At 47.4% G+C, this 57671-nt stretch carries 47 protein-coding genes (2 of these 47 cut by a window edge); 15 read left to right on the forward strand and 32 right to left on the reverse strand.

Translation table 11 applies throughout. The features are described 5' to 3' along the window. The 5 genes from dprA to fmt all read right to left on the reverse strand — a co-directional run. A protein-coding gene (dprA, locus tag BTV99_RS05055) for a DNA-processing protein DprA (RefSeq protein WP_075101290.1) crosses the window boundary here: on the reverse strand, window positions 1–74 show its 5' end (the start). The gene continues 1159 nt to the left of window position 1, outside the view; only the first 74 of its 1233 coding nucleotides appear in the window; the start codon lies at window positions 72–74; the stop codon falls past the left edge of the window. 64 nt (window positions 75–138) lie between these two features. Further along, entirely contained in the window at window positions 139–1170 is a 1032-nt protein-coding gene (locus BTV99_RS05060) for a LysM peptidoglycan-binding domain-containing protein (RefSeq protein ID WP_243456028.1), read from the reverse strand. 407 nt (window positions 1171–1577) lie between these two features. Continuing rightward, a complete protein-coding gene (gene thrC / locus BTV99_RS05065; protein ID WP_075101292.1) occupies window positions 1578–2999 on the reverse strand; it encodes a threonine synthase in 1422 nt (473 codons plus the stop codon). Window positions 3000–3057: 58 nt separating this feature from the next. Next, window positions 3058–4632 (reverse strand): transcription antitermination factor NusB, encoded by a 1575-nt coding sequence (locus tag BTV99_RS05070; RefSeq protein ID WP_075101293.1) that lies wholly within the window; start codon window positions 4630–4632, stop codon window positions 3058–3060. Window positions 4633–4717: 85 nt separating this feature from the next. Continuing rightward, window positions 4718–5803, reverse strand: coding sequence for a methionyl-tRNA formyltransferase (gene fmt / locus BTV99_RS05075; RefSeq protein WP_075101294.1), 1086 nt, complete (start codon window positions 5801–5803; stop codon window positions 4718–4720). Between the two features lie 252 nt (window positions 5804–6055). Here fmt and BTV99_RS05080 point away from each other — a divergent pair, with 252 nt between their 5' ends. Continuing rightward, the gene (locus tag BTV99_RS05080; protein ID WP_075101295.1) at window positions 6056–8947 is read left to right on the forward strand and encodes a response regulator; all 2892 of its coding nucleotides are present in this window, start codon (window positions 6056–6058) and stop codon (window positions 8945–8947) included. Between the two features lie 184 nt (window positions 8948–9131). Here BTV99_RS05080 and BTV99_RS05085 read toward each other — a convergent pair whose 3' ends face one another. From BTV99_RS05085 to rpmH, 8 genes are all read right to left on the reverse strand, one after another. Next, window positions 9132–9806 (reverse strand): riboflavin synthase, encoded by a 675-nt coding sequence (locus BTV99_RS05085; protein ID WP_075101296.1) that lies wholly within the window; start codon window positions 9804–9806, stop codon window positions 9132–9134. A gap of 513 nt (window positions 9807–10319) precedes the next feature. Then, on the reverse strand, window positions 10320–11375 hold the full coding sequence (ribD, locus tag BTV99_RS05090; RefSeq protein ID WP_075101297.1) for a bifunctional diaminohydroxyphosphoribosylaminopyrimidine deaminase/5-amino-6-(5-phosphoribosylamino)uracil reductase RibD: 1056 nt from the start codon (window positions 11373–11375) through the stop codon (window positions 10320–10322). A 68-nt stretch (window positions 11376–11443) separates the two neighbouring features. Further along, window positions 11444–11902 (reverse strand): transcriptional regulator NrdR, encoded by a 459-nt coding sequence (gene nrdR / locus BTV99_RS05095; protein WP_058369796.1) that lies wholly within the window; start codon window positions 11900–11902, stop codon window positions 11444–11446. Between the two features lie 113 nt (window positions 11903–12015). Continuing rightward, entirely contained in the window at window positions 12016–13473 is a 1458-nt protein-coding gene (mnmE, locus tag BTV99_RS05100) for a tRNA uridine-5-carboxymethylaminomethyl(34) synthesis GTPase MnmE (RefSeq protein WP_256713733.1), read from the reverse strand. 175 nt (window positions 13474–13648) lie between these two features. Beyond that, window positions 13649–15331 carry a membrane protein insertase YidC gene (yidC, locus tag BTV99_RS05105; protein ID WP_075101299.1) on the reverse strand — a complete coding sequence of 561 codons (1683 nt, stop codon included), beginning with the start codon at window positions 15329–15331 and terminating at the stop codon, window positions 13649–13651. A gap of 215 nt (window positions 15332–15546) precedes the next feature. Next, the gene (gene yidD / locus BTV99_RS05110) at window positions 15547–15912 is read right to left on the reverse strand and encodes a membrane protein insertion efficiency factor YidD (RefSeq protein ID WP_083608537.1); all 366 of its coding nucleotides are present in this window, start codon (window positions 15910–15912) and stop codon (window positions 15547–15549) included. A 1-nt stretch (window position 15913) separates the two neighbouring features. Then, window positions 15914–16285 carry a ribonuclease P protein component gene (gene rnpA, locus BTV99_RS05115; protein ID WP_075101300.1) on the reverse strand — a complete coding sequence of 124 codons (372 nt, stop codon included), beginning with the start codon at window positions 16283–16285 and terminating at the stop codon, window positions 15914–15916. Window positions 16286–16484: 199 nt separating this feature from the next. Then, window positions 16485–16619 carry a 50S ribosomal protein L34 gene (gene rpmH, locus BTV99_RS05120; protein ID WP_007394757.1) on the reverse strand — a complete coding sequence of 45 codons (135 nt, stop codon included), beginning with the start codon at window positions 16617–16619 and terminating at the stop codon, window positions 16485–16487. A 618-nt stretch (window positions 16620–17237) separates the two neighbouring features. On the opposite strand from rpmH, the gene dnaA reads away from it, so the two are divergent. From dnaA to BTV99_RS05145, 5 genes are all read left to right on the forward strand, one after another. Further along, window positions 17238–18683: a chromosomal replication initiator protein DnaA gene (gene dnaA / locus BTV99_RS05125; RefSeq protein WP_075101426.1), complete on the forward strand. Its 1446-nt coding sequence runs from the start codon at window positions 17238–17240 to the stop codon at window positions 18681–18683. 364 nt (window positions 18684–19047) lie between these two features. Beyond that, window positions 19048–20223, forward strand: a complete 1176-nt coding sequence (gene dnaN / locus BTV99_RS05130; RefSeq protein WP_075101301.1) for a DNA polymerase III subunit beta — start codon at window positions 19048–19050, stop codon at window positions 20221–20223. A gap of 195 nt (window positions 20224–20418) precedes the next feature. Further along, window positions 20419–21648, forward strand: a complete 1230-nt coding sequence (locus BTV99_RS05135) for a DNA replication/repair protein RecF (protein WP_075101302.1) — start codon at window positions 20419–20421, stop codon at window positions 21646–21648. A 575-nt stretch (window positions 21649–22223) separates the two neighbouring features. After that, window positions 22224–24830 carry a DNA topoisomerase (ATP-hydrolyzing) subunit B gene (gyrB, locus tag BTV99_RS05140; RefSeq protein ID WP_075101303.1) on the forward strand — a complete coding sequence of 869 codons (2607 nt, stop codon included), beginning with the start codon at window positions 22224–22226 and terminating at the stop codon, window positions 24828–24830. A 135-nt stretch (window positions 24831–24965) separates the two neighbouring features. After that, a complete protein-coding gene (locus BTV99_RS05145; protein ID WP_075101304.1) occupies window positions 24966–25574 on the forward strand; it encodes a manganese efflux pump MntP family protein in 609 nt (202 codons plus the stop codon). Window positions 25575–25689: 115 nt separating this feature from the next. Here the strand turns inward: BTV99_RS05145 and rlmF are convergent, their stop codons facing one another. Beyond that, window positions 25690–26712 carry a 23S rRNA (adenine(1618)-N(6))-methyltransferase RlmF gene (gene rlmF / locus BTV99_RS05150; RefSeq protein ID WP_075101305.1) on the reverse strand — a complete coding sequence of 341 codons (1023 nt, stop codon included), beginning with the start codon at window positions 26710–26712 and terminating at the stop codon, window positions 25690–25692. Between the two features lie 65 nt (window positions 26713–26777). Then, window positions 26778–27443: a LysE family translocator gene (locus BTV99_RS05155; RefSeq protein ID WP_075101306.1), complete on the reverse strand. Its 666-nt coding sequence runs from the start codon at window positions 27441–27443 to the stop codon at window positions 26778–26780. Between the two features lie 172 nt (window positions 27444–27615). Here BTV99_RS05155 and BTV99_RS05160 point away from each other — a divergent pair, with 172 nt between their 5' ends. Both BTV99_RS05160 and BTV99_RS05165 read left to right on the forward strand, forming a co-directional pair. Further along, entirely contained in the window at window positions 27616–28419 is an 804-nt protein-coding gene (locus tag BTV99_RS05160; RefSeq protein ID WP_075101307.1) for a crotonase/enoyl-CoA hydratase family protein, read from the forward strand. Between the two features lie 63 nt (window positions 28420–28482). Beyond that, window positions 28483–29643 carry a MalY/PatB family protein gene (locus BTV99_RS05165; protein ID WP_075101308.1) on the forward strand — a complete coding sequence of 387 codons (1161 nt, stop codon included), beginning with the start codon at window positions 28483–28485 and terminating at the stop codon, window positions 29641–29643. Between the two features lie 39 nt (window positions 29644–29682). On the opposite strand, the gene BTV99_RS05170 is transcribed toward BTV99_RS05165, so the two are convergent. The 3 genes from BTV99_RS05170 to BTV99_RS05180 all read right to left on the reverse strand — a co-directional run bounded on the left by BTV99_RS05170 (window position 29683) and on the right by BTV99_RS05180 (window position 34964). Then, a complete protein-coding gene (locus tag BTV99_RS05170; protein WP_075101309.1) occupies window positions 29683–31248 on the reverse strand; it encodes an FGGY-family carbohydrate kinase in 1566 nt (521 codons plus the stop codon). Between the two features lie 158 nt (window positions 31249–31406). Further along, window positions 31407–33053, reverse strand: a complete 1647-nt coding sequence (locus tag BTV99_RS05175; protein WP_075101310.1) for a glycerol-3-phosphate dehydrogenase/oxidase — start codon at window positions 33051–33053, stop codon at window positions 31407–31409. Window positions 33054–33242: 189 nt separating this feature from the next. Then, window positions 33243–34964, reverse strand: coding sequence for an FAD-binding oxidoreductase (locus BTV99_RS05180; RefSeq protein WP_075101311.1), 1722 nt, complete (start codon window positions 34962–34964; stop codon window positions 33243–33245). A gap of 631 nt (window positions 34965–35595) precedes the next feature. Here BTV99_RS05180 and guaA point away from each other — a divergent pair. Next, entirely contained in the window at window positions 35596–37206 is a 1611-nt protein-coding gene (gene guaA, locus BTV99_RS05185; protein WP_075101312.1) for a glutamine-hydrolyzing GMP synthase, read from the forward strand. Window positions 37207–37394: 188 nt separating this feature from the next. Beyond that, entirely contained in the window at window positions 37395–38888 is a 1494-nt protein-coding gene (locus BTV99_RS05190; RefSeq protein WP_075101313.1) for an ATP-binding protein, read from the forward strand. A gap of 160 nt (window positions 38889–39048) precedes the next feature. Here the strand turns inward: BTV99_RS05190 and BTV99_RS13745 are convergent, their stop codons facing one another. From BTV99_RS13745 to BTV99_RS05235, 9 genes are all read right to left on the reverse strand, one after another. Next, on the reverse strand, window positions 39049–39327 hold the full coding sequence (locus BTV99_RS13745) for a hypothetical protein (RefSeq protein ID WP_075101314.1): 279 nt from the start codon (window positions 39325–39327) through the stop codon (window positions 39049–39051). Between the two features lie 33 nt (window positions 39328–39360). Then, entirely contained in the window at window positions 39361–40341 is a 981-nt protein-coding gene (locus BTV99_RS05200) for a zinc-binding dehydrogenase (RefSeq protein WP_075101315.1), read from the reverse strand. A 273-nt stretch (window positions 40342–40614) separates the two neighbouring features. Beyond that, window positions 40615–41592, reverse strand: coding sequence for a zinc-binding dehydrogenase (locus tag BTV99_RS05205; protein ID WP_075101316.1), 978 nt, complete (start codon window positions 41590–41592; stop codon window positions 40615–40617). Window positions 41593–41732: 140 nt separating this feature from the next. Next, a complete protein-coding gene (locus BTV99_RS05210; RefSeq protein ID WP_075101317.1) occupies window positions 41733–41987 on the reverse strand; it encodes a DUF2798 domain-containing protein in 255 nt (84 codons plus the stop codon). A 354-nt stretch (window positions 41988–42341) separates the two neighbouring features. After that, window positions 42342–43385: a nitronate monooxygenase family protein gene (locus BTV99_RS05215; RefSeq protein WP_075101318.1), complete on the reverse strand. Its 1044-nt coding sequence runs from the start codon at window positions 43383–43385 to the stop codon at window positions 42342–42344. A gap of 483 nt (window positions 43386–43868) precedes the next feature. Beyond that, window positions 43869–44258 (reverse strand): DsrE family protein, encoded by a 390-nt coding sequence (locus BTV99_RS05220; RefSeq protein WP_075101319.1) that lies wholly within the window; start codon window positions 44256–44258, stop codon window positions 43869–43871. Window positions 44259–44723: 465 nt separating this feature from the next. After that, entirely contained in the window at window positions 44724–45266 is a 543-nt protein-coding gene (locus BTV99_RS05225) for an acyl-CoA thioesterase (RefSeq protein WP_075101320.1), read from the reverse strand. 111 nt (window positions 45267–45377) lie between these two features. Continuing rightward, window positions 45378–46427 (reverse strand): YheT family hydrolase, encoded by a 1050-nt coding sequence (locus BTV99_RS05230; protein ID WP_075101321.1) that lies wholly within the window; start codon window positions 46425–46427, stop codon window positions 45378–45380. Window positions 46428–46563: 136 nt separating this feature from the next. Beyond that, window positions 46564–47160 carry a YigZ family protein gene (locus BTV99_RS05235; RefSeq protein WP_075101322.1) on the reverse strand — a complete coding sequence of 199 codons (597 nt, stop codon included), beginning with the start codon at window positions 47158–47160 and terminating at the stop codon, window positions 46564–46566. A gap of 263 nt (window positions 47161–47423) precedes the next feature. Here BTV99_RS05235 and BTV99_RS05240 point away from each other — a divergent pair, with 263 nt between their 5' ends. Both BTV99_RS05240 and BTV99_RS05250 read left to right on the forward strand, forming a co-directional pair. After that, window positions 47424–48128 (forward strand): pseudouridine synthase, encoded by a 705-nt coding sequence (locus BTV99_RS05240; protein ID WP_075101323.1) that lies wholly within the window; start codon window positions 47424–47426, stop codon window positions 48126–48128. A gap of 395 nt (window positions 48129–48523) precedes the next feature. Next, a complete protein-coding gene (locus BTV99_RS05250; RefSeq protein WP_256713729.1) occupies window positions 48524–49585 on the forward strand; it encodes a disulfide isomerase DsbC N-terminal domain-containing protein in 1062 nt (353 codons plus the stop codon). Window positions 49586–49788: 203 nt separating this feature from the next. Here the strand turns inward: BTV99_RS05250 and BTV99_RS05255 are convergent, their stop codons facing one another. Next, window positions 49789–50439, reverse strand: a complete 651-nt coding sequence (locus BTV99_RS05255; RefSeq protein WP_075101326.1) for a DUF2939 domain-containing protein — start codon at window positions 50437–50439, stop codon at window positions 49789–49791. Between the two features lie 409 nt (window positions 50440–50848). Between BTV99_RS05255 and dnaJ the strand changes: the two genes are divergently transcribed. From dnaJ to BTV99_RS05270, 3 genes are all read left to right on the forward strand, one after another. Beyond that, the gene (dnaJ, locus tag BTV99_RS05260; RefSeq protein ID WP_075101327.1) at window positions 50849–51979 is read left to right on the forward strand and encodes a molecular chaperone DnaJ; all 1131 of its coding nucleotides are present in this window, start codon (window positions 50849–50851) and stop codon (window positions 51977–51979) included. A gap of 194 nt (window positions 51980–52173) precedes the next feature. Continuing rightward, complete coding sequence (gene dapB, locus BTV99_RS05265; RefSeq protein ID WP_075101328.1) at window positions 52174–53016, forward strand: 4-hydroxy-tetrahydrodipicolinate reductase; 843 nt, start codon at window positions 52174–52176, stop codon at window positions 53014–53016. Beyond that, on the forward strand, window positions 53009–53956 hold the full coding sequence (locus tag BTV99_RS05270) for a hypothetical protein (protein WP_075101329.1): 948 nt from the start codon (window positions 53009–53011) through the stop codon (window positions 53954–53956). The genes dapB and BTV99_RS05270 overlap by 8 nt, the downstream gene beginning before the upstream one ends. A gap of 137 nt (window positions 53957–54093) precedes the next feature. Here the strand turns inward: BTV99_RS05270 and BTV99_RS05275 are convergent, their stop codons facing one another. From BTV99_RS05275 to mpl, 4 genes are all read right to left on the reverse strand, one after another. Then, window positions 54094–55269, reverse strand: coding sequence for a type III PLP-dependent enzyme (locus BTV99_RS05275; RefSeq protein ID WP_075101427.1), 1176 nt, complete (start codon window positions 55267–55269; stop codon window positions 54094–54096). A 48-nt stretch (window positions 55270–55317) separates the two neighbouring features. Beyond that, a complete protein-coding gene (def, locus tag BTV99_RS05280; RefSeq protein WP_075101330.1) occupies window positions 55318–55872 on the reverse strand; it encodes a peptide deformylase in 555 nt (184 codons plus the stop codon). Window positions 55873–56141: 269 nt separating this feature from the next. Next, window positions 56142–56396, reverse strand: a complete 255-nt coding sequence (locus tag BTV99_RS05285) for a GlsB/YeaQ/YmgE family stress response membrane protein (protein WP_075101331.1) — start codon at window positions 56394–56396, stop codon at window positions 56142–56144. Between the two features lie 397 nt (window positions 56397–56793). Beyond that, window positions 56794–57671: the 3' portion of a UDP-N-acetylmuramate:L-alanyl-gamma-D-glutamyl-meso-diaminopimelate ligase gene (gene mpl / locus BTV99_RS05290; protein WP_075101332.1), read on the reverse strand. It continues 607 nt past the right edge of the window; only the last 878 of its 1485 coding nucleotides appear in the window; its start codon lies beyond the right edge, outside the window; it ends in the stop codon at window positions 56794–56796.

Consider the following 57671-nt stretch of genomic DNA (forward strand, 5'->3'; position numbering starts at 1 on the left):
GCATTCACCTCATACCACAGCGCCACTATGGCGCGCTGCTCGTCTGATAAAGAAGGAGTGACTGCTGTCATCATCGTTTGGCTCGCCTCCGCTAAGATCGGGTACTCATCTCAAAACCTTGTACTGTGTTTGGCGTGTTTATAAATATGGCGGCGGTAATAACTGATCACCGACATTCAGTGGCAGTTCAGAATCCAGTACATAGGCATAGCTGATATGTTCAAACGTATTAAAAACCATCAGCATCCCACTTGGCTCGTTTGGCAAACGCACTGGCGTATCATTGTCTCTGATATCACGCACCAATGGTCCTTTTTGGTACACAGTCAACACATCACCAGGTTTGGCACCATGCGTACTACCAAGGTTGATGGCGACCACGCTACCTTTTGCTGCGGAGCTGATCGAATCCATCACCCGTACGATCATACCGCCGCGACTGACGCTGGCTGGGGTTGGATAAAACACAGGCGGGATCGCATTGTCTAATTCTACAAATACCCGATCACCTTCGCGCACTTCTTTGCCATAGCTGTCTGTCAGTTGCAGGCTAGTGACGCCGTTGCTTTCTGTCGATGTTACTAGGCCTGTGGCCACTTGGGTAACTTCAAGACCGATGACTTTTTGGGTTTTTGGCTCGACGTACCTCTCACCTTCACGGTAGATGCCATAGCGTTGCCCCACGATCAGTGGTACGCCTTTGGCGTAGACCTTATCACCACTGGCGGTGATTAAGTTGCGGTTTTTAGAAGCCAAGATGTATGGCGTGGTATTAAAATCTTGTGGATCGACGATGATGGTCTTATCGAGCCAATGCTGAATCGCTGACCAAGGAATAGGAGGGATACTGTTGGCCGTTGAGGTCACAGTGACCGCACTGGCGGTAACATCACCCATCAGCTGCTTTTCGATTCCTGCACAGCCTTCACCCGTATCGACACCGACCAAGGTTTTACCCTGAATCACGCACAAAATAAGGATGTCGTTTGGGTAGATCAGATGCGGGTTTTTGATTTGTTTATTGGTTGCCCAAATATCTTTCCAGCGCCATGGGCTGTCTAAGTAGCGCCCAGAGATATCCCATAAGGTATCGCCTTTTTTGACGATGTAGCGATTGGGGGCATCGGCTTTGATGGTAGGTGGTGGATTATTGGCGTGGGCAGTACTCATTAGCATGGCACTGCTAAATGTCGTGATCAACAGTGCTTTTGCTATCTTTTTTAAGCTCATCTTCATTGTTATATCCACAATATGTACCGCTGTCGCCGCCTTAACAAACCCTACTTACGTCTATACCTGTCAAGTCCTTCGATTATATATTCGTAGAGACTCAGCGCAGTTTACAGACACAGCAATGCAATTATTATGACGCCTATTGGGCAGCTGTTTTTTGTAATTGACTGATGTTTATGGCTAAAAAAGCGTCTAGCACGATGAAGACCTGCCGACGCTGTTTCTCATATTACAATTATATCTACCATAACACAATCATAAACACTTTATTACAATGGCGTAACCTTTATGTGGATAATTTCCTAGATTTACTTTTTACAATGAGCGTTAAATACCTCTATTAATTACGCTGGATTTGCCGTTACATGTTGACGAATTTGTTCAGCGACCAGCTCAGCGTCGTTGTCTAATACCACGACATGCTGCGGCAAGTCCTCTAGCCCCTCGGTATGGGCTGGACGAGCGATCTGAATTTGCCCAACAGCCTCAACAATGGTATCGGCAAACTTCACAGGCAAAGCAGTCTCGGCACATACGATAACTTCGCCTGCGCGTTGTAGTTCTTTAGCGACTTTAATACCGTCGGCAGTGTGCGGATCGACCAACTCACCATGCTGCTCATAAAGCGCCTTGATGGTCTGTAAGCGGTCGCTATGCGTCGATTTGCCAGCAGCAAAACCGTAGCGAGTATTGACCCTATCTTTTAAATCAGACAAATCAAACCCTTGGCCGGCTTTCACCCCTTCAAATAGCTCATGGACGCGCGCGCTGTCTTTATCGAGCAGTAAATAGACAAAACGCTCAAAGTTAGAGGCTTTTGAGATATCCATCGATGGGCTAGAGGTCACGTAAGTCTGCTCAGCTGGGCGCGGCTGGTAGGCACCTTGATTAAAGAAATCGTTGAGCACATCGTTTTCGTTGGTGGCGACGATAAGGCGATCGACTGGCAGCCCCATCTCACGAGCAATATGACCGGCACAAATATTGCCAAAATTGCCCGATGGTACGCTAAAGCTGATTTTTTCGTCATTGCTTGTGGTGACGGCAAAATAGGCCTTAAAGTAATACACAACTTGCGCCAGAATACGGCCCCAGTTGATCGAGTTCACCGTACCGAGATTATAAGCGGCTTTGAATGCCGCGTCCTGTTGCAGCGCTTTGACGATATCTTGACAATCATCAAACATACCGTCGATGGCGATATTATGGATATTGTCATCAGTCAAACTATACATCTGCGCACGCTGAAACTCACTCATCTTGCCATGCGGTGACAGCATAAAGACTTCGATATTTTCTTTGCCGCGTAGCGCATACTCCGCGGCACTGCCCGTATCACCACTGGTGGCACCAATGATGGTAATCCGCGCGCCTTTCTTTTTCAGCACGTATTCAAAGGCATTGCCCAAAAACTGCATAGCCACGTCTTTAAATGCCAGCGTCGGACCATTGGACAATCCCAAAATATACAGGCCGTCTTCAAGTTTGCGGACAGGGACAATCTCATCAGAGCCAAATACGTCAGCGGTATAAGTACGCTCGATGATATCTTGCAAATCAGCCGCCGGGATATCCGTGGCAAAACGCTGCATAATCGCCATAGCAAGCTGCGGATAGCTCAGCGTACGCCACTCATCAAGGGTAGCGCTATCAATGCTCGGATACTGCTCAGGTAGCATCAAACCGCCATCTGGCGCAAGCCCCATCAAAAGCACATCACTAAAATCCATCGGTGCTGTCTGACCACGGGTACTGATATATTTCATGAGATTGTCCTGTCTACAATGATTTTTTTCAATATTTAAAACGGTTTATTCAGCAGTTTTATGCCATTGTCTTCTGTAGCAGCGCATAATAAAAACCATCGCCACCCTCGCGATCTATCGGCAAGCACTGACGCCCGATCGCCTGTTCGATACCCCAACTACACGCCTCGGTAAACGCAACCACCGCCGCATCGTCATGACGACTGACAAAGTCTTGCATTTGCATGACGTTTTCTTGCTTTAAAATAGAGCAAGTCACATATAAAAAGTAACCGCCGACTTTGAGCTGTGGCCATAGGTTTTGTAATATTTCTGCTTGCAATAGCGCAGTCTGCTCGACATCCTCTTCGGTACGCAAGAGGCTGATATCTGGATGACGACGAATCACGCCGGTCGCCGTACAGGGCGAATCCAGTAATATAGCATCAAATACGCCGCTGTTTTTAGCAGAATCTTGCTTTTTAGACACACCAGTGCTGCGCCAGCGGGTTGCATCGGCGCAGACGATATCTAGGGCGATATCACTGCTACTTTGCGCCAAGTCTGTCTGGGTAAAGTTAAGACGCTTTAGGTTGTCATAAATACGCTCGATGCGCGATGCTTCATTATCGATAGCGGTGAGCTTGATGCCCGTAGGCGCTGATGTCGCCGCTGTATCGTCTTGTTTCACGTGAAACAATACTGACGCATCTTCAGAGCTCAACACTTCTAGCCAATGCGCCAGTTTGCCCCCAGGTGCCGCGCAAGCATCTAAGATATGCAGCTCATGATTATCCAAGCCCGCCTGAGACTTATCAGCACTCACCTTACTCATCAAAGCACGATGAATAATCGGTGCTGCAAGCTGCGCGTGCATGTCCTGTACACTCACGATGCCGTCAGCGAAGTCAGGCAAGGCGCTGACAGCAGTGCTTTGGCGTAGCCGCAGACCTGTAGTCGTTAGGGTGAGGGGTGCAGCGTTAGAGGCACTGGGTAGACAAAAACCCGTGCTAAGCTCGGTCAGCTCTGTCTCAATCTCTGCCCCGTCTAGCACTTCTTGATACTCTGCAACTGAGGTGGTCGCCGCGTTTACTCGTAAAAACATCGGGGCTGACTGCCGCAGTCCTTGTGTCAGCGTATCATACTGCTCGCTCCAGTCTTGCTTGAGCTGATAAGCAAGCCAGTTGGGCAAGCTATGGTTTTTATTGCACTTTTTGCGAAACTTATTGGGGTTTTTGGCGACCTTGCGCAGGATGGCATTGATAAGACCAGTCGCATGAGCAAAGCCGACCTCTTTTGCTGCCTCCACCGTTTCGTGTATCGCGGCGTGGTCAGCGACTTCTAAATACAGTAGCTGCACCAGACCGACCTGAATGGTGGTACGAACTTCGACTTCATCGATAGGGTTGTCCGCCAAGCTATCCAGCAGCCGTGCCAGTGCATGCCACTGGCGTAAGGTCGTCAAAAGTAGCGCATGGGCAAACCCTTTATCACCATCGTGCAAGCTGTTGAGTAAAGGGTCAAGAACGCTTGCCAACGACTGCCCATTTTGAATGGCCAACAAGGTACGTATGACTCGTACGCGGACGCTGCCATTCATAATCAGGTTGCTTGAGGGTTTATGGTTTTTAGACGCGGGGCTGGGATGTCTCATTGAGTTGCTGTTCCTTGACGTATGCGCGATAGCGTCTGATAAAGGTTAGATAACTTATAACTAAAGTACATTAAGCTTAATTGAATTAGTTTGATTCTTTGGTGAACTGGTCGCCATCATTTAATTGGTTGCCATGGCAGACTTGCTCTGCTGTCATCGGCTTGCCACCTGCAAACTGCAGATGAGTAATGGCCAATGTCCCGCTTGCCTGCTCAGTATGACTGGCCGCCAAGCTATCGTCTTTGCCACAAGCGACCAATATCGCTTTGCGTCCGACACTGATGATGGTACCAGCGGGCAGTTCGGTTTGCTGCGAGGGGTTGACCGGTAGGCTGGCCAAAATCTTGACACGTTGACCATTGAAAAAAGTATAAGCGCCTGGCCACGGTGTCAGACCACGAATTTGACGCTCAATCGTCGCCGCCGGTTGTGCCCAGTCAATCTCGCCTTCGGTTTTGACAAGCTTTTCGGCGTAATTGGCTTGACTGTCATCTTGCGCGGCGGCTTGGGCTTGATAGTGCGCCAAATCCTTTAACACAGTAACGATGGCGTCCGCGCCCAATGTTGCCATTTTGTCGTGTAGGCTGGCTGCCGTGTCATCAGCGGTGATAGGCGCACTGACTTTGTAGAGCATGTCACCGGTGTCTAGTCCCTGATCCATCTGCATAATGGTAATGCCAGTCTCACTATCGCCTGCCAAGAGCGCACGATGAATGGGCGCTGCACCACGCCAGCGCGGCAGTAGCGAAGCATGAATATTAAGACAGCCATAAGTAGGTATCGTCAGTACGCCCACAGGTAGTATCAGCCCATAAGCGGCAACAATCATCACATCGGGCTGATAGCTACGCAGCGTCTGGCGGGCTGCCATGCCTTCGGTGCTCGATTTTTTAAAGGTCGGTGGCTGCTCTACCACGACATCATGGGCGAGCGCCACTTGCTTGACCGCTGAGGCGGCCAGTTTTTGCCCGCGGCCCGCTTTGCGATCAGGCTGAGTATAAACCGCCACAACCTCTATGTTGAGTGCTTGTTGCTGGGCAATGAGCGACTCGAGGCTGACCGCCGCAAACTCAGGCGTCCCAGCAAACACCACACGTAATGGTGTGCTAGAAGTCGTGTCGGCAAGGCTAGATGAGGGGGATAACTTAGAAGCAGGAGCAATTGTCGTCATAATCATGCATTATATAGGGTTCGGTGCTTCATTATAGGTGAGTTTGGCGTATTGTGCCATGATTGTAACCGCGCCTACCCAGCGTTACTTACGAGGTCTTTTCGCTTTATAATAGTCGCTATAGACAATAAAACAGCGATTGTTTTGCTATAAATAACCGTCATTGGTTATATTAAAGACATTGACTGCTTTATCATGGTAGTGGTCATGCCACATTTATCCTGCCAAGTGACGATATAGGACCTCGCTTTCATGCAACAGTTTCAGTCCTTACAGCGCTTATTGTTCTTTTATGTCCTAACATTGCTGGTGATGCTAGTACTGTATTATGTTATGTTGTTTGATGGTATGAGGCAGTATCAACAGCAGCACAGCGTCGATACTTTTTTTACCTTACAACACGAGCTCACTGAGCATGCTGTGCTACGAAACGATGAGCTAAAGGGAGTTTTGGCGCATCCGGCACTTAACGGCATCAGCTATCAGCTTATCTTTATGCTGCCCTCCGGACAGACATACATTCATCGTGATACCCGTCCGAACGAGCCTGCGTTTTCGACAGTGACGTTCCCGACTGTCAGAGCCTCTGCTCAGAATAATGGCGCTTATACGCTCAATGCGCGCAATCTGGCGGGCACCATTGAGCTAGATAGTGGCCACCGGATATATATGATATTGCGTCATAAGCCGCTTGATATCGACTGGACCTCTTATAGATACTGGTTGCCACTGATGGTAGCCATTGCGTTGTTTATCACCGCACTGCTATACATGCTCAAGCGCCGCACCAACTGGGAGCAGCTATTACGCTATACGGATAATTTGAGTGATAATGCAAAAGAAGCCTATACCCCACCGCCATTTTTAGAGAATCAATCGACTGGGGAGTTTTTACGCTTAGGTCATGCGCTCGGCCGTATCAACTATCAGCTACACAACGACTATCGCCGCATCAAAACCCTCAAGCACCGTCTTGAGCGCCTGATTGAGCAAGCACCATTACCGATGGCAATGATCATGCGCCACGGTCAAATCAGTTTTTTTAACCAGCGTTTTGAACAAGTCTTTATCAGACCTGCGCACAGCAGTGGCAGCGAGCAGCTGACAGACTTTGTCGCTGGCAAAGACGATCCCACCCAACAACTGCTACAAAGGCTGGTTAATCTGCGCGTCACGCGTACGCTAACGGTGCTAGGAATAAAAGACCAACAAACCTATCAGCTGCATGTGACGCCATGGTTTGGTGAGCATGGACAGGTGCATGGCTTTACCGTCTTTATCAATAATATCAATGAGTTGGCCAGCAAAACAGAGCAGCTACGGCTAAAAAACCAACAATTACAACAAAAAATCGATGAGTTTAGCGAGCTGCGCTCCATCATGGGGCGTAAACTGCGCCTACCGCTGGAGTCGTTGATAGACACACTCGAGCCTATCGACCCTAACACCTTGACCGATAAGCAAAACCACACGCTTGAGACACTGATAAAAACCAGTCACTATATGCTCACCACGCTCGACAACATGCTAGATATCGGTGATATAGAGGTTCGAAAAACCCGCCTGAGCATAGCGCCTGTCGATATTTATAAGCTTGGACAAGAAGTGGGTGACACGGCCGTAGATCATGCGCGCCAGCAGGGGCTAGAGCTTATTTATTTCTTTGATCCAGAGTGTCCTCGTGTGATCGATACAGATCATACACGCCTGCGCCAGATACTCTTAAATCTACTTCATAATGCGATCAAGTTTACTCCCTCAGGCTACGTCGCCTTGGCGATCGATGCTATCAGTCCTGAGCAAGTATCTCAAATCAATAAAGGCAGCCTACTACCGATCAATGAACAGGTAAAAGCGCAGCAGCCGCACTACTGGGTACGTTTTAGTATCAAAGACTCAGGCACAGGTATCGATATCGCCAAACAGCATCAGTTATTGAGTTATTTTAATAAACAAAGCCCGTCCCTTCAGCAACACAACAACCTCGCTTATCACCATGGTATCGAAGCGGGTTTGGGCTTAAATAACGTCAATAGTTTTGCCCGTTTGCTTGGCGGTTTTATTGAGCTAAAAAGCGCGGTCAATAAAGGCAGCACCTTTAACCTCTATCTGCCTTGTCGGCAGCCAAGTTATCAGCCGATTTATCACCCACACCAGCACTTACAGCATATTCATCTTATCGCCGTGGTTAACCAGACCTTGCTGGCCGATTACTTGCGCCGCCTGTGCCACTGTTTATCGATTCCAGCGACGATCTATACCGATGTTGATAGTGCCACCATTGAGCACTTGGCCGAGCGACTTGGCAAAGACGCCCAGAGCCTAGCGCCCATCTTGTTATTGGATTATGAATACTACACTGACAGCGCCGCCATAAACCCCTCTGACCCAGTGGCAGAGCAAAGCGACAAACTGCCCGCCGAGACCTCTATCCACGAATCGAAGACCGCACCAAAGAGCCTTGCACCAAAGAGCCTTGCATCAAAGACACAGGCAACCAAAGAGCGCCTGATACTGGCCAGCAACGATAGACGCCAAGCACTACATGACTTATTGTCTAAAAAATCACTGCCTAAGGTTTTGTGTAGTATGAAGCCTGAGCGCCGTATCCCCTCTGCCCTGCTGGATCAATGCGATGGCTTTTTATTAAAACCTTTAGAGAGCGCCCTCCTGCTCTCTGAGCTGACGCGACTGACGCTACCTGTTCGGCAAACCTTGAGCACCCAAACGCCAGAAAACGACATGACGGTGGCCACGCCCCTACACAAGGATGACGTAGAGCCGCTGATACTGGTGGTAGAAGACAGCCCAACCAATCAAAAAATCGCCTGTAAAATCTTAAGTAAACTGGGTTATCGCAGTATCGTAGCAGAAGACGGCCAACAAGCGCTTGAGCAGCTAAAGGCGCAGCGGGAGGATATCTCGCTTATTTTGATGGATTGCCGTATGCCAGTCATGGATGGGCTACAAGCCACGCAAGCGATTCGCGCGCAAGGGGATGATATTGCAATCGTCGCCCTAACCGCGAACAGCTCAGACGAGGATCGCGACGCTTGTATACAAGTGGGTATGGACGAGTTTTTATCCAAACCTATCAATAAGACAAAGCTCGAGGCTGTGCTACAACATCTGATAAAACACTAAAATTCCGCTTAATATATGTATATCTGTATCTGTATCTATATCCAAAAAAATAGCGGGTTAATATCAAAATATTAACCCGCTACCTGACTGGCCTTTGTGCGCATCGTATAGTAAAAACAAGGCTGGTTAATCAATGCCTGACTCTTTTATTTAGAATCGACGATACCTACGCTTTAGCTTGTCACTACTTCATAAAGCCATTATCCGCTAAGAATGCCTCGGTGATTTGACTTTGCGGACTTGGTGCGTTTATGTCACCAGCTTGCGACTTATTTAACAGACGTTCCAAATAGCGGGCGACGATATCTACCTCGATATTTACCTTACTGCCGACCAACCAGTGTTTGGCGATATTGGTCACTTGCGCCGTGTGCGGGATGATATTGAGGCAAACCACACTATCACGTACTAGGTTGGTGGTTAGACTGATGCCATCGACGGTGATAGAGCCTTTGGTCGCGGTATAATGCGCCAACTCCTTGGGTATCTCAATCTCGATATAGATAGAGCGCGCGTCTTGTTGTAGTTTACTAACGCGGCCGACCCCATCGACATGACCTGCAACGATATGACCACCAAAGCGCGTGGTGGGTAGCATCGCTTTTTCCAAATTGACGATATCTCCAGGCTTTAGGGTTTCCAATGCAGTACGAGCAATCGTTTCACGTGAAACATCGACAGAGTAAGATTTATCGCCAATCTCTACCACAGTGAGGCAGATACCATTTGAGGCAATAGAGTCGCCTAATTTGACATCACTAAAGTCTAGCTCGCTTGACTCTATCGTCAAGCGTATGTCGCCGCCGGTAGGCTGCATGGACGTGACTTTTCCAACACTTTCTATAATTCCAGTAAACATAGAAACCTCGTATCCTAATTTTTTGCTGTTATGAGTGTTTAGCAATAGTGACAATCATTACAATGGCGTCCAATAGATGATAAATGTTAAATGATGACTACTTATCAATAGACAATGAATGAGCATTGCTTTTATCTAAATATTTCCTAAAAGCCCTGTCTTTTAAGCGTGTAAGGGGATAAGTTGTGGATAAGTAACAATAAATCAAGCCCGTCTGCGATAAATCCTTGTTTTATACAAAGTTATCCACAAACCTTTGCATTTTTACTATTACACTATCAATAGCATAATATCAACGTAAGTATATGATTTTTATAAATTATTTATAAAACAAACAGTAAACAAGGGCCTTTTTAGTTTCACATGAAACAGAGTTATACACAGTTTCATGTGAAACAGGCTAACCCTCGGGCAACGCCACTATCTAGATAACTATTTAACCCCTTATCTACCAAGCAAGTATCTTGACCTTAATATCCAAGGCTTGTGGATAAGGTGTTTATAACTTATGGTCTATAAAGGATACAACGTCAGCTTAAGGTCAGGGCCGAGTTGCTCATGGCTGCTTATATTAAAACGTAATTGTTCAGATAAAGACAGCGGATGAAAATTCACCATCGGCCGCGCCGCTGCACCCAACAGACAAGGCGCTTGATAGACTATCAGCTCATCTACCAGCTGTTGGCATAAAAAACTACCTGCGACGCTAGCGCCCGCCTCTACCAATACATCGTAGCATTGACGCTCACTGACCAGATGCCTTAACAGCTCGGCTAAATCGTCCTTACGCCAATAAAGCGTATCTGCGCGGCGGCATAGTTGGTATTCTGATTGCGCGTTGTGCGCTAAGCGCTGACGCCTATCGAGTACGACCACCTTAGGCGTAGGGACTTGCTCAGCCGGCACGCCCAACTGAGTAGAGCGCACGTTGAGCTGTGGATCATCAGTAACGATGGTCTCACTGCCAGTGATAATTGCCCCACTTAGGGCGCGAAGCTTTTGTACGTTCTCACGAGCCGCTACCGAGGTGATCCATTTTGACTCTCCTGTCGCCATCGCGGTGCGACCATCGAGACTGGTGGCAATCTTAAGCCGAACGTAGGGCATTTGAGTGCGCATCGCCTTTAAAAACCCGCGGTTTAATCCTTCTGCTTGCTCTGTCAGTACGCCCACTGTCACATCGATACCAGCCTGCTCTAACAGCTGTACGCCGCGCCCCGCTACTTGCGGATTGGGGTCGAGGCCAGCAATCACTACCCGCTGTACGCCTGCCTCTATCAAACCTAAAGCACAAGGCGGCGTACGTCCTGTATGGCTACAAGGCTCTAAAGTCACATAGGCAGTGGCACCGACCGCTTGCGCACCTGCGTCTTTGAGGGCAAACACCTCTGCATGAGGCTGGCCTGCCTTAGGATGAAACCCTTGCCCGACCACCATTCCTGCCTGAACAATCACGCAGCCTACCGCAGGATTGGGTCTTGTGGTGTATAATCCTTGTTTGGCTTGCTCAATCGCCAGCATCATAAAATAGCGGTCTTGTGCAGCTTGCGTGTGGTTAGAATTCGACATAAGAATTGGCTTCATTTATAAAGAATGTGTAGGGCGTGTTGAACATTCACCCATGGCACTGACAGAGACTATTTTTCATTGGGGCGAATATTGGCAATCTCTTGATGAAACGCATCGATATCCTGAAAATCGCGATACACACTGGCAAAGCGTACATAAGCGACATCGTCCAGTGTCTTTAGCTCACTCATGATGATCTCGCCTAGCACCTTACTACTAATCTCGCGCTCCCCCATTTGCCTGACGCGCTTTTCGATTCGGCTAATCATTGCCTCTTGCTCATCAATGGTGATGGGGCGCTTTTGTAGCGGCAACAAAATAGAACGGCGCAGCTTTTCATTATCATAAGGCTCAATCTTGCCGCTAGATTTAATGATACGCGGCATCACCACCTCCACCATCTCAAAGGTGGTAAAGCGCTCTTGGCAGCTATTGCACGAGCGGCGGCGACGCACCTGCGCACCCTCTGCCGCCAGACGCGAGTCAATCACTTTGGTATCTGACGCGTTACAGTAAGGGCAGTGCATAGCGTTTCCTTATTTTGATATTAAGAATACATGGCGTCATTTATGAGGCTGAGTTTGATAGCTGACGTACTTTTAAAAGTTAATACGCGAACTTAAATAGCCAATCAGTAGCATTATTTGCCGATACAAAAACTACCAAATATCTTACCTAGTAAGTCATCAGCACTAAACTCTCCGGTGATCTCACCGAGGCTTAGTTGTGCTTGGCGCAAGCTCTCAGCCACCAACTCCCCTGCCTGAAAGACCGTCAGCTGCTCATGCGCCTCTGTTAAGTGCCCAGCTGTCCGTCTGAGCGCATCTATATGACGCGTACGGGCGATGAGACTATTCTCTGGTGGATGAAAACCAACCTTAGCACATAATGTTTCGATCAATGTCTCGATACCAGCGCCTGTTTCACATGAAACATTTACTTGCTCATAACCACGCTGAGTGATTTCGTCTTGTGAGTTGGCCATTTGCGCTTTATCGTGGGCATCAGTGAGTAAGTCGCTTTTATTGGCGATAATCAGTAGTTTTTTGGCATCTGGGAGCTTGCCAAATAGCTGCTCTGCCAGCTGTAGCGGTGTGCTATCCTCTGCAAGGTCGCGGCTGACATCGTAGACCATCAGCAGCATATCGGCTTGCGTGATCGCGGTACGCGCGCGCTCAATTCCGATGCGCTCGACAGTGTCGTCGGTATCGCGAAGTCCAGCGGTGTCGGTGAGATGCAAGGTCAGGCCGTTGAGGACGACGGTTTCTTGTAGCGTATCTCGCGTGGTGCCTGCCACATTGGTCACGATGGCGCGCTCTTGCCCAGCCAGACGATTAAGCAAGCTTGATTTTCCTGCATTAGGCCGCCCTGCCAACACCACATGAATCCCATCGCGTAACAGCTGGCCTTGTTTTGCCGTTGCCAGTACTTGCTGGATTTTATCTTGTGTTTGCTCAAGCTTGTCTTGAATCACGCCATCCGATAAAAAATCAACGTCCTCTTCATCAGGGAAGTCGATGGCAGCCTCGACGTGCAAACGCAAATGAATAAGCTGCTCTAATAGCTGATTGATCTTTTGTGAAAACTCGCCGCTTAGTGAGCGGATGGCACTACTGGCAGCTGCGGCACTGGTTGCATCAATGGCATCAGCGATTGCTTCTGCTTGCACCAGATCCAACTTATCATTATCAAAGGCGCGGTAAGAAAACTCCCCTGCACCCGCTTGCTTGGCACCCAACTCAAACACGCGAGCGAGCAGCTGGTTTTGCAAAATCATGCCGCCATGCCCTTGCAGCTCGATCACATCTTCGCCTGTAAACGAGTGCGGGCCTTTGAAGTACAGCACCAAGCCTTCATCGATGATAGTACCATCTGCTTGATAAAATCGGCAAAAACTGGCCATGCGCGGTGTAAATGCTGTCTTGCCCGTCAGCTGACACGCAATATCATAGGCACGCGCACCTGATAGCCGTATCACGCCGACACCGCCGCGCCCAAGCGGCGTCGCAATGGCGGCAATCGTAGCCAATCCTGATGGATTAGACGTATTGGATGTAGCAGGTACGGCTTGCGCCAGCTCAAAAGAATCCACAATCATTCTCATTAGTTAAAAGTCCCATTATAGACGGCTAGAGATCGGCTGACAAAGCCAAACTTAATATAGTAAACCTTGCGCTTACCGGTGTATGACAAAGTGATTGTAAAATACTAATAAATAAAAAAACCACCGCCGCTGCGATGGTTTTTAGTAATAATTAACAATGTGAAGAAACTTAATCGAGTACCTTAGCGGTACGACGTTTTTGCTCTTCTTCAACTTTTCTGTTGACGATATATTGCTGCGTCATACTAAACAAGTTGTTCACCGTCCAATAAAGCACCAAACCTGCTGGGAAGAACAGCATAAAGGCGGTAAAGATAATTGGTAAAAACTTCATTACCTTCGCTTGCATCGGATCAGCTGGCTGCGGATTGAGCTGCTGCTGTACAAACATCGATGCACCCATCAACAGTGGTAGGATAAACCAAGGATCCATCGCCGAGAGATCTTGAATCCACAAAATCCAAGGTGCGTGACGCAGCTCCACACTCTCAACCAATACCCAGTACAAGGCTAAGAAAATCGGCATTTGCAGCAAGATAGGCAAACAACCCGCCATCGGATTGACTTTTTCTTCTTTATATATTGCCATCATCTCTTGCGACATTTTCATGCGATCGTCGCCATGCTCTTCTTTTAGTGCCTGTAGTTTCGGGGCGATAGCACGCATCTTCGCCATCGAATAGTAACTTTTATTCGAAAACCACATGAGAGCAATCTTCACCAAAATCGTCAGAACAATAATGGACCAACCCCAGTTGCCAATGACTTTATGAATGCCATCAAGAATCGCAAACAAAATCTTAGATATTGGCCACAATAACCCATAGTCAACAGTCTGATTGAGCCCTACGGCGACTTCTTTAAGCTCAGACTGTACCTTTGGTCCTGCGTACAAAGTTGCATTGAGCGTCACTTGCTTGTTTGGCGCGACATTGACGGGCTGGCTATTAAAGCCGATAAAGTAGTCGTTACCTGTCTCGCGGCTAAAGAACTTACCCGTGAAGTTATCAGGCGTCCAAGCAGAAACAAAGTAATGCTGCACGATACCCACCCAGCCTTTGTCACTGGTAGTGGTCAGCTCACCGTCGTTGAACTTACCAAACTTTAGCTTGTTATAAGGGTCGTCAGGCGTACCCCAAGCACCGCCTAGATAAGTCGCCATGCTAAGCGCGCCTTTATCAGACATACCAGGATCTTTGCTGTCATCACGCTTGAGCTGCGCAAACATTTGCCCTTGCCACGCATTGTTAGAAGCGTTTTGGATTTGATAACTGATATCGATCGGATATTTATCTTGGGTAAAGGTAAAGGTCTTGGTGATCGTTACGCCATCTTTTTTGTAAGTGAGCGGTACCGATAGCGTCTGCTGGCCTGCTTCCATCACATAGTTATTGGCAGTGTGCCTATAAACCGCACGACCCTCTGCTGTATCGATACCATCTTGACCAATCAGACCCGACTGCGCCACATATACCCGATTGTTATTATTCTCTAATAACACAAAAGGCTTATCGCTATCGAGCGTTGCATCATACTGTTTGAGCGCAGCATAGACGATATCGCCGCCTTCTGGATTGATTTTTATATCATAGCGATCTGTGGTAACTGTGATTAGACCTGCGTCCTTCACTGGCGCGTCAGTGACGCCGCTCGCATCTACAGGCATCGTCTGTACTGGAATGTCACCTGCTGCACCAGTGGTAGACGGGATGTCAGCACCCACTGAGGTGATGGTTTCTGGCACCGTATCTACAGCTGGCGCATCGGCATAATCATCTCGCCATGCCAAAATCAGCAGATAAGCGGTGATTAGCATCGCAATGATGATCATCACCCGAAATATCTTTTGCATAAATCTTTCCTAGATTGAAAAATTAGGGAATGAAAAATCAGGCATGTATCATGACCACCGCACAGTATTCACCCGTGTTTGAAGCGGTAATATCAGTAGTCAATCACATAAAATGTTCATCATTTTACTAAAAAACCGCTCTAAATGATACAAGAGTGTGGATAACTTGTGGGTAACTAAAGCGTTACCCTCAGCCAACCCAAGCGCAGGTTTGCTCAGAGCACACTCATTAGATGGTTTAAACGTGAAACATAGCTTGTGGTGTCTCTAAATACATACAAACCTTGAGCAGTAAGCCGAGCAGGGGATAAGTATTGATAATGATAACTAGACAACGGTAATGGCACAAAATCAATGCCATGTCCGCCTAAAGGGTGACAGCGACTTAGACGCTTTAATAACAACCAGCTACCCGACCACCCGCCATGCCATGCCAACGCCTGCTTGCCATAGTTAGAGCACGTTGGATAATAACGACAGCGCGCCGGTATGATAGGGCTTATTATCTTTTGGTAAAAAACAATGAAATAATGAATAAATTTGTAAAAAAAATTATTTATTATTTTTATTAAAAAACCCATTTTATTCTTTTTCTATTTTTTTAAAAATATTATTTATTTGATTTTTTAATTCTGTATTATTTATATCTTTTAAAGATTTTTTTATGATAAAGACAATATCTTTGTTTTCTAGATTAAAAGACTTGATACGAAACTGCTCACGTATTTGGCGTTTGATTAGATTGCGCATCACGGCCGTGGGTACTTTGCGCTTGGTGATCGCCATACCTACGCGTGCACCTCCATGCGTGTTAGTACGTACAAACGCCATCAAATGGCTTTGATGAAGTTTACGCTCTGGCGCATCAAACACCTCTTTGAACGCTGTAGGCGTGAGCAGGCGCTGCGCTTTGGTAAAGCGAGCATTGGGGGTCACTAAAGCAGTATGGGGCATAATTAACCTAGTTTTAGAGCTTACGATGGTAGCAAGAATAATAGCGTAAATATCAAAGCAAAGTATAGAGACAAAAAAAGCGCCGATATAGGCGCTTTTAATATATGACGATGTGTTAGTTGTGAAGACTGACTATCGCAATCTATAATTAATAGAAACACAACAAGCACATATGGCCATGCTTATCGCTATCTACTGATTATACAGTAAGGCGATGACGTCCTTTAGCGCGGCGACGGGCTAAGACCTGACGGCCTTTTTTAGTTGCCATACGTGCACGGAAACCGTGAGTACGTTTACGCTTGATCACGCTTGGTTGGAATGTACGTTTCATAACTCACCTATCAAAATAATGGGACTAAATTCGTAATAGCGGAGGATTATACCATTCCCTATTATTTTGGTCAATAAACTAATTTGCTTTATGAAATTATCGTTGAATCCGGTAAAGACCTCTGTGCGTCTCAAATAATTTAGATACTTAAACATAATTTATCCAGTAGTAACTGTCATCCAAACAGATATTCAAGGGTCTCAAAATCGTTTAGTTATCCACAGTTTTCTGCCAACTCCATAATAATTAATTATTAATATATATAGATATTGTTATTGTTAGGGGCGATTTTTTCTGTGGTTAACTTATGATTTCTCTTTTATATCAGTTATTTGTGCTATGGGTAAGGTTGTGGATAACTTGTGCATGGATTATGGATAACTGAGTGTTTTTACTTATCCCCAAAAGTATCCACAGCCTTATCCCCAAAATAGAGGATGTTATCCACAGGCGATTTGTGGTAGATTATCATCTTGTTTGGCGGACAAGAGACAGCATGTGGCTGTCTTTTTATTTGATTATCAAAAGCGAGCAAAAATATCGATGCTGGTAGCAGCGAAAGGCTTGCCTCTGGTGTCAGTTTGCTGGGGATTTGATATTAACGAGGTAATGGGTTTCATGATAGATACAGCCACTATTTGGGATAAGTGCCTAAATGACTTGCGTTACAGCGTCAAGGACAACGTATTTACCATGTGGTTACGGCCACTGTCAGCGCATCAAGAGGCCAGTAGTTTAATTATTCTTGCGCCCAATGATTATTTTGTAACTTACATCAAAAAAAATCATTTACAAGATATTCAGCAGTTGGTAGCTAAGCACAGCCAAGGCAGTATCGAAGAAGTTGTGGTGCGTGTAGACAATGCTGGTCGTCAGGTAGAAGACAACCCACAAGCGCAGTCAGGCTCTCTGTTTGCAGAGGATATCCCCTCCCCTACCCTTACTGACCAAAATTTTCAGACCGCGCATCATCATATGGCAAAGGCCGACATCGATACCAATACGCGTCAGGCAGAATTAATTGGCTCTGCTGATGCAAAATCGCTTAGCTATCTCAACCCTGACTTCACCTTTGAGACCTTTGTCACTGGTAAGTCTAACAATTTGGCTTATAAAGCCTGTTATGAGCTTGGAAAACGTCAGTCAAAAAACCGGCACAATCCTTTATTTATATATGGGCCTTCTGGTTTGGGAAAAACGCATTTAATGCATTCTGTTGCACATCGCTATTTAAAAAATAATCAAAGTTTTTATTATTTCACTTCTGAAAAGTTTATTAATCAATTAGTTTATTCATTAAGAAATAATAAAATAGAAGATTTTAAGAAAAAAATAAAAAAAGTAGATTTATTGATTGTAGATGATATTCACGTATTGGCTGGAAAGACAAAAAGTAGTAATGAGTTTTTGACGTTATTTGCTGACTTCACAAGTGGTGATAAACAGCTGATTTTGGCATCTGATAGACATCCCTCACAGATGACAGAGTTTGATGAGCGCTTTAGGTCGCGCTTTTCTTGGGGGCTGACGGTGGCTGTTGATCCGCCTGAGATTGATACACGTGTACAGATTTTGCAGAAAAAAGCGGCTTCTTATGGGATGACGTTGCCTAAAGAGTGTGCGCTGTTTATCGCGCAAAACGTCGTCTCTAATGTTAGGCGTTTAGAGGGCGCCCTAAACCAAGTATTTGCCAATGCCAACTTAACTGGCGCGCAAATCACACTAGAGATGGTGCAATATGCCCTAAAAGATATCGTTGCCATGCGTGTACAAGCAGTCAATATGGACAACATCCGCAAAATCGTCGCTGAATATTATGATGTGACGGTAAAAGACATTATGGGGCGCAAGCGTACCCGCAGTATCGCAAGACCGAGGCAGATAGCCATGGCTTTGTCACGTGAGCTGACGGGTGATAGTTTTCCAGAGATTGGTCAGTCGTTTGGCGGCCGTGACCATACGACAGTGATGCATGCTTGTGATAAGGTCAATGAGCTGCGTGCAGCAGACCCAGCGTTTGATAAGGATTACAAGACGCTAGCCCTTATGTTGCAAGCAGGTTAGCAGCTCTCAGTCTTACTATGTTTTAGCGCCATGATATGGTTTATACTATAGTCAATCCGACATACCAGTAGGACAGCACCTATTTTAAAATAGTTTAACTTTATCAATGTCTAGGCAGACGTATGCTTTATAGATTATCGTCAGTAGACAGGGTATGATTAAGCTACTATTTGTATAGTCGATTCACTGTAAAAGCGATACAGTGCAGCTGGTATAATTTTGCCCAGCATCTGTCAGCATAGACACAGCAAGAAAGGAAAGTCTGTACCAGTTGCACGTTCATATGAGTCTATCGATTTTATTTCGAACTGACTGTAGTTTGTTTTTTGTAAAAAAAGAATCCTTTAAATAAGAGTAACTAAGCATGCAATTATCGATTAATCGAGAGTCGTTACTAAAAGCTATTAATTTGATCGCCAAAGCTGCTGATAAGCGCCATAACATGGTCATTTTAGGCAATATTAAGTTGCAGCTATCTGAGTCGCAGCTGATCTTGACGGCGTCTGACCTAGAGGTCGAGCTGACATCGACATTGAAATTGCCTGCCGGTGCTTGTGTTGCCGCAGGGACGACTACGTTACCTGCCACTAAGTTAAAAGATATTTGTAAATCGCTGCCAGCTCAAGCTCAGATCAATTTGACCACGCAAGAAAACGAGCGCTGTTTGCTGACCAGTGGCAAGAGCCGCTTTACTTTGGGCACCTTGCCAAGTGAAGACTATCCAAGCCTAGGCAATCCAGAGAACATCACGCCACTGATCATCAGTCGTAGTCGTCTGACGGATCTGATTCACAAGACTCAGTTTGCGATGGCTATCCAAGATGTGCGCTACTATCTGACTGGTATGTTGTTCGATGTCTCTCAGCAGCAGCTGACCACGGTGGCCACCGATGGGCACAGATTGGCATTGGCGCGTAGTGTGATCGATGTCAGCAGCGACCTAAATATGCAAGCTATTTTGCCGCGTAAAGCAGTCATTGAGCTTGAGCGCTTGGCCTCTGAGCTGGGTAAAATGCTGGGTGATAAAGACAATCCTGTCACTCTAAGCTTTGGCCGTGAGTTTTTGCAAGTCAGCTTGCCATTTGGTGAGGTGGATAGTGCAGGGCAGGTCAGTGATGATTTGGTAGTGACTTTTACCGCGCGCCTGATCGATGGGAAATTTCCTGATTACCGCCGCGTCATGCCGAGCAATACAGATAAGTTGGCGCTGTTTAATCAAGAAAAAATGACAGAAGTACTGCGCCGTGTGGCGATTTTGAGTAATGAAAAATCTCGCGGTGTGGTTTTTAATTTTGCCACTGACGGTATGGTCGAAGTACGCGCCAACAACGCTGAGCAAGACGAAGCGGTCGAGGTGATTCAGGCGAAATATCAAGGTGAGCCGATGGAGCTGTCGTTTAATGCCGCGTATCTACAAGACGTATTGGGCGTTATCCAAGGCGATGTACAAATGCATATGAGTCAATCCAATGCCTCGGTGTTGGTCAATCAGCTAGGTGATGAGTTTCATCAGTATGTGATTATGCCAATGCGTATTTAGTGTTCGCAGCTTATCCCCACTAAAAGCAACGTACACGTGATTTTAACAGTATTACTAAGGCTGTTTTTTGCCAATTTAGATCAAAAACAGGCCTTAGTAAACTCTAAGCTTTCGACTCAAATTGATTTTTAAACCCTTCTTTACTAAACGTTTATCTGCTAGTTTAAGCGTTTTTAATAGGCGGCTGTCGCTATCATGATTGAACGTCTACAAATCTCAAATTTGCGTAATCTTACGCAGGTCAATTTGCACACTGCCGCCTGCAACGTGCTGATTGGTGCCAATGGCAGCGGCAAAACCTCGTTGCTTGAAGCCATATTTTTGTTGTCCAGAGGCAAAAGCTTTCGCCATCATCAGCCTAAACGTTACATTCAGCATCATCAACACACTGCCACCGTTCATGCGCGCTTGAGTGATGGCAATACGTTGGCGATCCAAAAGCAAGCTGATGCCACAACGCTGCTGCGGCTCAATCAAAGCACTGTCTATAATCAAAGCATCTTGACAGAGCAACTACCGACACTATTGATTGATCCTTCTAGTATGGACATGCTAGAGCAGGGCAGCGCCAGTCGTCGCCAGTTGTTAGACTGGCTAGTGTTTCACATGAAACAGGGATTCCACCCGCAGTGGCTGGCGTATCAGCGCCTGCTAAAACAGCGCAATAGTTTATTAAAAAAAAGTAAGCATTTAACGCACGTACAGCTTGCTGAGCTGAGGTCTTGGGATAAAGGGCTTGGCAATCATGCCGCGCTTATTCACCATTATCGTCAGCACGTGTTTACAAAGTGGCAGCCCTTCTTTGCCGACAGCATCGCTCAGCTGTTGCCGAGTTACGCCGAGCAGCTGAGTCTAAGCTACCATGCAGGTTACGATACCGATGTGGCGCTAGAGGTGCAACTTGGTGAGCGCTTAGAGCAAGACTTGCAGTTGGGTTATACCCGTATCGGCAATCATCGCGCTGATATCCATGTCCATTGGCGCTCTAATGATGCCCTAGCAGCCAACGATACCATGCCACCTGACAAGCTACCTGCTGGCTCGGGCAGCAAGCAGGTAGTCGCTGACACCTTACCGATACTAAAAGAGCAGGCGGCAAATGTCTTGTCTCGCGGCGAAAAAAAGCTACTCATCACTGCGCTACGTTTATCACAATTGCCTTTATTGTTGCAGACGGCTGCCACGACACAAGCAAATACCAATGAAAACGAAAGGGTGCTCACCGCCACACCAGTGGTACTACTTGATGATATCACCGCCGAGCTGGATGAGAGAGCGATAGAGATATTATTATCCACGTTAGCCAAACTGCCTTGTCAGGTGTTTATGAGCAGCCTGACCGCTGATATCACGCCTATGGTCAACGGTTTATGGGCAAACCCTATGATGTTTCATGTGAAACAAGGGCTGATTTTGCCTTTCTAATAGCGCTAAATCTTGTCAAGCAGCCGCAATGAGCTTAACTATATCATCTGCTTTGTTTTTCTGATTTGACTATCATACTCAACGGCACTTTATCTCATTTTTATGATCATTTTGAAATGAGGACACGCCATAGGTTTTATTAAAATACCGTCCATCCTAATACGACTGTCCAAAGCAATAAAACGACCAGTAAACAGTGACTTAGAGGCAAAAAAATGCTAAAATAGGGCTTTATTTTTGTCCTGTTCTCAGCAAGTTGTTTTGTAGCGTTACGTAGTGGTTTTTAAGTTTCTAACTGTCTTTAAGTTTATGATAATAAACATGTTTTATTTACTTCTTTAGCTTTGATAAGACATAAAAGAGCAGAAGTTAATAGCAAGAAGATAAAACATGGTTTTTAAGCTTGGCTTAAAGTAAGAAAGCTTTTATAAGGTACTGGCGACTCGTACTTTGGCTCACGACATAGCGCTACTGGTGTTAACTCTACAGATTGGATTTGACATGATGTCATGCGGCTTCATCGTAGTGATGGGTCAATGGCAAACGGCTGATGATGGCTAGATTAAGGAATGCACATGAGTGATTCATTACCTAACGACCACGAGCAACTGACAGTCGGCAGCGTTGCCGCAACGACTGCTGCAGCGGAAGGAGTGCCTTCAGACTACAGCTCCAAAGATATTCGTGTACTTCGCGGCCTAGAGGCGGTGCGCGTACGTCCTGGCATGTATATTGGTGATACCGATGATGGCACAGGCTTGCACCATATGGTCTTTGAGGTGGTGGATAACTCTATCGATGAGGCACTGGCGGGACACTGTGATCAGATTGATATTATCATTCATGAAGATGAGTCGGTCAGTATCATGGACAACGGGCGCGGTGTGCCTGTCGACATCCACCCAGAAGAAGGCGTGTCGGCCGCTCAGGTGATCATGACGGTACTACACGCTGGTGGTAAGTTCGATGACAACAGCTATAAAGTCTCAGGCGGCTTGCATGGTGTCGGCGTTTCAGTCGTCAACGCTTTATCAAAAAAGCTGGAGATGAATATCTGGCGTGAAGGCTATCATTACCATCAGACTTATACCGATGGCGTGCCTGATGCCGATATCGAGCAACTAGAAGCGACCGATAAGACCGGTACACAGATTCGTTTTTATCCTAGCGATGAGGTGTTTACTGGCACCATCTTTGAGTACGATATCTTAGCCAAACGCTTACGCGAGCTGTCTTTTCTTAACTCAGGGGTGCGCATTGTCTTGACTGATGAGCGTATCGACAAGCGTCATGAGTTTGAACACAAAGGTGGCTTGTCAGAGTTTGTCAGCTATATCAACGCAGGCAAAGAAGGTATCAACGAGGTCTTTCATTTTACCAGTGAGCAAGACGACGGTATCGCGGTCGAAGTGGCGCTGCAATGGACGGATACCTATAACGAAAAAGTACTGTGCTTTACCAATAACATCCCGCAGCGTGATGGCGGTACGCACTTATCAGGGTTTCGCTCAGCGCTCACGCGTGGTCTAAACAGCTATATGGATCGCGAAAACCTGTTTAAAAAAGAGAAAGTCGCGGTCAGCGGTGATGATGCACGAGAAGGGTTAAGTGCGATTGTTTCTGTGAAAGTACCTGATCCAAAATTCTCTAGCCAGACCAAAGATAAGCTGGTATCGAGCGAAGTCAAGTCAGCAGTCGAATCGGCGATGCATGATAAGTTTAATGATTATCTGCTTGAAAACCCAACTGCGGCTAAAGCGATTGCCAATAAGATTATCGATGCCGCTAGAGCTCGTGATGCTGCCCGTAAAGCGCGTGAGATGACGCGCCGCAAGACCACGTTGGATATCGCTGGTCTGCCTGGTAAGTTGGCAGACTGCCAAGAAAAAGATCCGTCGCTATCAGAGCTATACATCGTGGAGGGTGACTCTGCGGGCGGTAGCGCTAAGCAAGGCCGTAGCCGTAAAACTCAGGCTATCTTGCCACTCAAGGGTAAAATCTTGAACGTCGAGCGCGCGCGTTTTGATAAAATGCTGTCATCTGCTGAAGTAGGCAACCTAATTACCGCGCTTGGCTGCGGTATTGGCCCTGATGAGTACAACCCTGACAAGGTGCGCTATCACAAAATCATCATCATGACCGATGCCGACGTCGATGGCTCACACATTCGCACGCTACTGCTGACGTTCTTTTTCCGTCAAACGCCAGAGCTGATTGAGCGCGGTTATATTTATATCGCTCAGCCGCCATTGTATAAAGTCAAAAAAGGTCGTCAAGAGCTGTATCTAAAGGACGATGAAGCGCTCAAAGCTTATCTATTGTCATCGACGATCGATAATACCAAGCTGCATATCAGTGCCGATGCGCCTGCTATCACGGGTCAGGCGCTTGAGACATTGCTAAATGACTATAACCAAACGCAGCTGATTAAGGCACGTTTGCAGATACGTTTCCCTGCAGTGATTTTGGATGCTTTGACGCACACGCCCAAGCTAAATACGGATATGACGTATGATAAGTCAGCCATGCAGGCGTGGAAAGACGCTATGCAGGCGCAGCTTGAGCAGTTCGGTAGTGAGTTAAGCCCTGAGATTGAGCTGGTCAATATCCATGAGCCGCAACCAGAAAATATGGACGCTGCTGCCGCTGATCTGCTGGGTATGACCGCTGCATTGACTGCTGATGAGAGTGAGTCGGCTGATAGCGATGCCTTGTCGACCAAGGCCCAGTGGCTACCGCGTATCACGGTGTATGTGCATCAGCTGGCGCATCATTATTTGCTTGATGCCAGCTTTATCAATTCGAGCGAGTATAGCAAGCTGCTGCGTTTATCAGCGGAGTGGAATACTTTGTTAGAAGATAGCGCCTTTATTCGCCGCGAAGCGGGTAGTGGCACCACCAAGGATATTCCTATCCGCGATTTTGATTATCTCTGGCAGCAAATGATGCTAGATGCCCGTCGCGGCTTGGCCATCCAGCGTTATAAAGGACTGGGCGAGATGAACGCCGACCAGTTATGGGATACGACGATGGATCCTGAAAACCGCCGTATGCTACGCGTCACTATCGAAGATGCCATCGCAGCCGATCATATGTTTACCTGCTTGATGGGCGATCATGTCGAGCCGCGCCGTGTGTTTATCGAAGAAAACGCATTAACGGTCTCTAACCTTGATATCTAAGGTTTAGCTTTTACATTAAATATAAAATACCGCTTTGGTTTCCAAGGCGGTATTTTTTTAATAATAAGTTTGTTTCACGTGAAACTTTCGTAAGTAAATTGTCATAAGCTGGCAATTCTAATTGATGGACATCAGATGATCGAAGTACTGTTACTCGCTATTGCGCTAGCGATGGATGCGCTTGCGGTGTCGATAGGACTGGGCGCTAAATCGCAACAACAAAACCCGCGCTATACCTTGCGTTTGGCTATTTATGCTGCGTTATATTTTGGCGCGGCGCAAGGCGTGATGCCACTTATCGGTTATTTGCTGGGCGCGGCACTGTTAGGTTGGCTCGCCACTGCTGCGCCTTGGATCGGTGGATTTATTCTTATCGGACTGGGCAGTAAGATGCTCTATGAAGTATTTTGGGCAGATGAGGGTGAGATTGTAGATAAGGGGCTGCGAGTAAGTAATGAAGCGGCTGCTATAAACGATAGCCGAAAGAAAAATATCAGTCATCGCACCATGTTTACCTTAGCGATTGCCACCAGTATCGATGCGATGGCTGCTGGTTTTACCTTAAACTTGCTCGCTCTTAATGCGTGGCTAGCGTGTGTAATCATTGCGATTGTCACGGCTGTTTTTAGTGCGTTTGGTATCTGTCTGGGTAAAAAATCAGGTACCTATCTTGAGGATAAAGCAGAAGCGCTCGGCGGATTTGTACTCATACTCATCGGCTTAAAGGTCATGTTTGTTGGCTAGAGCATGCCCCCAATTCAATCGATATGGCCATCTAAATGGATTAAACAAAACCGCTCTGATAGCCAAAGCGGTTTTTTGTTTCACGTGAAACGCTAGCATTACGCTTTGTCAATAATTACGCTTCGTCAGTATCAAAACGCCAAGCTAAGACCCGCGTGTTTTTTTGCCCTTGGCTCATCTCGATAATACGCATCTGTGCCACACCCAGCTGTTTTAGCAGCAGTTGTAGCGGTTTTACGTTTTCGGACTTTGAGACCAAACTGGTAAACCAGCCTACATGCGCAGCAAACTGTTGGCTTTCTCTTATCATATTACTCAAAAAAGCAATCTCACCGCCCTCAGACCATAGCTCTTTGTGCTGACCACCAAAGTTGAGGTTTTGCGCGGCATTGCCTGACTTGGTGGAATGGCGACTGATTTGCGCGCTTTCGTTTTTGCCGCGATGGCGCTGCAAGTTGTGCTGCTTTCGGCTATTGGCTTGCATCGCTTCGTCTAATGAGGCATGAAAAGGCGGGTTGCATACCACTACATCAAAGTAGTCCTGCGGACCGATAATGTTTTTAAAGATATACTTTGGCTCAGGTTGCAGCTTAACCTTGATCGTACCCTTGAGCTTGGGATTGGCCTGACAAATCACGCTGGCGGTATTGACAGAAACCGGATCGATGTCGCTTGCAGTAAAGCGCCAGCCATAGCTTTGGCTACCGATGATGGGATAGATGGCGCTGGCACCGGTGCCGATATCGAGCGCGTGCACCTCTTTACCCGTGGGCGGCGTTTGGTCGTCATTACTATGCGTGGTTTGTGTGAGTAAGTCGGCGATATAGTGAATATAATCGGCGCGACCTGGGATAGGCGGGCATAAATAGCCCTCAGGAATATCCCAAAACTTTACACCATAATAGTGCGCGAGCAGTGCTTGATTGAGCACGCGTACGGCTTTGGCATCAGAGAAATTAATCGTCGGCTCGCCATTGGGGTTGCTGGTGGTATGGTCGGCGAGCGCAGGTAGCGCGCGGGTCAATACAGCAAAGTCGTAGCGACCCTGATGCGGGTTGCGCGGATGTAGCTTGCCAAGTTTTTTGGCGGTCGCAGGCGAGCGGTTTTTATGTTTAGAGTTTGCAAGGGTGCTGGTCATAGTCAGTGGCTTTGATGTTTGGATATAATCGACCAGTTTAGCAGATTTCGAAGATAACAAATGTGTTATCGGCTGCGTAAAATCAGGTTTAGTCCCAAGGCGATCATCGCGCTGCCTAAAATGCGATCTATCCAATGCTCCACGCGGCCAAAACGCTTGAGAATGGCAGGAATGGACAATAACATCACCACGGTGCTAAACCACGCCATCTGTAGCACCATCATCCAAACACCATAAATCGATAACTGCCACAGCGGGATATCAGGCGACAACACCAAGGTAAATATCGCGACAAAATACACCGGCGCTTTGGGATTAAACACATTACAAAAAAAGCCGCGGCGCAAGGTAGCGAGGGTTGAGTCGTCTTTGAAGACGTCTTGCGCTGGATGTTTGATAGGTCTCTGCTGTGGAATGTTTATGGCTAAATCGGAGGCAGGCTTTGGCTTAGCCCCAATCCCTTGCCAACCGAGATACATCAGATAAGCACCGCCAAGCCACTTGATAGCGGTGAGTAGCGGCTGCGAATGGGCAATCACCGTTGCCAATCCTAATACAGAGTAGGTAATGTGTACCGCAAGCCCTAGGGTGATACCGAGACTACAAATCAATCCAGTGCGTCGTCCCTTAGACAATGTCTGCTGTGAGACCAAGACAAAGTCAGGGCCAGGAGAGGCCGCCGCCAGTAAGTGAACGCTGGTGATCAGTAAAAAGCCGTGCCAAAATTCCATAAGATACTCGTAAATTGTCATGTTTGTCGACAGTCTCATGATGGTGGCAGTTATTAGAATCGCGGTCAACTGCTATTCATTTTGTACGGCGTTTAGTACGGCCACTTGTGTAATGGCGATAGGGTGTCTATATTAAAAGCACACTTGCTAGATCAATAAAAGGGACAAGATCATGGCCACACAAAGCAATAGCAGCACAGACAATCGCATCACTTATGAGACCGATGGCTACATTTGTCTCATCGGCCTCAATCGCGCCGACAAACGCAATGCCTTTGATAGTCATATGATCAAACAGCTCTCCCAAGCACTTACCCGCTATGAGAACGATGATAACTTACGCTGTGCGCTGATATTTGCCCATGGCGAGCACTTTACCGCTGGCCTTGATCTGATGGAGCTGCAAGATAAATGGGACAAAGGCGCGTTTGAATTTAATGATAATGAAATCGACCCATGGGGCATAGGTGGTAAATTTCGCAGCAAACCTGTGGTGGTGGCGATACAAGGTACCTGCTTTACCGCAGGTATCGAGCTGATGCTCAATAGTGATGTGATCATCGTAAGTGACAATAGCAACTTTGCGCAGATGGAGGTGCAGCGCGGTATCATGCCCTTTGGCGGGGCGACGGTACGCTTTGTCGCGGCGGCGGGCTGGCAAAAAGCCATGCCGTATCTACTTACCGGTAAAAACTTTGACGCACAAACCGCCGATAAACTGAACCTAGTTAGCGAAGTTGTGCCAAATGGTGAGGAATATCAGCGCGCGCTAACGATTGTCAAAGAGATTTGCACAGCCGCACCACTTGGCGTACAAGGGCTACTATCCTCTGCGCAAGATGCCAGCCGTAATGGCGCAAAATCAGCGCTGGCCAATATCCACGGTTATCTACCGTATCTGTTTCACTCACAGGACGCAAAGGAGGGCGCGATGGCGATGGTTGAACGCCGCGCGCCGGAGTTTAAAGGGCGTTAAAAGCCTTTGCTAAACCTTTCATAATAAACAGTAAAGCTTTGGGTTCTATAAAGGATAATGCCAATGCAATATGACTTTGATGAGATAATCGATAGAAGCAATACAGGGTCGGTCAAATGGCACTATAGTGATGACACTATTCCGCTGTGGGTCGCCGATATGGACTTTAGAGCAGCGCCGCCTATCTTGGCTAGCGTACAGCGCGCGGCCGATCACGGCATCTTGGGTTATACCAAACCGACCGGCGCTTTGTATGAGGCGATTATCAACTGGCATAGCAATCGTTATGATTTGCAGTTAACTCATGACAACATCTTGTTCTCGCCAGGGGTGGTGCCAAGTCTTGCGCTGATGATGCATGTCTTTACCGACGTAGGCGACGCGGTACTGGTCAATGATCCCATTTATACACCGTTTATGACTAAGGTGCAGCAAAATAATCGCAAGCTTGTGACCTCGGCACTAAAGGAAGTCGATGGTAAGTATCTGCTCGATTTGGTCGATATCGAAGCCAAAATAGTGGCGCATAAGGTTAAGATATATCTATTATGCAACCCGCACAATCCGGGCGGGCGCGTCTGGACGGCTGATGAGCTTAAAGCGCTGCTGGCGCTGTGTCAAAAACACGATGTCGCCATCGTCAGCGATGAGATTCATCAAGATTTAACCTTGACTGGCCATACCTTTACGCCTTTTTTAAGAGTAGCAGAAGCAGAAAATTACGCGCATAAGGTGGTGAGTCTCACCTCGATGACCAAAACCTTTAACGTGGCGGGGATTAAAGGCTCGATGATCTTTGCCAAAGATGAGACGCTACTTAAAAAAATTAGTCAGCAGCAACAGTTAAATGATGAATATGAGCTAAACCTATTTGCCTATACGGTGATGCAAAGCGCATATGAGCATGGCGAGGAATGGCTTACGCAGATGCTGGCTTATATCGAAAGCAATATTGAGATCACGCTAGACTTCTTAGCAGGGCATCTGCCTGATATCAAGGTCATGCGCCCAGAAGCCTCGTATTTAATTTGGCTCGATTGTTCGGCGTACTTTGATGACGATCAAGTGCTGTATGACAAGCTGCGCGCGGCGAAAGTTGAGCTAAATTCTGGTATCAAATATGGCCGCGAGGGACACCTTAAAATGCGGATTAACGTAGCGTGTCCGAAAACGCTGCTGCGTGAGGGATTAAATCGGGTGTATGCAGCGTTTATGGATGATTAATAAGCAGACTTAATGATATTAATATATAGAATATGAATATCATTTAACCGGATATCCTGTAATGTCTTGAATGCTTTGGTATAAGGGTTTTAGGCGCTCGTACATCTTGCGATAGACCTCGTTATACAGGCGCTTATAGAGTTGCACATTGGCTTTGATGGGGACGAATTCGTCGCCTAAATGGGTCATGGCGTCGCTTGCTGTCGCGTGGTCAGGATAGACGCCGAGACCCACCGCGCAGTTGATGGCTGCACCAAGGCCGGTGGACTCATAAGTGTGCGGGCGGTAGGCGGGCATGGCAAAGATGTCGGCGGTGAGCTGCATGGCGGCGTCGCTTTGAGAGCCGCCGCCTGAGACGCGCAGGTGTTTGATGGGTTTGCCAGTGCGCCTTGAAATGGTATCAAAACCAAGCTTGAGCTCATAAGCAAGCCCCTCCAAGATAGCGCGGTACACGTGCGCGCGGGTGTGCACATCGCCAAAGCCAATAAGTGCGCCTTTGCCCTCAAGCCCAGGATGACGGACGCCCGGTGACCAGTACGGCTGCATGATAAGTCCCATGCTGCCGGCTGGAATGCCTTTGACGGCGGTATCGAGGAGCTTTTCGGTGTCGATGCCTTGGGTTTTGGCAAGTTGTTGCTCGTAGTGGGCGAATTGTTCTTTAAACCAGCTGACCATCCAAAAGCCGCGATAAATCATGTATTCGTGATTGTAGTAATTTGGGGCGGCGGCGGTGTAGGCGGGCATGTGTTTGAGTATCTCGACATAGTCGGGGGAGATGGTATTGATAGTGGCGGTGGTACCAAAGCTAAGACACGCAGTATCGGCGGCAAGCCCCGCTGCGCCTAGAGCTTCGCAGGCTTTGTCACTGGCGGCGGCAATCATCGGCGTGCCCTCTGGGATGCCGGTGGCTTTGGCAGCTTTGGCGCTTATCTCACCGAGGGTTTGGCCTGGTGGGACAATTTTGGGCATTTGCTCGGGGGTACAGCTAAACAGCCGCCATTTCAGGGTGTTGGGTTTGAGCCATGTTTGCGCTTTGTAGTCATACGGCAAATAGCCGACCGAATGACCATTTGAGTCGATAAGTTCACCTACTAGCTGATAGGTGAGGTAGGCGGAGAGATTGACGTAGTGCGCGGTCTGCGCCCATATCTCAGGCTCGTTTTGCGCCAGCCAATTACAGCGCGCTTTTTGCTGGGCGTCCTTAACCAGCTCGCCCATGCCGATGATTTTAGTCAGCGGGTCAAGAAAGCCGATATCATGAGTGTCAGCGCGGCGTAAATCCATCCAAACGATAGCAGGACGTAGCGGCTGCTTGTCTTTATCAAGGCAAATCATGGTATAGCGCTGGGTGGCGAGACTGACGCCCGCGATTTGCTCAGGTTTAATATCGCAGCTTTGCCACAGGTTTTGGCAGGCCTCTGTCAGCTTTTGCCAATAGTAGTCGGCGTGCTGCTCGGCATAATTGGGCTGCTCGGAGAAATACGGCTCGATAGGCACGCGGGCTTTGGCGATCTCGCTGCCAAACTCATCAAAGATCAGCGCTCGCACGCTTTGCGTGCCGTTATCGATGGCTAAGAAATAGATGGGGTCGTGAGAGGTGGTCATAGTAGTCCTTTACTATGGGGGATGTTTATCAAAATCAGAACGTGCTATTGGTACAAGTTTTCCTTGCTTGCGACCGTAAGAATTCTCGAGGCTACGCAGCTTTTGTTTTAAAAGAAGTACCCTATCAGCTCTAATCCTTATAATAACTCGATAAGAAGCTAAGCGGCAGGCAAATGGTAATAACGCTGCCATAACTCGCTATAGCGAGCGACTTCTTGCTGCCACTTTTGCTTATTCCAGCCCAGCTCCTGCTGGCAAATTTGCTTAAGTCTGGCGCTAATCAGCGGCGTCATCGCACCATGCGGGAGGATTAAGCCTAAGCGTGTACGCCGTAGCAGCAAATCATCTAAATGGATGACCTGCTCATAGCGCGCGGCAAAGCGAATCTCCGCCCAAATGGTGTTGCTATCGGTGACATAAGCCAAATCATCGTCATGTGCTAGCGCTAATAAGTTATCGAGCTGCAGACCATAAAATCCTTGCAAGCGCTGCTGTAAGAGTTTTGGTAAAGTGGCAAATTTGGCATGAGTCGGCGTAGGATTGTTAAAGACTTGATCGCTATTCGTTTTTAAGTTTTGAGTAGCAGAGTCATCAAGGTCGAGCACTTCTTGACATTTTGCCAGCACATCAAGCGCAATCAGGCGAAAGGTGGTGAGCTTGCCGCCACTGACGGTCACCAGATTATTATCCAGCCAGACGCTATGATCGCGCTTTTCTTTACTGGGGCTAACGCGCTTACCATCACCGCCATCAGAGATCAGCGGACGCACGCCGGCCCACGTGCTGATGACGTCTTCACGATTCAAGCCAGTCTCATTAAATAGCGAGTTAGTCGCGTCTAATAAATAATCGACCTCTTCATTGGTAATGCCGACTTCTTGGTCATTAAGTGGCGGATGATCCAAGTCGGTGGTACCAAGTACCGTGCGGTTCTCCCACGGGAAGACGAACACCGCTCGTTTATCAGCAGGATGTAAAAAGGTGTAGGCTTGCTGAATTGGCAGACGCTCTCGACTGACGACCAAATGACTACCGCGTGAGGGACGGATTTGCTGATGAAAGCTGTGCCCGCTCTGGGCGCGCGCCTGCCTACGCAGAGTATCGGCCCAAGCGCCGGTGGCGCTGACCACCACTTTGGCATGGATGTCAAAAGTCTGATTGCTATTGTTAGAAGCCGTGTCTTTAAGCGTAGCACCGACGACTAAGCCTTGCTCATTAGTGAGTAATGAATCGGCTTTGAGATAATTAATCGCCTGCGCGCCGTCATGTATTGCTTCATCGAGTACGCGCATCACCAGCCGCGAGTCATCGGTGATCGCATCGCTAAATTGACTGGCACCCAAAAACTTATCTTGCCTGATATTAGGATTTAGCCGTAAAAAAGCGTCTTTTTTAAAGTATTTAAAATAGCGCTTGCCCGCTATCTTGTCGTAGACGCGCAGCAAGGTGTTAAATATCCACGGCGGCGGAAACTTGCCTTTGTAGTGCGGCATGACGTAGTGCATCTCATTGACCAGACCGCTTGCCTCGTCAAGCAACCGCTCGCGCTCGCGTACGCTAAGCAGTGTTGTTTTATAGTCGCCTGAGGCAATGTAGCGCAGGCCGCCATGCACCATTTTGCTCGAGCGGCTGGAGGTGCCCCACGCAAAGTCTTTTTGCTCAATTAATAATACAGATAAACCTCGGCGAGCCGCTTCGCGAGCAATACCTGCACCCGTAATACCGCCGCCGATAATGAGCATATCCCAAGGTTCAGATTTCGTTAAGGGCGCAAGGGCTTGCTGGCGTTGTTTGTTTTGGTTCATAAGATTTTCTTCTTAATAACAATTTACTTTGACACCCAATGAAATAAATACGTTGAATAATGACGCGCGACTGATATTCATTTTTCTTGCGTGCTGTGCCTACGCCGACAGAGGCGGCGCAAAACAAATATCAGTCACGCTGTAGCGATCTTCCACTAAACTGTCTATAAACAAAGCTCTTAATTAAAATTAATCTTCAAGCAACACACCCGGGTTCATACGCTGCTCAGGATCTAGACTTTTGAGCATATCATGAGTCACTTGTAGTCCCAGCTCGCCTTTTTCAGCCGCAAGGTATGGGGCATGGTCACGGCCAACGCCATGCTGATGTGAAATGGTGGCTTTACCATGGGCAAGGCTAGTACTGGCGGCGTGTTTGATTTTTTGCCAGCGCTTTAGTGTTGCTGCATGGTCTTTGGCCGCGCGGAAAAAGTAAGTGGTATATAGACTCGCGCCTTGCTTATAGACATGTGAGATATGAGTAAAGGCCATTACTTCCTCTCCTTCGCTCGCTAAGGCCGTTCTTACCGCCTCTTGCATCTGCGCCATTTGCTCATCGATGCGCCCCCAATTGGTGGCGGTCTCAAAGGTATCGACCATGATGCCGCGCTCCCACAGCGTACCGCGCAGATACGGGAACTTAAAGCGCCCATGCGCCCATACGCTACCCATGATATTGGTGATCTTACCGGTGACACTACCGTGCTGTTTTAATAACTTATTAAACTGCATCAGCGCCAGTTTATTTTGCGCTTTATCGCCTGAGACGCCGTAGGTGAGCATGACTTTGTCTGAATTAAGCCCGCGCGCTTTTAGATAGGTACTAATCGCTAAAAACTGACTTGGCGATGTGCCTAAATGCAGATGCGCATCAGTCTCGACGGCATTGCTGAGACGTAGCATAGATAGGCGAATATTGCTTTGTACCGCTTGTTTGAGCACCGCTTTGCCTGCTGCCCAGTTGGGCAAGAAAGCAACTTTAAATACCTCTTGCTCAGGTTGCGGTTGCACGCGCATCTTCACTTCGGTAAAGATACCTACGCGGCCTTCAGTACCCATCATCATCTCGCGCAGGTCTGGCCCTGCCGATGACGCGGGGATATCAGCAATCTCTAGCACGCCTTGCGGCGTCACTAGAGTGCCGCCTGCAAACATCTGCTCGATGCGTCCATAGCCGAGTGATTGCTGGCCACTTGAGCGCGCCGCAATCCAGCCGCCGAGCGTCGATAGCTCCCAAGACTGCGGGTAATGACCTAGACGGTAACCGTGCTCGCCTAATTGCGCCTCGACCGCTGGCCCTTGGGTGCCTGCGCCAAAGGTGGCGATTTGGCTATCAAAATCCAAGTCGATTAGCCGATCCATTTTACTCATGGCGACGGTCAAAACAGGCCGCGCGCCCCTTTGTGGATTGATATGCCCGACCACCGAGGTACCGCCGCCAAATGGAATAACGATCAGATCGTGCTCGCGTGCCAGCTTGAGTAGTTGCTCGACATCAGCGGTCGATTGCGGATGTGCCACGCCATCAGGAAAGGTCTCAAAATCGCCGCTATGCATGGCGATCCAATCAGGGAAGCTCTGCCCACGTGCGTGTCTGAGTCTGACTTCTTGGTCAGTAGAGACGATATCAAGGTCAGTAATAGCGGCAGGTAGGCGCGATTTTGGCACGGTTTTTAGCACGTCTTTGAGGCTGACAGAAGGTAGCTTTGTGCTCTTACCGATATGCGATTTGATCAGCTTTGCGCCGTGCGGGGAGACTTTTTTATTGATATTGACATTGCCCCAGCCATTCCAGCGTGTCTGCTCGATAGGGGTGTTGTTTGTGGTCGCTAAATCTGGATTAGCATGCTCATCGTGTGAGGTTGCAGCTGCGTTAGCCGCTTTGCGAAAAAGTGAGTTACGTGTGCTCATAGAAGTTATAACCTATCCATTTATTATAACGCTATCGTCATGTCCTATGTCACTTAGAGCCGCCGCCATTTACCTACTATCCGTCCTAACAACATATCGAGATAATATGAGAGGATAGTAAGTAGGCTTATCAGCCGTGTGTCCAATATTTTTACATGACCATAATTTAAGTATGATGTGAGAGTGTCTGCTGCTAAACCTATAGCAGTAAAGCGAAAGTAATGATGATGAAAGCATAGCATAATATAAATAAATGTTTTATATATATGCGTCATTTGTATAAGAAAAACTTATAGTTTTTATATTACAGCGCTACTGGTATAAATTTTCCTTGTATGCTGTATACACAGAGGCTGCAAAAATTCATCCCAATAGCGCTTTGGAACTTATGACAGTTTTGTTTGCAACTGACTATGGCTTATAGCGGTGCGGCTTAATTTGCGCCGTTTGTTGATTGATTTGGCCCTGCTGCTGCTTGTTTTTTTATCATGCTGTTGTTTGATGGTTTCAATCTTTAATGGTATTTACCTATAACAGTCAATAATCGTGAATAATTCATCATCTAATGGCCATTAATGGGCGCAAACTTGTTAAAATAGGGTACTAATTTTTTCTTGATGGACATCGATTTATGACCACTGCCGCTGCTATCCCTACTATCAAAGAAGATCGTATTCTTATTCTTGATTTTGGCTCGCAATATAGCCAGCTCATCGCTCGCCGTGTGCGCGATTCTGGCGTTTTTTGTGAGATGTTCCCTTATGATATCGACACTCAGCGCATCATGGACTTTGGTGCCAAAGGTGTCATCCTATCGGGCGGCCCTGAGAGCGTACATGCGGAAAACAGCCCGCGTATCAATGACGCTGTGTTTGAGCTTGGCGTACCAGTGCTGGGTATTTGCTATGGTATGCAGGCGATGGCAGATCGCTTCGGCGGGCAGGTTCATGCCAGTGATATCCATGAATTCGGCGCGGCGACCATCAATGTCAATGGCCACTCAAAGCTTACTAGTGGCATCGAAGATCAGGTCAGTGAAGACAAATCGACCACGCTAAACGTCTGGATGAGCCATGGTGACAAGGTCATCGAAGCGCCACAAGGCTTTGATATCATCGCCAGCACACCAAGCTGCCCGATTGCCATTATGGCCAATGACAACAAGCAATACTATGGTCTGCAGTTCCATCCGGAAGTGACGCATACCTTACAAGGTCAGGCACTACTCGGCCGCTTTGTCCATCAAATTTGCGACTGTGCCGGTGACTGGACACCAGATAACATCATCGATATGCGTGTGGCACAGCTCAAAGAGCAAATCGGTGACAAACAAGTATTGCTCGGTCTATCAGGCGGTGTCGATAGCTCAGTGGTCGCCGCGCTACTGCACAAGGCAATCGGTGATCAGCTCACCTGTGTATTCGTCGATAATGGCCTGCTGCGTCTGCACGAAGGCGATCAAGTGATGCAAGTGTTCGCCGAAAACATGGGCGTCAAGGTCATCCGTGTCGATGCCGAAGATTTATTCTTAAATGCTTTAGCAGGCGAGTCTGATCCAGAAGCCAAACGTAAAATCATCGGTAAAACCTTTATCGATGTGTTCGCCAATAGCGCCCGCGAAATCAGCGCACAAAGTGATGGCAAAACCATTGAGTTCCTAGCACAAGGGACGATTTACCCTGATGTCATCGAATCAGCCAAATCGCACCAAGGCAAAGCGCACGTCATTAAGAGCCACCATAACGTCGGTGGTCTGCCAGATGACTTAGCGTTTGAACTCGTTGAGCCATTACGTGACTTATTTAAAGATGAAGTGCGTAAACTTGGTATCACGCTTGGTCTGCCAGAGAAGATGATCTATCGTCATCCTTTCCCAGGCCCAGGTCTAGGCGTACGTATCCTTGGCGAGGTCAAAAAAGAATACGCCGATATCCTGCGTCTTGCCGATGCGATATTTATGCAAGAGCTGGAGCGTTCAGGCTGGTATGACAAAACCGCGCAAGCGTTTGCGGTATTCCAACCGATCAAGTCTGTTGGCGTGGTCGGCGATGGTCGCCGCTATGCGTGGGTGATTGCGCTACGTGCGGTTGAAACTGTCGACTTTATGACTGCGCGCTTTGCCCATCTGCCGTATGATTTGATTGAGACGGTAAGTAATCGCATCATGAATGAAATCGCTGATGTCTCACGCGTGACTTATGATGTGTCGAGCAAGCCGCCTGCGACGATTGAGTGGGAATAATCTCTACTCAGTATTTAGCTGAAATAAAAAAACACTCAACTTAGTTGGGTGTTTTTTTATTTTATACAAAGTACTTAATTATTCTCATAACATTCTCTATACTATTGTATAGTGTGTTGACTTTAATAAATTTGACTTTTTACTATATAGTAAGCAATTGAATATGAATTGCTAAAGGATAATGTTTTATGACTAGCAAGATTGAAACTCAGAAGATAAAGATTAAAAATAAACCGTCAACAGATGGTACTTTCTGGAGGGGTCTAGGTGGTCATTTCAGTAGTTTGACTCAGATTATTAGTGAGTTTGTAGATAATAGTATTTCAGGTTTTGTAGAGTCACCTATACCAGTCGCTAATATTACAGTTAGTATAATTCGAATAAGTAACGGTAATGTAAAAATAAAGATTATTGATAATGCGTCAGGTATTAAAGACTTAGATTCCGCATTTGAGATAGGTTCTACAAAAACTAAATCAAGTAGTTTAAATGAACATGGTTTTGGTATGAAACACGCTTTAGCATCTGCTAACCCTAATAATGATAACTGGGTAATAACAACAAGAACTATTGAAGACGCACAAGAAAACAAATATAAGGTTATCTCAGCTCCTTATAAGTTCGAAGGTTTTGAAGCCATTTTACATGATGGAGCAGATATTGAGTCTAAAACAGGAACTAAAATTGAGTTCACTGTCAATACACAGCTATTCAAAACAATTGTCGCAGGCCTGCCAGGAAATTACCAAACTCTTTCGTCGATAGTTAAAGTCCTGAAAGAGGATTTAGGTTATATATACTCTGCATTTATAAAAAATAATGTAGCTTCGATAGTAATTGAATTCAACGAAGAGGACCAAGAGCAAGAGTTTGAAAAGGTTACTGCGATTGAGCCACAAGTAGAAGAAACTATTGAACCTGGCAACAATCAAGAAGTTATTGACCTAGGTGATGGGAATGTAGTTTTAGAATACAAATTTAGTAAAATAAATGAAAACCCACAGTATAAAAAACACTATATTAAAACTATGTCCACTTCAGGAGTCGAGATAAGAATAAATGGGAGGTTGTTAGCTGACAACCTATTTAAGGAAATATGGGGGATAGAAAAGCATAATTCATATAACTATTTATTAGTACAGATAGATGTTAAATCTGAGCATGCTAATAGATTACCTAAAACAACAACCTCTAAAACTGGGTTGAGACAAGACGATGAAAAGTTATCAGTATTGTACGAATGGATAAAAAAGAAGCTACCAACTCCAAAACAAGATTCTAAGTTGAGTGACCATGAAATTGATCTATTTAAGCAACTCAAAGACACTAAAAGACCTCATATAGCAAAAACTGATATCATAACTCTAGAGCAACGTGCATATACGAATTTGAATGAAAAAATACGAATAGATTTTTATGTTAATCAGAATAATGAGGTAAGAATTTATGAAGGCAAAAAAGATAAAACGACGCCTAAAGATGTTTATCAATTAATGATGTACTGGGATGGGTTGGTATTTGATGGTATAAACCCTGATGTTGGTATCTTAATTGCCGCTGAGCATCCTAAATCAGTAGAAGCGATTGTAGACCTAGTCAATAATAGATTAGATGATAATAAAAGAAACTATAACTTCGTTATGAAAACATGGAATGAAGAAGGAATTCCTTATCCAAACTAGTTTGATGGCACAAAACTCCCTTTTTATGAGTTGACGAAATAATTGAATAAATAAAAGAATATTTCGAAAATTTAGTTTGTTTTATTTTTTTAGAAAGATGATGGCAGCGCCCCAAAAGAAGCACTGCCATTATCTAAAACTCAATTGTAGAACCAAAACCCTAACCCCGAACATTCACCACATAACGTCCAACCGTCTGGCTCGCCATAAAGCGATCTAAGTACTCAGACGTTTGCTCAAGGGTAATCTCTTCGGCATAATTCTCTAGGTTAGGCAGTTTCATATGATCATGAATAATAGGCTTTGATGAGCAAATCATTATCAGGCAAACCGCTAACGCTACGCTGCTCAATACTTTTTTAAATTTACCGTCGCGGGTTTCGCGTACGACCAAGGTGGTAAAGTTTGTGTTTTTAAAGGCAAAAGAGTTATTAGACAACAAAAGGTTCCTTATGAAAGTGTTTTTACCTGCTTATGGTTTGAGTAATATCTTACCTTTTTTGCCAGACTGCACTTTGCCCGATACCGCTTCTTTTATATTATCTAGCGTATAAATACCGCCTGTCGGTAGCTTTAATTTACCGCTGGCCGCACGCTCAACCAGCTCTTGCATCAAACGGCTTTTATTATCGGCATCCATCTTTTGCATCAACGCGCCGCCCCAAAACCCTTTGATGGCTGCTTGTTTAAAGATAAGGTGTGTTGGATTGAGCATGAGTGGCTGCCCCGACATTCCGCCTACCGCCGCCATCGTACCACCATGACCGAGCAGACTGAGTAAGTCGCCGCCAGACTGGCCGCCTACAGAGTCGACGGCGCCGCGTATTTTGTCGTCGCCGACGATACGGCGAACTTGCTCTTTCCAATCGTCATCAGCGCTCACCACATTGTGCTCGGTGATACCGATCTCGGTCAGCTCATTTGCTGACTCTTTGCTACGTACGACATTGATAGTATGGATACCGCGCTCGGCGGCTAGCATTGCCAGTGACTCGCCAACCGCACCATTGGCGGCGTTATGGATGAGCCATTGTCCAGCATCAAGCTCTAAAAACTCAATGAGCATCAAGGCGCTCATCGGCATAGCGATCAATTGTGACGCCATCTCATCATCAATGGTATCGGGTATGGAAAGGATACTGCTGGCAGGCGCAGTAAAGTACTCAGCCCACGTGCCTTCGACGCCAGTTGCCACCACGCGTTGACCGACTTTTAGGCCATCGATCTCTCCGCCAATGGCATCGATCGTACCGACTGCTTCGCTACCAGCGAGTGCCGGCAGTGTGGGTTTGGTGCCATATTGGCCTTGGATAGTGATGAGATCGTGATTATGGATAGAGGATAAAATGGTCTTGATACGGACTTCGCCCGCCTTTGGCTCTGGGGTAGGGCAGCTTGCGATGGTGAGTACGTCGGATGGCTTGCCAAAATCGTTATAGGTTGCGCTGCGCATATCTGTATCCTTTTTTATTTTTAGATAAATATCGTTGATTGTTCATTTTGACACAATGATGATTAATCACTCTTCAACCTTAACAAGCGGGCCTTGCTAGCTGCAACCTGACTTTGGTAAAGGAGCGTTGCCTGCTGTTTAGAACGATGAATTGTTATAAAAAGATGTAAGCTGAAGAAGGTTCAGGTTTATAACCGCAAAATAAGCCATAAAAAATGGCAGCGTTCCAAGAAGAACACTGCCATCACTGAGAGCTTTAGTGTTGCCTAAAAACTAAGGCTTTAATAGCACCTTACCGTTTTTGCCAGACTGCAATTTACCATCGACCGCTTTTTTGATATCTGCCAAATCAAACACGGCTTCCACAGGCAGATGGAGCTTGCCACTGGTCGCACGTTCGATTAGCTCATCGATTAAGCGTTGTTTATTCTCCACGCTCATCTCTTGGCTGATTTTACTGCCCCAAAACCCTTTTACGATGGCTTGTTTAAAGATAAGATGCGTCGGGTTGAGCTTCATGGGCTGGCCTGACATAATACCAAAGGACGCCAAGGTGCCACCATGACCGAGCAGTGATAATAAGTCGCCGCTGGCGTCGCCGCCGACAGAATCAACCGCTGCGCTAATGCTATCATCACCGATGATTTGTCGGACTTGGTCTTTCCAGTCATCATCTTCGGTGTTGATATTGTGTTTGATGTTGAGGGCTGCTAGCTCTTTTATGGCCTCGCCACTACGTACGACGTTGATGGTATGGACGCCGCGCGCCGCCGCTAGCATGGCAAGTGATTTGCCGACTGCGCCATTGGCGGCATTGTGAATAAGCCATTGCCCGCTTTTTACTTCTAAGAACTCCAGCAGCATCAAGGCACTGAGCGGCATGGCGATCAGCTGCGCTGCCATCTCATCATCTAGGCTCTCAGGGATGGCAAATACCATGTCCTCGTCAGCGACAAAATACTCCGCCCATGTCGCTTGCACGCTGGCCGCCGCCACGCGTTGCCCGACTTTTAACTCCTTAACGTCACTGCCAACGGCGTCAACAACACCCAGCGCTTCACTACCGCCGATCGCCGGCAGCTCGGGTTTAAAGCCATACTGACCGCGCACGGTGAGCAAGTCATGGTTGTGGATAGAGGCGAGGATGGTTTTGACGCGTACCTCATTGGCCTGTGGCTCAGGGATGGGGCGATCGCCGAGGCTGAGGACTTCGGTGGGTTTGCCAAATTCGTTATAAGTTGCGCTACGCATAAGCATTCCTTTATTGTCGTTTTAACGTTTTTTAAACGAGCGAATATCTGTGTAGGCATCAACACTAGCAACTCTAGCAGCGTTTTATCAGTACTTTTTTGGTTAAGGAGTGTTGTCGTCGCCTCATTGTGCTCATGGTTTTAATAAAACTCAATGCGGCTCAGGACATGCTCTTGGATAAGGTAGGCGCAGATATATGCACTTGGCCATGCAAAAACAAAGGCCAACCCCCACGAGTGCAGCAGCTCGCCAAAAAAGCCATCGACCAAGCCGACTTTTACCAGTAGTAGGGCAGTTGAGATAATAAGCGACATCATCATTGCCATCAGGCCGGTAAATATCAAACGGTAGTATTTGCGCCGTGTGCGTATTCTGATGATAGGAAAGTTTGCCATAGTATTGGGTGTCCTACGCGATGTCGATAACAGTCAAAAACGCGATGACGCTACGACACTGAATTTTTAGCAGATTATATCGCGTGCTCAAATGTGGGTAAAATCGTTATTACTAATGACCAAGTTCGTTATATCTTAATGAGTGTGCGCCATAAAAAACATCATTTGTAATAAGTCCGTTCGAAATAAAATCGGTACGCTCATATGAGCGGGCAACTGGTATAAATTTTCCTCGCTTGCTGTATCTACGCTGACAGATGCGACGCAAAATTCATACCAGCTGCACTGTATCGTTTTTAAAGTGAGTTAACTATAAGGACGATTCACGACAAAGCCTAGCGGCACCGACCACACTTATCCTACTGCTATGAGGCGCTCTAACAATTCAATCGTGCTTTCTTGTCTGACCTGCGCCACCCCTTGACCTGCCCATAAAGACTGATGCTCGGCATCGTCGTTTTTCTTTGCATGCGCGCGCAGCGCTTTGGTCATGGCGTTTAATTGTGGATAAGGCGGTAGCGTATCAGTGCTTTCAAACGGCGCAAAGTCGCGCAGATAGTCATTTAACAAACCGCGTGCCTGCTTGCCTGAAAACAGACGGGTCAAGCGGGTTTCGCTACTGCGCTTGCCCGTGCTGGCATCCAGTAAGGCTTGCTTATAAATATCATTGATACCGCATTTATCTGTTGTCAAAAATGCCGTGCCAATTTGCGCCAGCTCAGCACCCGCCGTCTGTACTGCTTTGATGGCGTGCCCCGTCATGATGCCGCCCGCGGCGATCAGTGGAATATCGGTGCAAGCGCGCGTTTGACCAATCAATATCAGTAGCCCCATGGGGTCGTTTGCGCTTTGTGGCAGCCAGCCACCGCGATGGCCGCCCGCTTCGATGCCTTGTACGCAGACGGCGTCCGCGCCAATATCCGCCCATGCTTTTGCCTCGTGAGGATGATTGGCCGTACCGACGACACGTGTGCCTAGACTCTGTAATTGCTGCACTTGCTCGGCACTGATAATGCCAAAGGTAAAGCTAGCGACAGGCACGGGGTTGTCATAGAGCACTTGTAGCTGGTCTGCAAACCTAAGCGCTGGTCGCTCTGGCAATGAGATGTCTATCTGGTTTTTTTGATAAAACTCATCTAACCAAGCAGGGATGTCGCTAGTAAAGGTATTAGACTCATGCTCAGACAACACCATTAAATTAATCATAAAAGGACGGTCGGTGCGCGATTTGATGGTATTGATTTGCTCGTGTAATACCTCAGGCGATATGGTGCCAGCACCCAATGAGCCAAGCCCACCAAAATTGCTCACTGTCAGCGCCAGCTCAGGGGTGGTCGCTCCTGCCATTGGTGCTTGGACGATAGGATGGGTTAACTGCAGAGTATCTTGTAAGGTCATGACGGGTCTCCTGTTGATTTTATACCAAACCAAAAAAGCACGATAAATGGCGGCAAATCGCTCAGCCACTTAACTAGCCACCTAATAAGGCAATTGCGCTCGTTTGCTCGGCCACTTCGGCTTTTGGAAATAGTCATTTCGAAATAAAATCGATGTGTTCATATGAACGGGCAACTGATATAAATCTTCCTTGCTTGCTGTGTCTACGCTGACAGATACTGCGCAAAGTTTATACCAGCTGTACTGTATCGGTTTTAAAGTGAGTTAACTATAGTATGGTTATGAGATAGCATGACTTACTGTAGCAAAGCTGGGCGCGCGGTGGGTGAGATAGTGTTTATTTAGTTGCTAAATAAGGATAGCAGAGGCACCGTAAATCGTCGTCAAACGAGCTCAAGGAAAAACGATATAAAACATAAAGCCTAATGCAAAAAAGGTCAGATTTTAAACCTCTAAAACCTGACCTGTAGGGATAAAAATCGCTTAGTTCAACTGCAGCGAGCCTTTGGCATGCATCAGCAGCGCCACCACATCATCGCCGCTAATCTTGGTAAAGCGGGTATCGATGGCGGTGTCTTCAATACGGTTATGTTCCATACATGCGCCGCACACGAGCACATTGCCGCCTTTGTCGATAAAAGCTTCTAGCAATTCTTTAGCAGGTTTAAATGGCGCGCCGATAGCGACGTTATCTAGCGCATTGGGCAGTGCCAAGTGCACCGCATCGACCATTAGGATGACAGAGGCTGAGTGACCTTGTTCAAGCGCCTTGCCCGCCATGGTAAAGGCGAGAGTGATTTTGCTGGGATTGGACTCTGCGTTATCAAATAACGTGCCCACGTAGTCCGTGCGATAGTTCGTATTATTTGCCATGTTATTCTCCTTATGGACGATGTTAAGTATAGTCGATGCACTCTAAAAAGAGTGTAGCGCTACTGGGATGAATTTTGCGCAGCCTCTGGGAACGCAGCACGCAAGTAAAATTTATACCAGTAGCGCGTTTAAACTTATATAACAGTTTTATTTTCAATTGATTATAGTAACCTATGATTAGATATCACTATAGCAATTACTATACTTATTTGTATAATGTCGTGTTGGCAAATAGTAGTCATAAGGTTACTCTCTGGTGACTTACGCTACCGCTTAAATATAGTTAAGGGGCGTTGAATATTCACAAACAGTTACCGCGCGATTGGTATTTATTTGTCTCGCGTGCTGTGCTGACGCCGACAGATGCTACGCAACATAAACACCAGTAGCAGGTGGCACCACGTGACACCATGTCATACAGAGTATCTTGCATGCCCGTTTTATTGAGGATTGACTATCTGGGCGCTACGCTTGCGGCGGCCATGGACGATCGGCATCACTGATGATCCACTCTGCCACGTAGCCTGTCGGCGGTAGCTGCCAGTCTGATTGCCCCATTACCTCTAGGATGCGTGCGGTTTTTATTACCTTGCCGCCTTCGGTGACGCCTGTACGCAGTAGGGCCGAGGAGCAGGGTTTGCCCTTGACCCACATTGACTGCTCGATATAGATCCAGCGCTCATCAAAGCCCACTACTCTGGTCTTGAGCGTGACTTTGTCAAAGGCGCGAATACGCTTGCGGTATTGGATGGTACTGCCAGCGACCACCAAGCCCCAACGCTGCTTGAGCAGTTGACGACCCAGCCCGCTCCGTACTGCAAAGTCCGTACGACCCAAGTCATACAGAGTGAGGACGCGGCCGTTATTCATTTCAAGGAAGTTGTCGATATCTGACAGACGACAGCGAAAATGGATTTCGCTGGTATCTTTAAACGTTAAGGTACGGCCTCTTTTTGCTTGTAGCGCAGCATGCACGATGGTGCTGGCATAACGAATAAATGGATACATAGGACAGTCTCAAAGGGTCAGTAGTCTTAAAAGGCCAGTAGTCTTAAAAGACAGGGAGTCAGGTAAGAGGTAACGCTGGCGGGATGCGATAAAACGCCGCCCGCTCGATTATCACGCTGCAGAAGGCACGCCAATGTGTTTGAAGTAAGCGCAGACGGTTTCGGGTAACCAATTGATATCAAATCGGGACTGTGTATACAGAGGTGTCGATTTGTCTTTGCTCGTGCGATAACGAATAAAGCCCACGTGCCCTCCGTGCTCAGTGTCCAAGATAGTGACAGTGTCCGATACGTCATTTTCTGTGGCGGTAAAGCCCAAGAAAGGATCGTCTTTGGCGCTGATGAGCAATAGTGGGCGGGTGACGTTAATAAGGTGCGGCAAGGCAGAGGCACTATAGTAATAGTGATTGTTTGAGCGGTAGCCGTGGCGCGGTGCGGTAAAGATATCATCAAAATCGCTGATACGATTGACCGCTTTGATCGATGCCATCTCCTCTGGGCTGATGTCGTTGGCGAGGGCTTTTTTGATAATGGGGTTGAGCAGATATGGCGTATAAATGCGATGGCTCAAAAAACTGTGCATACTAAGCGCCGCTGACGACATATCGACTGGTGCTGAGATCACAGCAGCGCCTTTACATAGCGCTTGGTCGCCATATTCGCCTAGGTATTTTGCCAAGGCATTACCGCCAAGTGAGACGCCGACGGCACAGACATTGGCATACTGCTCGCGCAGCGTTTGTAGCATATGATGTACTTCATCTGTGTCACCCGCGTTATAAAACACGCGACCTTTTGCTGGAATGCCGCCGCAGCTACGAAAGTGGGCGACGACGAAATGCCAGCCCTGCGCGTGTACCTGATACGCCAGCGCGCGCGCATAATGACTGTCACTACTGCCCTCCATGCCATGAAACAGGACAATCAATGGGGTCTGATGAGGCGTCTGATCCGCTGACTCTGTGAGCGGATGCGCATCATAAAAGTCATAAGCGATGTCTGTCTCGCCCAGTGAGTCAGATTTGATGACGCGGCGATAGGTAGGGGGTTTGGGCGCAAAAAACTTCGGTAAAATGCTTTGTAAGTGAGGGTTGCTTAGCCAAAATGGCGGCTTAAACGGGGCAGGAGAAAACACGGTATCAGGGCTACTAGATGTGGGCATAAAGGCTTCTTATTTAACAGTTATTAAAATTATCGTTAAAATCATCTTTAACAATCAATGCCTTATCATACCGACGGCCGCGGCCAAAACCAATGCTTTTCAGTGAACGCTCAGTGAACGTATGATTACTCAAAATTTATGATGACTCTAAGACGCGCCCATCCATCGCTAGTCGTTCTTTTAAGTCGGCAATATCTGCTTGGGCAAGCGTCGCGGTCAGCATGATTTGCTGACTATAAGCGACATCCTCAACCTGACCGCCCAAGCCCTCAATCACATAGCGGCACTGGGCTTCAGTGGCAAACGTCGCGACTATCTGCACCTTCGCCATCGGTATATAAGGGCTTAGTGTCATTTGGTCGACGACCGCTTGTGCTGAGCCAGCATAGGCGCGAGTCAGGCCGCCGGCCCCGAGCTTGATACCCCCAAAATAGCGCACCACCACGATGATGACGTTGCCGATAGATTTGTGCTGTAGTACGCCTAGTATCGGACGGCCCGCCGTGCCATTTGGCTCACCATCGTCATCAAAGCCTGCGCTGGTGGTGTTGTCAGGGTCGCCGATGATATAGGCCCAGCACCAATGGCGCGCATCGGGATATTGCTCGCGCAGTTGTTCCACGTGAAACATCGCTTGCTCACGCGAGTTGACAGGATAGGCATGAGCGATAAACTCAGACTTTTTGATTTCTAAACGCGCAGTGACGGCGTGTTTTAGCGTTTGATAGCTCATATTTCATCAGGTTTAGGTTGGATATGATAAACTGGTGACACTTGTACTGTCAGTGCTTGTTTGTGAATGATCAAACACGCCCTAGCACAGTGTGCAATTAATTTTCATTATAGTACCATGTCTCAGCTAAGAAGATAACGAGCCGCTCGCGCTTGCGTGCTAAGCGATTTATTCTAAATATCTTGACGCCAAAGCGCACAGGATTGATAGACGGGGCTTACGAAAGCTGGGATTGGTAATACAAAACTGATGGTAGCAAATACATGCGTTTAGATAAATTTTTAAGTAAAGCCACTGAGCTGTCGCGCAAAGAGTCCAAAAAGATCTTGCACGCCGGCGAGGTGACGGTAAATGATGAAGTGGTCAAAGACCCAGGCCTACACGTTGATGTACTCAATGATGAGGTGATGTGGGTCGGTGAGTCGCTATCTGTGGCGACAGGCAACCGTTATATCTTATTGTACAAGCCTGAAGGCTTTGAGTGTACGCTAAAAGCCAAAGAGCATCCGATTGTCACCGAGCTGATCGCTGTGCCTGAGCTTGCCAGCTTGCGTATTGCAGGCCGCCTCGATGTCGATACCACAGGCGCACTCCTACTGAGTGATGATGGCAGCTGGCTACACCGCGTGACCAGTCCCAAGCATGAGCACGCCAAGGTCTACGAGCTGACACTGGCCAATCCTATGGACAGCGACGCGCAAGCAACCGCAGTCAAAAAAGTAGCAGAGGGCATCTTGCTCGATGGCGATTACGAGCCGACCAAACCTGCTACGCTAGCGTTCATCGACGAAACTCATGCGCGTCTGACGCTTGAGCAGGGTAAGTATCATCAGGTCAAACGCATGATGGGATATTTTGGCAATAAAGTCGTTGAGCTGCACCGCGCCAGTATCGGCCATATCACGCTTGATGGACTAGAAAAAGGCGACAGCCGCTTTTTGAGCGCAGAAGAAGTGGCCAAATTCTAACATTGAGTTTGAGTGCCGATTGGTCGAAGTGATAACACGTCACTAAAGACACCTCACCAGCAGCCACGTCATGTGTGCTGCTTTTTTTATGAAAAAATCATCTATGGCCGCTTGTGTGTTGCCTATCTCTTAAAGCTGGGTAGCAATTTTGCAAACTTGCGCCCTGAGCGCTTTGCAAATACCCTTCTTGTGCTAAAGTCTTTTTATTCTTTTTACTTTGTTTTTTTACATAATATCGTTGTCTTTATTGATAGCCGTTTTTGATAAAACTGTTTTGATAGCGCCTGTGGCAGCACACATAAGTAATACGTGCCGATGCCTTATTAGCAGCGATTTGATAGTGATGCCTATCGCCGTTTGTTTGATAAACGCTTGCTATCAATCCACCAAATAGGATGGTCTTTGTGAAACTCTCTGTATTAAAATTTACCAGCTTGATGGCGGCCATGTTACTTACTGCCACCGCCTGTGCGCAGCCGAGCGCCACCGACGTCAGCAAAAAAACGCCCAATCAAATGCAATTAGCAGGCAGTGTGAGCCAAACGCTCGACAGTCAGCTGCGTGAGCGCTTGACCCAAGCGGGTATTAAAGCTCAGATTACGGCGATTGTGCCATCGCAGCTGCCCAATATGTATCAGGTCAGTCTCGCCGGCCAGCCGCCACTACATATCACCGAAGATGGCAAGTACGTCATCCAAGGCGAGCTACAAAAAAATCCCAGTAAGCAGGTGGTGACCAAAACCCCTGCCCGCAGCCGTAGTGAGCAAGCAGGGCAGCCGGTAAGCGCCGAGACCAAGTCGGCCATTCTCGCCAATATGAGCGCGCTCAAACACATGAGTGCCAAGACGCCGTTTTTCTATACCGCGGTGCCAGGGGTGGTCTGGGGCGCGACGCTAGAGGGCGTGCCGTTTTTATTGTCCGATGATGCGCAGTACATCACCGATGGCGAGATATCTGTCATCGAAAACGGTCGGTTTATGGGGCTAGATGAAACCTTTGAGCAGCGCAAAAACCAGTCAGTTTTTCAGGGGTTAGACCGTCAGCAGCTGATCACCTATCCTGCCACTACCACCGAAAAAGCGGTGATTTATGTGGCGGACGATGTCAACTGTCCTTATTGCCGCCGCTTCCATCAGCAGCTACCGATGCTCAATGATAAAGGCGTCACGGTGCATATTATTGGTTATCCGATATATGAAGCATCGCCTGAGCAGATGCGTGCTATCTGGTGTCAAGGCAGTGAAGATAGCCGCCGTCAAGCGTTTGACAAAGCCATGCTGCAAGGAGAGATGACACCTGCCCCAGCAAGCTGCCAAGCCGACCATCTGACCCCCAATCGCGAAAAAGCAGCAGGGCTGGCCGTGATGGCGACGCCAGCTATCTACCGCGAAGACGGCGTGCTGTATCAAGCAAGTTTTGAGAGTCCGGAGTTTTTAGAGTTTTTGGGCGTGGAGTAAATAGATGAGCGGTCGCACGCCATAAACGCTGTGCGCTTTTGACTTATAATCGACAATAATCATAAAAACCGCCCTATGATATGGCTCATAAGGCGGTTTTTTGGTGTTTGTTTTATCTACTGGATTTAGCGCAAACGTGTCGTAGCGCTAGTGCTCTCAACCAATAATGACACGGCGCTTATCCCATATTGATAAAAAGACGCCTATGGCAACACGATATCGACGATTTTCCATTCAATCAGACCTTGCCGCTGCATCTCGATGGTCAGCGGATAGCCTTTGATCTGTCCACTGATGGTAAAGCAGTTGATGCCACAATAGCTCAGCGCTGGCTTGTCACTATCATTGCCTTGCACGGCTTGTTTTTCTAGCTCAGCCGCTTGTTTTTGCATGACCTGTTGCATTTGATCTTTGACCACCGCATCGATATCACCGCGATGAATGATGAGGTTTTGAATCAAGTTTTTTAGATTGACCTGATTGCTGGCGATGGCCCACGCCGCCGCCAGCTCTTTGGTCGCGGTATTGGCTTGACCTTGGGTGTTGATGACGGTTTCGATATTTTGTGCGGTGATGGCACCATTGACGGCCTTTATGATAAAGGTGTTGGCCGCTTGTATTAATGGCTCGCCGCCGAGCTCGGCCACCAACGGATAGCTGCGTATGGTGGTCGCAAATTGATTGGTGAGCTGGGTTTGTACGCTTGGCCTGACTTGCTCGTAGTCGATGGCGGCCGCAATCGCCGCACCGTCGTTGGCATCATAGGCGTTTTTGAGCTGATAGGCACTGTAGTAAGGCGAGCCTGCATAAACTGTCACCGCAATGACGATCAATAAAACCAACAGCTTTTTCATAAAAATACTACCTTATCGCCAATCTAAAAGCCTAAATTTAAATGCGTACGAATATGGCGATAAATACTAGCATGATGGCCTGCCAAAAAGGTATAAAAACCTTTGTGCTATTCTTAACGAACTCTGTTTTGGGCATCCATCATCCTCTGTCCGACAATTTCACCCCTAATGCGCTTGATAAATCACCTTGCCATCTCCATAAATAGCGCAAACTTTTAATAATTGATTTGGCTAAGCAGCACCCCGCCGCATTCGCTTGTACGATTCAGACGATTCTCTTCTTTGCTTTTTATTGTCTCGCCATGTTTCATGTGAAACATTACCGCGAGTCTGAATAGCAACAGACGATAATTGCTATGGGTTGATGAATCGATCGATCGGCGGCCCTGCGAAGACGATAGGAGAGCCCATGAGTAAGCGCGATTTTTATGAAGTATTAGGTGTCAGTAAGACCGCTGACAGCAAAGAAATTAAGCGAGCCTACCGCAAACTGGCCATGAAATACCATCCAGATCGCAACTCTGATGACCCTGATGCCGAAGACAAATTCAAAGAAGCATCGATGGCGTATGAGGTGTTGAGCGATGAAGAAAAGCGCTCAGCCTATGATCGTATGGGGCATTCGGCGTTTGAAAACGGCATGGGCGGCGGCGGTTTTGGTGGCGGCGGTAACTTCCAAGACATCTTCGGTGATATCTTTGGCAACTTTGGCGATATCTTTGGTCAGTCGCGCGGCGGCGGCGGTGGTCGCTCGCGTCGCGGCTCGGACTTGCGTTATGTGATCGAGCTCACCCTCGAAGAAGCGGTACGCGGTACTAAAAAAGAAATCAGCTTTACCGCGCCTGCGCCTTGTGGCACTTGTGATGGCAAAGGCGCAAAAGACGCCTCTGACGTGGTGACGTGCCAGATGTGTCATGGTCAAGGCCAAGTACGTATGCAGCAAGGCTTTTTTGCTGTACAGCAGTCCTGCCCGCAGTGTGGCGGATCAGGTAAGCAAATCAAAAACCCATGCCCTGACTGTCATGGTAACGGCGTCAAGGACAAGTCACGCACGCTGGAAGTCTCTATCCCAGCTGGCGTCGATGATGGCGACCGAGTTCGTCTCGCAGGCGAAGGCGAAGCGGGCGGCGCTGGCGTACAAAATGGTGACCTGTATGTCGAGGTACGCGTCAAACCTCATGACGTCTTTACTCGCCAAGGCGCGGATCTGTATATGGATGTGCCCGTCAGCATCACTGATGCCGCTTTGGGTAAAGAAGTGGAAATCCCAACCTTGGATGGTAAAGTCAAAATCAAGGTCGCTGAAGGTACGCAAAGTGGCAAGCTGTTACGCGTGCGCGGTAAAGGCGTGACGCCAGTACGCACCACCATGAAAGGTGATCTGATCTGCCGTGTGGTCATCGAGACGCCCGTGAACCTAACGCGTGAGCAAAAAGATCTATTGCGTCAATTCCAAGACACACTAGATGGTGATAGCAAGCATCAACAATCACCGCACAAAAAGTCTTTCTTTAAAAAGATTGGCGATCTATTTGATTGATCAAAGGGCTTCCATCGCGTTGATCACGCATTTGGCCTAATGATTCGATATCAAACCCCTAGTGTTTCATGTGAAACGCTAGGGGCTTTTTAATGGGTGTATAAAAAACCACCCATGCAGGGATATTTGCTAAACTTAGGATAAATGGCCTATAAATACCACCGTGCTAAAAACATAAATATCTAGGATAAAACATGACTCAACAAACCAAAAAACAAACACAAGAACAAACCATCAAAGTCGGCGTCATCGGTGCTGGTGGCCGTATGGGACGCATGCTCATCGAAGCGGTACAAGAAAACTCACAAACGATCCTGAGCGCCGCGATTGAACGCCAAGGCTCAAGCCTTGTCGGTGCAGATGCGGGCGAGGTCGCGGCGATTGGGCATTTAGAGGTGCAAATCGTTGATGATTTAAAGGCAGTGATTCATGACATCGATGTGCTAATTGATTTTAGCTTGCCCGATGCCACTGAGCAAAATATGCAAGTCTGTGCGGCAAATGACGTTGCGATGGTGATCGGTACCACAGGTTTTAATGAGCAGCAAGAGCAAGTGCTAAAAACCGCCAGCGAGCAAATCGCTATCGTCTATGCAGGCAACTATTCGACTGGTGTGAATCTGTCATTAAAGCTGCTTGGTATGGCAGCCAAAGCCTTTGGGGATGATGCCGATGTGGAGGTCATCGAAGCCCATCATAAGCACAAAATCGATGCACCATCGGGCACCGCCTACATGATGGCAGAAGCAGTGGCCGACGCGCGCGGACAAAGATTAAAAGACGTCGCTATCTATGGCCGTGAAGGGCAGACCGGCGAGCGCGAAGCGGGTAGCATTGGCATTCATGCGATACGCGGCGGTGAGATCATCGGTGATCATACGGTGATGTTTATCGCTGATGGTGAAGTGGTCGAGATTACCCACCGCGCCCGTGCACGTATGACCTTTGCCGCTGGTGCAGTACGCGCCGCCACTTGGGTCATTGAGCAGGGCGCTGGGCAATATGATATGCAAGATGTACTGGGTTTAAATGAGTAGCTCTGCCCGTGCTTATCTTAAAGCGCTCAGTTATGCGGTAGCGACTGTGATGGCAGTCAAACACAGTCGCCGTGTCCTTTATAGCCATGCTATTTATAAAAGCCTACTAGCCACGGCTGTTTGTATGATGATGCCGCTGGTGGCTGTCCAAGCGGCGACTTATGAGACTTATGTCATTGATACCTATGGTGGTCAGGCACTCATACCAGCGGTACGCCAGCAGCTAGAGAGTAGCCGTGACGGTGGTACGGTGACCAGTTATCAAGACAAGCTGGTCATTCGCACCACGCCTGCCAATTACCCAAAGCTGCAGCAGCTACTGCTTCAGATTGATCGTCAGCCGCAAGCGCTCACGGTGACGGTACGCGTTGGTAATGACCGCCAGTCACAAGGTAGCATCCAGCAAGGTCAGGTTATTATTAATCATCGCGGTATTCAAGGTGCAGGTGTTATTCACCAGCAGAGCAGTCGACAGCAAGATAACAGCTTATATCAAATCCAAACGCTGTCGGGCAGTGCGGCCAGTATCAGCACAGCTACTCTGTATTCATTAAACCAAACCTATATGGCCAATGGCTATCCGAATTATCATCGTCCTATAGGGCAGATTGTGATTCAGCAGCAGGTACTACTACCAACGACGCAAGGCATTGAAGTGACGCCAAGGCTATTACCAAGCGGGCAAATCGAAGTGAGATTAGTCCAAGTCGCAGAACAGCTCGAGCGCGACCATTCTGCTGATAATCAAGACAACGATTACAGTCATCGCGCACATCGCATGCACGGCCAAAGGCTTGATAGCACGATGATCGTCCCGCGTGGGCAGTGGGTCACTATCGGGCAAATCTCACAAAACAATCAAACCCGACGCTCAGGTTATGGCAGTCATAGTACGCGAGATAGCAGCAACAACATGCCGATTTCATTATTAATACAATGAGTGGTCGTCAACATATTCGGTAGTGCTAACGCTCGGTCGTGTTTCTGGTCTTTGAACCATGATCAAACCAGTACAAAAAAGCGCGGCACTACTTATCACAGTGCCGCGCTTTATGATGGATACCAACCCTCTAAAAGCTAATCAATATAAATCACCTCTAACGGCGGAAAGCCATTAAACTCGACCGAAGAATACGAGTTGGTATAAGCGCCTGTGGTCAGCCAATAGATTTTATCGCCAATCTCCAGCTCTTCTGGTAGCTGATAGCCCGCTTCTTCGTACATGATGTCGGTTGAATCGCACGTTGGGCCTGCCAGTACCACGGTGCCTTCGCTTGTTGACGTTTCCATTTTTGGCGTATACACAGGATATTTGATGGCCTCGCCCAACGTCTCAATCAGACCTTGGAACAATCCCACGTCGGTATATACCCAGCGAGTGAGATCCGTATGCGACTTACGCGAAATCAGTACCACATCACTGACCAACACGCCTGAGCCGCCGACCAACGAGCGGCCTGGCTCAAGGATAATCTCAGGCATCTCGTCTTCGTTGTAGTCATCGGTGAGATAACGAGTGATCTCTTCGGCATATACCCGAATCGGGTTGACCTCGCTGATATAATTGGTCGGAAACCCGCCACCTAGGTTGATCATTTGCAGTTTGATATTTTCTTCGTTTTTCATCCAGTCAAACATATATTTGACCTTAGCCAGCGCATCATCCCAAGCGGCCACGTCTTTTTGCTGGCTGCCGACATGGAACGAGATACCATAAGGCACCAAACCCAGCTCACGTGCCTGAATGAGTAGATCAATCGCCATATTGGGGTGGCAACCAAACTTGCGTGACAGCGGCCATTCAGCGGTTTCTGACCCTTGTACTAAAATGCGTACAAACACTTTAGCACCGGGCGCATGCTTGGCGATGTTTTTTAGATCCGCTTCTGAGTCAGTTGCATATAGCTCGATGCCTTTATCAAAGGCGTATTTGACGTGCTCGGCTTTTTTGATGGTGTTGCCATACGAGATGCGTGATGGCTCAACGCCGCAATCAAGCACGCGGTCCAGCTCATAGATGGAAGCACAGTCAAAGTTTGAACCCAGCTCTGCCAATAGCTCGATGACTTCAACCGCTGGGCTGGCCTTCATGGCATAGTGGATTTTTGCTTTTGGAAACAGGCTGACCATCTCATGATACTTGGCTTTGATACGACTAAGATCCACCACCAAAAATGGGGTTTCGCGACCTTCAGCGGCTTTGGTAAATTTCTGCCAAGCGGCAGAGTCAAAATATTGGTCAATTTTGATCATCGTCATATAAAAAACCTTTGGTAAAAGCGAATAGCAAATATGCTTGGCTTATGCGTTAGTGGTTTGCGGCTGTTGTTCAGCAGCGTGCGCGCCTTGTTTTTCGCGGATTTTGATTACTTTACGTACTTTATCGCGTGCTCGTGTTTGCTTGAGACGAGACAAGTAATCGACAAAAATGACCCCATTTAAGTGATCCATTTCGTGTTGGATACATACTGCTAGTAGGCCTTCGACCTCTTCGTCTATCTTGTCGCCGTTTTCGTCTAGGGCTTCGATGCGAACCTTGGTCGGACGCTCGACTTTGTCATAGACATCCGGCACTGACAGACAGCCTTCTTCGTATGGTTGTTTTTCTTCGACCAGTGGCGTCACTTTTGGGTTGATAAATACGCGAGGATGGCTTTTATCTTCAGATAAGTCCATGACGATTAGCTGAATATGGCGATCCACTTGACTGGCTGCCAAACCGATACCTTGGGCATCATACATGGTCTCAATCATATCGGCGATCAAGGTTTTGATTTCAGCAGTCACTTCCTTGACAGGCTCAGCGATCGTACGCAAGCGCGGATCTGGATAGTTTAAAATAGGGAGTAATGCCATAATGCTTACCTCAATGCTAAGGATAAAATAGGGTATATATTATAAGGTAAATGGGGACGAAAGTAATGCTTATCAATACTTTCCCTTTATGTTCGCGGGCATTAGAATTTATGCCGGTACATACAAAAGCCCTGCTAATCGCAAGGCTTTTGGGTAAGATACATATATTTGCTTGATGAGTTTTGCTTGATTGATTTTGTTCAAAACTATCTTTTTTATCAATGCAGTTTTATCAAGTTATCTGTACCAAATTAGCTAAGATGCGTTTCTTATACGCGGCGCTTACTGACGATCATCTCATACAAGAACAATAAGATGATGGCACCAATGACAGAGAAGATAAGACCTATAAAGCCGCCGTCGGCATCGATACCGATAAGCCCTGCAATAAAGCCACCGAGCATCGCCCCGACGATACCTAATACAATCGTCATAATCCAGCCCATGGGATCGCTACCTGGCTTGATAGCACGTGCCAATAACCCTGCGACTAAACCGACGATAATCATCCAAATAAAGCTCATATTATTCTCCTAATTTTTTATCATTTATAATTGTGTGATGTGCTTTGATGAATTTATTGTAGTCATTCTAAGGATTGAAGAGTAAGCACAAAATGTTATCTGTGTATGGGCTATGTGAGGAAAAGCCGCTGTTTGCTATCAAGCAGAGGAAATAGGTAAACGGAAGGTTACAAAGGTAGTAAAGTCGCTAACGGGTGGCGAAGATATGTGCTGAAGTAAAAAACGATAAACATCAGAAAAAAAAGCGCCGTTTATCATCCATAAACGGCGCTTTGGGTAGGTGATAGGCGGCTTATAACAGTGTTAAATACAATAAATCAGATATAGCCAATTGACAATAAAACGGTGATATACGTTTAAACGCGCTACTGGTATCAATTTGACTTGTGTGCTGCGCCTATCGCTTGCGCAGGGCGGTGAGTAGTCGCTGATGAATTCCTTCAAAGCCGCCATTAGACATAATGACGATGGCATCACCTGACTGCGCATACGCACAGAGATGCTCAATAATACCCTCAATACTACAAAGTACTTGCTGATGACCGATGGTACTATCCTCGGCCATCGCGGTATCAATAACTTCTTTAAGCCCCCACTCCAGCCCAGACGGCTCATACCAGAGCGTATCGTCGGCTAGCGCCGCTGACTGTGCAAGGCTGTCTTGATGAATGCCCATCTTCATGGTGTTGCTACGCGGCTCGATGATGGCCCAAATGCGTCGGTCCGCCAGCTTCTTTTTGGCACCGTCTAAGGTAGTGGTGATCGCAGTTGGATGATGGGCAAAGTCATCGAAAACCAAGATATCATCGACATTGCCAATCAGCTCCATACGGCGCTTGATACCTGCAAAGTGTGATAGAGCAGCACACGCGGTCTCTACACTCACGCCCACATCGTAGGCGGCGGCGACTGCGACGAGGGCATTGTTGACATTATGCATACCGCTCATCGACCACTCTACAATCGCTGCTGTGTTATCGGCAGGGTAGCTGAGCTGAAAACGACTACCGTCAGCGGTTAATAGCTTAGCATGCCAGTCGCTACGAGCCGTGGCGCTGTCTGAGGCAGTGATATTTGTATCATCAATCGCGGTGCGCCAGACAGGTGTCCAGGCGCCTTTTGCCAAGGTCTCCTCTAGGTTGGCTGTGGCGGCAGGCATGATGATTTTACCCGTACTAGGAATCATGCGCACCATATGATGGAACTGCGTTTGAATCGCATTGAGATCGGCAAAGATATCGGCATGATCAAACTCAAGGTTGTTTAAGATAGCCG

The sequence above is a fragment of the Psychrobacter sp. Rd 27.2 genome (genome assembly GCF_001921755.1).
In the GTDB taxonomy this organism is placed as follows: Bacteria; Pseudomonadota; Gammaproteobacteria; order Pseudomonadales; family Moraxellaceae; genus Psychrobacter; species Psychrobacter celer.

Excerpts from the sequence above, each read along its gene's own strand:
- BTV99_RS05060 (WP_243456028.1), bottom strand. The coding sequence starts at position 1,170 with ATGAGTACTGCCCACGCCAATAATCCACCACCTACCATCAAAGCCGAT.
- thrC (WP_075101292.1), bottom strand. The coding sequence starts at position 2,999 with ATGAAATATATCAGTACCCGTGGTCAGACAGCACCGATGGATTTTAGT.
- BTV99_RS05070 (WP_075101293.1), bottom strand. The coding sequence starts at position 4,632 with ATGAGACATCCCAGCCCCGCGTCTAAAAACCATAAACCCTCAAGCAAC.
- fmt (WP_075101294.1), bottom strand. The coding sequence starts at position 5,803 with ATGACGACAATTGCTCCTGCTTCTAAGTTATCCCCCTCATCTAGCCTT.
- BTV99_RS05080 (WP_075101295.1), top strand. The coding sequence starts at position 6,056 with ATGCAACAGTTTCAGTCCTTACAGCGCTTATTGTTCTTTTATGTCCTA.
- BTV99_RS05085 (WP_075101296.1), bottom strand. The coding sequence starts at position 9,806 with ATGTTTACTGGAATTATAGAAAGTGTTGGAAAAGTCACGTCCATGCAG.
- ribD (WP_075101297.1), bottom strand. The coding sequence starts at position 11,375 with ATGTCGAATTCTAACCACACGCAAGCTGCACAAGACCGCTATTTTATG.
- nrdR (WP_058369796.1), bottom strand. The coding sequence starts at position 11,902 with ATGCACTGCCCTTACTGTAACGCGTCAGATACCAAAGTGATTGACTCG.
- mnmE (WP_256713733.1), bottom strand. The coding sequence starts at position 13,473 with ATGATTGTGGATTCTTTTGAGCTGGCGCAAGCCGTACCTGCTACATCC.
- yidC (WP_075101299.1), bottom strand. The coding sequence starts at position 15,331 with ATGCAAAAGATATTTCGGGTGATGATCATCATTGCGATGCTAATCACC.
- yidD (WP_083608537.1), bottom strand. The coding sequence starts at position 15,912 with ATGGGTTTTTTAATAAAAATAATAAATAATTTTTTTTACAAATTTATT.
- rnpA (WP_075101300.1), bottom strand. The coding sequence starts at position 16,285 with ATGCCCCATACTGCTTTAGTGACCCCCAATGCTCGCTTTACCAAAGCG.
- rpmH (WP_007394757.1), bottom strand. The coding sequence starts at position 16,619 with ATGAAACGTACATTCCAACCAAGCGTGATCAAGCGTAAACGTACTCAC.
- dnaA (WP_075101426.1), top strand. The coding sequence starts at position 17,238 with ATGATAGATACAGCCACTATTTGGGATAAGTGCCTAAATGACTTGCGT.
- dnaN (WP_075101301.1), top strand. The coding sequence starts at position 19,048 with ATGCAATTATCGATTAATCGAGAGTCGTTACTAAAAGCTATTAATTTG.
- BTV99_RS05135 (WP_075101302.1), top strand. The coding sequence starts at position 20,419 with ATGATTGAACGTCTACAAATCTCAAATTTGCGTAATCTTACGCAGGTC.
- gyrB (WP_075101303.1), top strand. The coding sequence starts at position 22,224 with ATGAGTGATTCATTACCTAACGACCACGAGCAACTGACAGTCGGCAGC.
- BTV99_RS05145 (WP_075101304.1), top strand. The coding sequence starts at position 24,966 with ATGATCGAAGTACTGTTACTCGCTATTGCGCTAGCGATGGATGCGCTT.
- rlmF (WP_075101305.1), bottom strand. The coding sequence starts at position 26,712 with ATGACCAGCACCCTTGCAAACTCTAAACATAAAAACCGCTCGCCTGCG.
- BTV99_RS05155 (WP_075101306.1), bottom strand. The coding sequence starts at position 27,443 with ATGGAATTTTGGCACGGCTTTTTACTGATCACCAGCGTTCACTTACTG.
- BTV99_RS05160 (WP_075101307.1), top strand. The coding sequence starts at position 27,616 with ATGGCCACACAAAGCAATAGCAGCACAGACAATCGCATCACTTATGAG.
- BTV99_RS05165 (WP_075101308.1), top strand. The coding sequence starts at position 28,483 with ATGCAATATGACTTTGATGAGATAATCGATAGAAGCAATACAGGGTCG.
- BTV99_RS05170 (WP_075101309.1), bottom strand. The coding sequence starts at position 31,248 with ATGACCACCTCTCACGACCCCATCTATTTCTTAGCCATCGATAACGGC.
- BTV99_RS05175 (WP_075101310.1), bottom strand. The coding sequence starts at position 33,053 with ATGAACCAAAACAAACAACGCCAGCAAGCCCTTGCGCCCTTAACGAAA.
- BTV99_RS05180 (WP_075101311.1), bottom strand. The coding sequence starts at position 34,964 with ATGAGCACACGTAACTCACTTTTTCGCAAAGCGGCTAACGCAGCTGCA.
- guaA (WP_075101312.1), top strand. The coding sequence starts at position 35,596 with ATGACCACTGCCGCTGCTATCCCTACTATCAAAGAAGATCGTATTCTT.
- BTV99_RS05190 (WP_075101313.1), top strand. The coding sequence starts at position 37,395 with ATGACTAGCAAGATTGAAACTCAGAAGATAAAGATTAAAAATAAACCG.
- BTV99_RS05200 (WP_075101315.1), bottom strand. The coding sequence starts at position 40,341 with ATGCGCAGCGCAACCTATAACGATTTTGGCAAGCCATCCGACGTACTC.
- BTV99_RS05205 (WP_075101316.1), bottom strand. The coding sequence starts at position 41,592 with ATGCGTAGCGCAACTTATAACGAATTTGGCAAACCCACCGAAGTCCTC.
- BTV99_RS05210 (WP_075101317.1), bottom strand. The coding sequence starts at position 41,987 with ATGGCAAACTTTCCTATCATCAGAATACGCACACGGCGCAAATACTAC.
- BTV99_RS05215 (WP_075101318.1), bottom strand. The coding sequence starts at position 43,385 with ATGACCTTACAAGATACTCTGCAGTTAACCCATCCTATCGTCCAAGCA.
- BTV99_RS05220 (WP_075101319.1), bottom strand. The coding sequence starts at position 44,258 with ATGGCAAATAATACGAACTATCGCACGGACTACGTGGGCACGTTATTT.
- BTV99_RS05225 (WP_075101320.1), bottom strand. The coding sequence starts at position 45,266 with ATGTATCCATTTATTCGTTATGCCAGCACCATCGTGCATGCTGCGCTA.
- BTV99_RS05230 (WP_075101321.1), bottom strand. The coding sequence starts at position 46,427 with ATGCCCACATCTAGTAGCCCTGATACCGTGTTTTCTCCTGCCCCGTTT.
- BTV99_RS05235 (WP_075101322.1), bottom strand. The coding sequence starts at position 47,160 with ATGAGCTATCAAACGCTAAAACACGCCGTCACTGCGCGTTTAGAAATC.
- BTV99_RS05240 (WP_075101323.1), top strand. The coding sequence starts at position 47,424 with ATGCGTTTAGATAAATTTTTAAGTAAAGCCACTGAGCTGTCGCGCAAA.
- BTV99_RS05250 (WP_256713729.1), top strand. The coding sequence starts at position 48,524 with ATGGTCTTTGTGAAACTCTCTGTATTAAAATTTACCAGCTTGATGGCG.
- BTV99_RS05255 (WP_075101326.1), bottom strand. The coding sequence starts at position 50,439 with ATGAAAAAGCTGTTGGTTTTATTGATCGTCATTGCGGTGACAGTTTAT.
- dnaJ (WP_075101327.1), top strand. The coding sequence starts at position 50,849 with ATGAGTAAGCGCGATTTTTATGAAGTATTAGGTGTCAGTAAGACCGCT.
- dapB (WP_075101328.1), top strand. The coding sequence starts at position 52,174 with ATGACTCAACAAACCAAAAAACAAACACAAGAACAAACCATCAAAGTC.
- BTV99_RS05270 (WP_075101329.1), top strand. The coding sequence starts at position 53,009 with ATGAGTAGCTCTGCCCGTGCTTATCTTAAAGCGCTCAGTTATGCGGTA.
- BTV99_RS05275 (WP_075101427.1), bottom strand. The coding sequence starts at position 55,269 with ATGATCAAAATTGACCAATATTTTGACTCTGCCGCTTGGCAGAAATTT.
- def (WP_075101330.1), bottom strand. The coding sequence starts at position 55,872 with ATGGCATTACTCCCTATTTTAAACTATCCAGATCCGCGCTTGCGTACG.
- BTV99_RS05285 (WP_075101331.1), bottom strand. The coding sequence starts at position 56,396 with ATGAGCTTTATTTGGATGATTATCGTCGGTTTAGTCGCAGGGTTATTG.